We start from the raw sequence: 54,214 nt of genomic DNA, 5'->3' as shown, positions 1-54,214 counted from the left end.
GTAGATGGTAGAAGCCGGACAGGTGGCAGATGATCTCATCGATCTTCCAGATCAGTTCCGACAGGGTCGCATCTTGCCGGACCTCGCCGTTGACGCTTAGGTGGATGCGTCTGCGATCTTCGGGCGACCAGTCCGTTGCGCGGGTCAAAGGGGCGAAAACCGCGCCGTTCTCGACATCCTTGCCCAAATCCCAAGGGCGCTGTTTGTTGCGCTCGCGGATCTGCAGGTCGCGGCGTGTCATGTCCAGCGCGCAGCCATAGGCATAGACCGCGTCCCAGGCCTGATCAGGGGTTGCGCGAAACACCGGCTGTCCAAGGGCGACGGCCAGTTCCATCTCGTAATGGTAATTCTCGGTACCCGGCGGGTAGGGCACAGTGGCCCCGGACAGGATCGCATTCGGGGCGGATTTGGTGAAGTAAAACGGGGCCTCGCGATCGACCTCATGGCCCATTTCGGCGGCATGGGCGGCATAATTGCGCCCAACGCAGAAGATCCGGCCCACCGGATACCCCGCCTGCGCGCCTGCAACCGGAATAAGGACGGGCTCGGCAAGTGTGAAAAGACTGTCCTGCATCGCGTTCCCCCTGTTGACCAGGTGCATCTTAGTGAACGCAGCGCTGCCCACAAGCCGGACCTCCACGCCAGTTTCTGCCCATGGCTGCGCCGTGTTTCGGCGCGAAGTCGCTGAATTTCCTTTGGGCTGGCATGGCCCGTTTTCTGCCGTGCCCGGACCCGCATAAAAACGGTCAGCAGGCGAAGGTCAGGACCGAACCACTCGCAAATATTGCATCGGATCGCCTTGGCTTAATCGCAGGTTGCACTATGTCCTGCGATACGTGAACAGACAGGCCCGCCGCGCAACGCGGTGAATTGGGCCCAAAACACCCCCTCGGCGCTGCAGAATGCCCGAAGAGAACATCAAGACCAAATAGACCCAAACCCGGCCTTTTCACGCACAAACCAGTTGGGAAACGGGTCGCACAAGTTCGGAGAGCGCAGGCGGGAGGGTCCATCCCCCTTGAACCCTTCCAGCCCTGAGACCGAACCCAATTTCGGGTTCCGCGATGCTCCGAAGCGCGGGTCGGACCGTCTGACAAGACGAGGCGCAACCGGCCCCGGGCCAGGCACCTAATCCAGTCTTCAGTCTGGCCATCCCGCCGGGGGTTCCCCCCGAACGCTCCGGCGGGACCCTGCGCAAAAGGCGGTCATGCAACTGGGGTTAACTCTCGTTCTCGCTCAGCTCATTCAGAAGGTCCAAAAGAAGTTCATGCTTCTTGGACCCCAAACGGGTCTTGATCCGCTCCGCCTGCGCGACGCTGACGGCCAGATTGTCATGGATGATCTGCACGCCTTGCTGGTTGATTTCCACGATCTGCCGCCGCCGGTCCGCCGGGTGCAATTTGCGCGCGATCAACCCCTTATGTTCCAGCTTCTGCAAAATGCGCGTCAGGCTTGGCAACAGCAGGCAAGCGCGTTGGGCGATATGGGTGGGTTCCTGGGGGCCTTCTTCGTTCAACACACGCAAAACACGCCACTGCTGCTCGGTCACACCGGCGTCCGCAAGCAGCGCACGTATGGGTCCCATAACCTTTTCCCGCGCCCTTAACAGCGCAATGGGTAAAGATCGCGACGTCAGGGGAAGGTCCTTAGACATGAGGAATTTTCGCTCAAAACAAGGTTTTGTGCAAGCAAACGCACGGATAGTTTATCGGTGACGCCGGTTTGTTACATGTTGGAAACCGGACTTGCAGAGGTGTCGGAACAATCGGAATTGACCTTGCCAGCGGTTTACCTATCACTGGTGGCCGCAGAACCCGATATCGTCCGCCCGCAGATGCATCAGTACAGGAGACCACCGATGGCCGCCCCGACAAACACGTTCAAACAGGCTCTGAAACAGGGCAAACGGCAGATCGGCTGCTGGATGAGTTTTGCCGAGGCGGTCACGGCCGAGGTCATGGGCACCGCAGGGTTCGACTGGCTGGTGATCGATGGCGAACACGCGCCGAACGACATCCGCTCGATCCGGGATCAGTTGATGGCGCTGGCGAACAGCCCGTCTCATCCGGTGGTGCGGGTTCCGGTGGGTGAGACCTGGCTGATCAAGATGGTGCTGGACGCCGGGGCGCAGACCATCCTGGTGCCCATGGTCGAAACTGCAGAACAGGCGCGCGAGCTTGTTCGCGCTTGCCGCTACCCGCCCGAGGGCGTGCGCGGGGTTGGCGCGGCTGCATCGCGGGCCACCACATACGGAACCGTGGGCGAGTATATCCAGACTGCGGATCAGGAAATCTGCCTGTTGGTTCAGGTCGAAAACCGCGCCGGGATCGCTGCGCTGGACGATATTCTGGCTGTCGAAGGCGTTGATGGCGTCTTTATCGGACCTGCGGACCTGTCCACCGATATGGGCTATCAAGGCAACAGCGCCGCACCAGAGGTGCGCCGCGTGATCGCCGACGCGCTGGCCCGGATCCGCGCGGCGGGCAAGGCGCCGGGCATTCTGGGCACAAGTGACGAAGCGATTCAGGCCTATCTGGACATGGACGCGCAGTTTATGGCGGTCGGCATTGATGTGATGGTGCTGGTCAATGCAGCGCGCGCGCTGTCGACCAAGTGGAAAGGGGCATAACTCCTCAGCCCCGCATGGCGGCCGCCGCCTGCGCGTAACCGCCCGAGGCCCCATCGACGAAATGCACATGGTCGTCGCGCGTGGCCGACGGGACGAAGCAGGTCATCATCGCCTCGTCCTGCGCATGCAGGCCATAGCGGATTTTGCCGCGCGTGCGGGCCTGTTCCAGAAGCTGTTCGATCTGGGACTGGGTCGCCGGATCGCAATCCAGCGTCATTTTCAGCCCGTCGTCGAATTTCCGGAAATCGGCGTTGCGACTGACCATACGCCTGTAGTGTTCCGGCTCGAACTGTCCTAGACGTTTGCCGGTTTTAAACAGCAGCGCGATCAGCAGGTTCTGGCCCAGAAGCAGCAGCTTTTGCAGCCACAGGCTGCGCCCTGTGCGCGAGACATGGGCGTCGATGCCAAGGCCCGGTGGCGGCCAGTTCATCGGCGGGCCGTTATCGGGCACCGGATGGCCCGCGCGGTCCAACCCGTCCGAGGCCGACAGAACGGATTGCGCCAGATCGGCAAAGTCGCTTTCGGTTGCGGTTGATGTCGGCTGCACCACGACCGACACGATCCGGCCATGCTGCGCCTTGCTGTTGGACCAGCGGCAGGACAGGCCGGTCAGGTCGGGCAGCGCGCCGGGGGCCGAGGCGGGTACTTCGAACGTGCCCGCTTTCATCTGCGCCTCGGCCCAGGCAAGGCCACCGCCCGAGAACATGGCATAGTCCACGCCGGTCGAGGGCGCATAGCGCGCAACGCGCAAATCCTTGCCCGCCTTGCGAATCTCGGCCACCGGGACCAGTGCCGCGCGTAGGGGCATCGCGAATTCCTCTTCCGCCCAGCGTCGCAAATCCGCAAGCGTTGTGCGGGCGGCATCGGCGGCGCTTGGGGGCACGGCAAAACCCGCCCCGTCGCCGCCGAACACGTAGGGAAACAGTGTGCCGTCCAGTGCGTTAATCATGGCGGAAATCACCGCCGCGCCCACTGTGTTCACGGTCTTATAGCGGCCCTGTGCGATCTGGCCGGTGGAATCGACGATATCGGCCACGCCCAACAGCCAGTCATCCGGCACGGCGGCAAATTCCGCCGGATTTGCCAGCCGGTTAAATTCGGTCAGCAAAGGCAGGTTTTCATAAAACCCGGAATGAATGTCTTTCATTATCTCTCTCAAAAAATCTCTTTGGTAAGACGATAGTTCAAATGTCGCGCTCTGCAACGATCCACACGCGCTTGTGCGTCGCGCCGTGCCGGGTGATATTCGGCTTGCGCCCTTGCCATCGACCGGGTGATCTATCTATTCAGCCCGAACAGCGTGGACTGACTTGGACAACGGAGAGCGCCGTGCCAGAGATCGAGGTGATCGCACCCAACCTGAAACACAGCCTGTCCGGCGTGACCACAACGGTCATCCGTCTGTTGCCGATTCAGAAGACCATGATCGGGATCGTGGCCACCGGCCCTGGCCTGCCCGACGATCTGCCGCATATCCCGCTGATCCGGGTTCCGTTCCTGCCGAACCGAACGCGTCGCGTCTGGCATGCGCGCCGCAATACCGAGATGCTGATGGGGCTGTTTCTGCGCAAGATCCTGCGGCGGAACTTCAAGCTTCTGTTCACCTCGGCCGCGCAGCGGGATCATTCGGGGTTCACGAAATGGCTGATCGCGCAGATGGACGCGCTGATCGCCACGACACCGCAGGCGGCCTCGTTCCTTGAACATCCCTCAACGGTCATCATGCATGGGGTAAACACCGAGCTGTTTCATCCCGCAGAGGACAAACCTGCGCTGCGGCAAAAGCTAGGTCTGCCCGGCGGAACGCTGATCGGCTGTTTTGGCCGCATCCGCCCGCAGAAAGGCGTCGATCTGCTGGTCGAGGCCGCGATCAAGGTGCTGCCCGCGCATCCCGACACCAGCATTATCTTCACCGGCCGTGCGACCTCTGAGTTCGAAGCCTTCCAGCGTGAGCAGGAGCAAAAACTGAAAGAGGCCGGTCTGGCGGATCGGGTGCAGTTCCTTGGAGAGCGCCCGTGGGAGGAAATTGTCGAGACCTACCGCGCGCTCGACCTGTTCGTCGCCCCGGCGCGGCACGAAGGCTTTGGCCTGACCCCGCTCGAGGCGATGGCCTCGGGCGTGCCGGCCATTGCCTGTCACGGGGTCGGGGCTTTCAGTGCGCAGATCAGGGACGGGGAAACCGGGCGCCTGGTCGAAAAAGACAACGCCGCCGCACTGGCCGAAGCGCTGGACAGCACGTTGCAGGACCGCGTCGCGCTGGCCGCTGCAGGGCAGGCCGCCCGCGCCCATGTGGAGCAAAATTTTCGAATCGAAGGCGAGGCGCAGGCCATTGTCGGCGTTTACCGATCCTTGCTGAAACAGCCCTGAACGGTATTGAACCGTGTCAAATCGGTGTGACGGCGCGAAATAAACCGAAACCCCTCTTTTTTCTTTTCTGCAACGCGGCTATGAACGCGCGTCCTTTATTCAGGAGACTAGGAAATGGGCTATCGCGTCGTTGTCGTCGGCGCCACGGGTAACGTGGGCCGCGAAATGCTGAACATTCTGGCGGAACGCCAGTTCCCCGTGGACGAACTTGCCGTGCTGGCAAGCCGCCGTTCGCTGGGCACAGAAGTCAGCTTTGGGGACAAGACACTGACAACCCAGGATCTGGCCACCTTCGATTTCACCGGGTGGGACATGGCGCTGTTTGCCGTGGGCTCGGCCGCGACCAAGGATTACGCGCCTAAGGCGGCAGCGGCTGGTTGTGTGGTGATCGACAACTCGTCGCTCTATCGCTATGACCCGGATATCCCGCTGATCGTGCCCGAGTGCAATCCGCAGGCGATCCACGACTATAAGAACAAGAACATCATCGCCAACCCCAACTGCTCGACCGCGCAGATGGTTGTGGCGCTGAAGCCGCTGCATGACCGGGCGAAAATCAAGCGCGTTGTTGTCTCGACCTATCAGTCGGTGTCCGGTGCGGGCAAAGACGGCATGGATGAGCTTTGGGATCAGACCAAGGCCGTCTACAACCCGATCAACGAGGTTGAGCCGAAGAAGTTCCAAAAGCAGATCGCTTTTAACGTCATTCCGCATATTGACGTGTTCATGGAAGATGGCTCGACCAAGGAGGAGTGGAAGATGGTCGCCGAGACCAAAAAGATCGTCGATCCGTCGATCAAGGTCACGGCCACCTGCGTCCGCGTTCCGGTTTTCGTCGGCCATTCCGAGGCGGTGAATATCGAGTTCGAAGAATTCCTCGACGAAGACGAGGCCCGCGATATCCTACGCGAGAGCCCCGGTATCATGGTGATCGACAAGCGCGAGGCCGGTGGCTATGTGACGCCCGTTGAATGTGTCGGCGATTTCGCCACCTTCATCAGCCGCATCCGTCAGGATTCGACCCTCGAAAACGGTCTGAACCTGTGGTGCGTCAGCGACAACCTGCGCAAGGGTGCCGCGCTGAACGCGGTGCAGATCGCCGAGCTTCTGGGCCGCGAGGTTCTGAAGAAGGGCTGATCGGCCCTGCGCTGAATATTGCGAGGGCCGCTTCGCAAGAAGCGGCCCTTTCTTGTATCTTGCGGGGCTGCACCTAATTTCACATTATGCGCCCCAAACAGGAACAGAGGCAGAGCGTGCGTTACCTGACCGGCAGCGGGCTTGTGCGAACCTCGATTCTGGTTTGCGCAACCCTTTTGATGGGATTGGTGATCCTTGGGTTCACCGGTCACTTCTTTGCGGCCGGAGATTCCATCGCCCTGCTACGGCCCCAGGTCGGGTTGCTGCTGCTTTTGTTCGGCCTGATCCTGCTGGTGGCGCGTGCCTGGGGCTACGCGCTGGCCTCGCTGGTGTTTGCGCTGGTTGCGGTAGGCTCGGTTGCGGCGGGGCTGGTTCCGGCCCCGAAGGAGTGCGAGGACGGGTGCCTGACCCTTTATCAGAAAAACCTGATGTCACAGGCCTGGCCGCGCTATGGGCTGGCCGATGACATCCTGCTGTCAAACGCGGATATCGTGACGCTGCAAGAGGTCTCGCGTCACAATCAGAAATACATGAGCAATGTGTTCGCACATTACCCGAACTCGGCGATGTGTGAATTCCGGCCTGAACAGAACGTGGCGATTCTGACTACGCTGCCGGTTGTCGATGGGTCCGAGTTCTGTGTTCCGGGCGACGGGTTGGTCGGCGCTCAGTTGATCACCCCGAAGGGGGAGGCGGTCTGGATCGTCTCGGTTCACCTGCGCTGGCCCTATCCTTACAACCAGTTTGAACAGAGCAAACGCATCGCCGAACGCATTGAGCAGTTGAAGGGCCCGGTCGTGATCGCCGGGGATTTCAACATGGCGTCCTGGGGGGCCAGCGTGCGCCGCATCGGGCTGGCGGCGGGCAACCACGTCTTTGGCTCGGTCCTGAACACCCATAATCTGGGCAGTTGGATGATGCCGATGCCCATCGACAACCTTCTTCTGCCCAAGGGCACAACTGGCACGACCGAGTTGCGCCCGTTCATGGGCTCGGATCATCTGGGCATCGTGGCGCGTATCAGCCTGCCATAAGGCTCATGTATAGGCCTGGCGTGTCTGATCGGTCAGTTTGCCCGAGGTCAGCGCCGCCAGCGCGACCATGGCAGCCGCCGTGCCCAGCACCAGCGCCAGCCCGCCAAGCTGATAGGTCAGGCCCGACAGGACGGTGCCAACCAGTCGACCCGTTGCGTTGGCCATGTAGTAAAAGCCCACATCCATCGTGACCCGTTCGGATTTGGTGAAGGCAAGGATCAGATAGGAATGCAGCGCGGAATTGACCGCAAAGATCGCGCCGAACACCAGCAGGCCCAGAACCAGCGTGACGGTCAGCCATGTCTCGGGGCCGTTTGAGATCAAAACCGCCAATGTCAGAGCCGCAGGCACGCAAAACAGCGCAGCGGCCCAATTGCGGGCAGCGCGGATCAGGTCGCCCTCGGCCCGGTCCGAGGCGCGCAGGATTTTCGGCGCGCTGGCCTGCACCGCACCATAGAGGATCACCCAGACCGCCATGAAGGTGCCGATCATGAAAAACGCCGCGCGGTTGCCTTCCTCGGTGCCATCCGACAGGACCGCGTAGAAATAGATCGGGATGCCGACCACAAACCACACATCCCGCGCGCCGAACAGGAAGACGCGCGCCGCTGACAGCCAGTTCACGTTGGCGGATTTCGAAAACACCTCGGAGAATTTGGCACCCTTGCGGCCTTTGGGCAGACCGGGCGGCATCAGCAGGAAAACAGCCACTAGAATGATCGCCAGCACAATTGCCATGGCCAGCGTGGCCCAGACAAAACCAAGCGTCGCCAGCAGCCCGGCCCCCAGCAGAAAGCCCAAGCCCTTCACCGCGTTCTTTGACCCGGTCAGCAGGGCAACCCAGCGAAACAGCCCGCCGCCCGTGGTGGGGGCCAACAGTTTCACGGCCGATTTCGAGGACATCTTGGCCAGATCCTTGGCCACTCCGCTGGCCCCCTGCACGATCATTACAAAGACAACCTTGTCCGGAATCGCCCAATTAGGGTCTAGTTGTGTAAGAACCAGCAACGCGCCGACCTGCAGCCCCAGCCCGGCATAAAGGGTTGAAGTCAACCCGAACCGCGCCGCAATCCACCCGGCGGCAAGGTTTGTGCCCATCCCGGCGATCTCATAGAGAACGAACAGATAGGCCAACTGTACCGGCGAGAACCCCATTGTATGAAAGTGCAGCAGCACCAGCATCCGCAGGGCTCCGTCGGTCAGCATGAACGCCCAATAGGCCGCCGTGACCGCGATATAGGCCGAAAGGCCCTCGGGCCGGTCCGTCACAGCGATTGCCCGACCATCATCGCGACATCGACCAGCCGGTGGGCATAGCCCATCTCGTTGTCGTACCACGCGTAAATCTTCACCTGCGTCCCGTTCACCACCATGGTCGACGGTGCATCGACGATCGAGGACCGCGCGTCATTGGTGTAATCGGTCGAGACCAAGGGCCGGGTCTCATAGCCCAGAATGCCCTTCAACTCGCCCTCGGCGGCGGCTTTGAAATAGCTGTTAACCTCATCAGCCTTGGTGTCGCGTTCCACCTCGAACACACAATCGGTCAGCGAGGCGTTCAGCAGCGGCACCCGCACCGCGTGGCCGTTCAACCGGCCCGTGAGTTCCGGGTATATCAACGTGATCGCAGTGGCCGAGCCGGTCGTGGTCGGGATCAACGAATTCAAAGCCGAGCGTGCGCGGCGCAGGTCCTTGGCCGGGCGGTCCACGATGGTTTGCGTATTGGTCACGTCATGGATCGTGGTCATAGAGCCATGGCGGATGCCCAGATTCTCATGGATGACCTTCACCACCGGGGCCAGACAGTTGGTGGTGCAGGAGGCCGCCGTGACGATGTGATGTCTAGCGGGGTCATAGGTGGCTTCATTCACGCCCATGACGATATTGGCGGTGGGGCCATCCTTGACCGGGGCCGACACGACGACCTTTTTCACACCGGCGTCGAAATAGGGGGCCAGCTTGGCCTCGGTCTTGAACACGCCGGTGCAGTCGATCACCACATCCACCCCGTCCAGCGGCAGATTGGACAGGTCCCGCGCGCCGATAAATGGCAGGCGCGTGCCGTCAATCGTCACGCTGTCCGCGTCATGTTCGAACGCGGCATCCCAGCGCCCGTGTACCGTGTCGAACTCCAGCAGATGCGCGTGCATCTCTGGATCGCCCACCGCATCGTTGATCCAGGCGATCTTTGCGCCCTTTTCCAGCAGCGGTTTCAGGGCCAGCTTGCCCATCCGGCCCAGCCCATTGACGGCGTAAGTAGTCATGTCAGGTCCTCATCAGACGTTCTGCCGATGTCATCCACGGCAGTTTGCAGTGCGATCCGGTCGAGGCTTTCGACCGGCAGCGATGTGAACGCCTCGATCCGGCGCTTCAGCGCGCCATAGGCGTTTTGGAACGCGAGGCTTTTTTCAGCATCCGTCCCCGTGGCCTTGACAGGGTCGACCATGCCCCAATGGCCGCTGATCGGCTGGCCCTCCCAGGCGGGGCAGTCCTCATTGGCGGCGCTGTTGCAGACGGTGAAAACGAAATCCAGATCGGGCGCGTCCGGCCCCGAAAACTCGGCAATGTTCTTGGAACGCAGGACCGAGGTATCGTGCCCCTTGTCCTGCAGCACCTGCAGCGCAAAGGGGTTCAATTCAGAAGAGGGTATCGTCCCCGCCGAATACACGTTGAACCGATCCCCCGCGATCTGCCGCAGCAGGGATTCGGCGAAAATCGAGCGGGCAGAGTTGCCCACGCAAATGAACAGCACATTGAACTTCCGGTCCGTCATGATGTCCTTCCCTTGGTCAAAAGGCAGGCAAAGATCAGGACGTCCCCGGCAGCAATCCACGATCAGGAAATCGAGCATCTGCTGCACGTTTTTCATCTCAATCGAATAGAGCAGAGACGTCCCCGACCGCGTCTGGCTGACCAACCCCGATCGCTGCAGCGCGTTCAGATAATTGGACATCGTGCTGGGCTTGATCCCCAGTTCCGATGCCAGTTCTCCGGCCGGAACAGTGTCAGGAAACCGTCGCATTAACATGCGAAACACGGTGATACGCTGCGGATGACCCAGGATGGCGAGTTGGTTGGTGATCTCTTCTATCATATTTCATGAAATACGGAAATATGAATATTGAGTCAATTCGACCCGGACGCCGTTACAAAAAATTCACAAACCAAGGCTCGGGGCTAGAACGCGGAAAGCCCGCGATGCGTATCGTGGCTGAAATGCGCGCATCCGGACTTGCAGGCGCAGGATTGACGGTTTAAACGAGCTTTCGCACCCGGTCAGCGCCAGCTTCGGGTGACAAAACGGTGCCGCTGTAGCTCAGCTGGTAGAGCACGTCATTCGTAATGATGGGGTCGGGGGTTCGAGTCCCTTCAGCGGCACCAGATTTTTTAGTAAATCAATTTATTATTAGGTAGTTAGACTTTATGTTGTCGATTCGATCCACCCTTTTGTCCACCTACTTTGCTTTGCGGAGCTCCCCGCTCTTGGGGGGGCAAATGGGGACAAAACAACAATCCGTACCGTCAAAACCGGCTAAATTTTCGATGCATTAGTTCGCGCTCTAGTCTGCAAACAGCGATACGTAGGGGTCGTACCAAAAAACTCGATTCCTTTTTTGTCCAGTCGTTTCTACGACCAATCCCATTCCAAGGAAGCGGTCAGTAAGGTTGTTGGCTGCTTGAGGTGAAATCTGTAGAAGTTCGGCTACATTGTTAACCATAAAAATAGGCCGACGATAAAGAGATTCCAGGAGTTTGAGGCCATTAGCAGCACCACGACCGAGGTCGTCAATAATCATCTGACGATGAGTTTCACGCATTTGAACAATATCTCGAGCCGTTTCGGTGGCTTCGTTCGCCACTTGAGCAACGCCTTTGAGGAAAAATTTCAACCACCCCTCCCAGTCACCCGCCGTTCGAGTAGCCTGAAGCCTGTCGTAGTATTCGGCTCTGTTTCTTTTCAAGTAGTGCGACAGGTAGAGGACGGGGCGCAGAAGAACCTCTTGCTCGCATAGGGTGAAAGCGATTAACAGCCGCCCCATCCTGCCGTTTCCATCAAGGAACGGATGAAGTGTTTCGAAGTGTGCATGAATAAGTCCGACGCGGATCAAAAGGGGGGTAGAACTTTCTTGGTGAAAGTACGTCTCCAAGTTTCCCAATAACCTAGGAAGCTCTGAAGGTGGCGGCGGAACGAAGGTAGCACTCTTGAGGGTGGCACCTTCTGGACCAATCCAGTTTTGTGTTTTCCTGAACTCACCTGGGGTAGCATGCTGCCCCCTTACTCCTTGCATCAGAAGCGCATGAATTTCGCGTATGAGGCGGAGTGACATTGGGAGTTCGCTGAGCCTCTGTAATCCGTAGTTCATCGCGCCCACGTAGTTAAGAATCTCGTCTGTATCGTTAGGCCTGGTAGGGTCAAATATTTGAGCTTCAACTTCTAGAATGTCCCCCAATGAGGCTTGAGTTCCTTCAATTTGGGACGAAAGCACAGCTTCTTTTCTGACATACATGAAAACAAACAAATCTGGGTTGGGTAGCGACTGAATCGAGCCGTCTAGTCTTCCCAACGCCCTATCTGCACGAGAAAGTAATCCCTGAATCTCGTCGTCGAATTCAACTGGTGGGTCGGGCGGGAGGTCAAAAGGAACAAATGCTGAGTAACCTTCAATTTGTTGTATATTTCGCCCGGACAGTCGCGACATGTTCGACGGTTCTTTCTTCTCAGGATTGTTTTATTCAAGTTTGGATTCACTAGCTGCCAGCAATCACATCTATAATCAAGTGTCACTTGAGTATGGAGAAAATTCCAGAGCCATGTGAATCACAACTAGAATAAGAATGCGTTGCTCTACCCTCTAGCCACCACCAATGGCGGCTCCTTCGGAAACGACCTGATGTCGAACCATTTGAAGCACGTGCCATCTGCGTTGCGCTTGTCGCCCATTAGAAGGTGCGTGCCTGCCGTCCTATGCCGTATCAGCGCCGCCCTGAACGCCCGTAGGTCAATCAGCCACCAGCTATCAATCACCTGCCCATCAGGCCCAGCATGGCCATAGAACATCCAATCCCCGTGGCCGTTCACAATCTTGGATAACTCCGTCTCTGCGCCCGTTGGCAGCTTCGCTCTGATGGTGAACTGGTGCGGGTATCTGGTGGCAAATCCGTACCGCCTGACCCTAGCTGCAATGCGCATGTCTTTAGCGTCCAGCATCAACAGGTCAGTGGCTTGGAAGTGGTCCAGCGGGTCAGGCGCGGTCTGCAGAATATGACCGCCGATGATGCGCTTTATCTCCGGCAGGAACTGATCCGACCAATGCCGGTTGACGGTGTAATAACTCATATCAAATCTCACAAAGAAAAAGGGCGCAGGAAATGCCGCGCCCGGTTCAAAGGGTGGCCCTTGGTGTAGCTGCTGGGCGGACAGTTACCCCGTGGCCTTGAGCGCTGGCTGGATACCGCGCAGTGTGCCCGAGAAGGCAAGAACAAGGTCTTTGTCTCTTTGGCTTAGGGACGCGAAGTCGTCGAAAAACTGTTCTGGCCGTTCTTCGTTCCGTTCGGGGCCGGGCTGGGCCTTGATGCCCGCGCGGATCGAACGCAGCATTTGCCCGTGATAGTCCTCCGCCAAGCTGATGTGGACGTGATCCCCCGTTGCCTCACGCACGAAGGTATCAACCTGTGCAGTCAGTTCCTCGGTATTGGCGGCTACCTTGAGGGCCGTGGCTTCATATACCTTCTGACGCTCACCAAAGAGGAACTCGTTGGCAATCTCCATTGCTGCGTCGCTCAGCTTCTTTTCGCGCCACAGGTCATTCAGTTCGCAGAAGGTATCCCACAGTTCCTTGTGGCGGGAGTTCATGTCCGTCAGGTTGGTTGGAAAGTCTTTCATTGGCTCACTCCCTTTCGTTCGTCAGGCGCTCAGCAGGCGCAACGCGTCTGCGTTCAGTGTGCGGTACTGTTCGTCGTCGTGGGCACCTTCGACGCGCAGGGCGATAACAACCTTGATTGCCAAGTCGCGTCGGCCTTCGATGGGCTGCTCCATTATCTCATCTTCGATTTCCACCAATGCGAGATAGGCGGGATCGACAAACTCGCGTTCATGGTCCCGGTCGGGGCTTTGTTCAGACAGTTGGTTGTATTCGGCGTTTACCGCTTCCCAGCGCGAAAACAGGGCCTCAATCGGTGTCCCGTCCGCAGGTACGCTGTTGCGGTCGCGGTAAGAGGCAAGCACCATCGGTTTCAGGTCGTCCAGAAAGACCCAATCCAATGACATGCCGGTTTCGGAACAGAAGGCCAGCAACTCAGGCGACGGTGCGCCGTCATCGCTCGTCAAAGGCGTTGGTGCCTCACGGCCAATGATACTCGCGAAATATTCAGCGCGCTCTGTTGCGCCGCTGTAGTCGCCTTGCTCACTTCCATCAGCGATGGAAGCCGTTGCCGCCATAGTGACAGGGGCGGATTTGATAAAGGTGCGACGGTCAATCATGATGGCTCCTTTCAGGGTTGGTCTGGCAGGCGGGTAAGCTCTTCGGATAGCTCAATTGCCTTCTTGTTGATGGTGCGGATTAGGGCGGCAGTAGGCCCCCAATCCTCAGGGACGCCTTCCCAAGTCAGGGCATCCAGTGCCTTCGTCAGGCCTTTCAGGGTCAACGCGTCGGTTACGATTTCGTCTCTGGCCTTAGGCACAACTTCTTCGTTCGCGCTGGCGCGTTGTTCTGGCATTGCTATGTCCTCCGGTTGTGGTATTGATAGAAATCATATCATAACGAGCAGTGAGAATGTCAATAGAAATTCTATCAATTAGGCAAATCAAGGCTGCAAGAGCACTATTGGCCTGGTCTCAGGTGGATTTGGCTGAGCGTTCGGGTGTGTCTTACCCCACGATAGCCCGTCTTGAGACAAAAGACGGTCCTGTGGGCGGCAGAAAGGAAACGGCCAAAGCGATCCGCGCCGCCTTCGAAGCCCAAGGCATCCAGTTCCTGGACGAAGGAGACACGGCCAATGGGGTTGGGGTGGTTCTGGTCAAACTAGACGACCGGTGAATGAGAGCCGATAAACAATATCAATCGCTCGACCTTGCGCACACGTTCAGAGCTACCGAGTGAATCGACGGACATCATCGGTTTCCCTCACGCAGAGGATCATATTTTATGATATTTGATATTAATCTCGTTTCGAGCATACTCGACTCCAAGATAAGTATCAGATCAGGTTAGTCGGTATGGATAGCGTTTTTCCCCAAAAACTTCGTATTTTTGTCTTCGATTTCTTTCGTAAGCTCATCGTAACCATAGTGTTTCTTGTGTACTTGAGCGGCAGTGAAGTACTCGCTCAATCACCAAAAAAATCAGAAATCCTGAATTTTCTTGCCACTACAATCGATCAAAGTCGCTTCGCATTGGTTGATTTCGACTATGAAGTATTTGAAGACAAGCCAAGCCAGGGGCGCATAGCTATTTCTGGCACTCTCTCGCGAACTGTTCCAATGTACTCTAAGACATCGGGGGAATTAGCAAGAAATGAATTTCTAAGCCGCGGGTTTAGCCATCAGGATTTTTTGGATGAAATGGGCTACTCGCTCCGCGTTGGTGCTTTTGTAGAATGGGTGTTGATAGGTGAACCTGGTTCTCTGGTTCAATTCGAAGCAGAACTAATATATCGAAAAAAGGTTGATGGGTTTGGTTTCTCTGGCAGAATATCAAACATCCAAGCCTCTGGGACGCCCCAGTTTTTGTTCCCGCCGAATTCATTCATCGCTATGTCTCGTGATTGGCATAACTACATTGACAGGATTGTTGATAGAAGGAGTCAGAGAACTCAAGATGAAATTCGCGCATTGCAACGCAGATACTTGCTGCTTGAATCGACAAAGAACGCCGTCCTTGGAAGTTCGTTTACGGTGTCTTTCGGCAATGCTGCTTCAAATGAACGCTTACTGACATCAAGCTGCGGTGAAGTGGCAGTATCAGATTTCGGTGATATCGATCATCTGACAGGTTTCGGAAATTCAACCAACCTCTTTGGTTATGTAGTTAAATGTCAAACCGAGTTCTTAACTGATAGTCAATTCGGTGGAGTTGTATTTCAAGCCGGTGAAACTGAGCAGCTTTTTTATCGCGTTGAGATAGACGCCCGACCCAATATCCACGGCGGTGAGATTTTGACCGCAACTTTGCGTGTAAGTGAGCCCAATGACCCCCTTCGCACCCTACAGCTTAAACATACGGCCTTCAAACTCGCATGGGATTTAAGTCACTTTGGATTTCCACCAATGCCCCCGGTAAGTGCGTTGTTTGTTTCTGAATATGATAGCCTCAATTCGGCACCATCTGATCCTAACATCAAAAAATCAGGAGAGAACGCAGTTTGCATGGATTATAGTGAGCTCGCAGATGGATGGGTTTGTGCAGAAGCTCCCCCTAAGAACAGCCCTTCATTTTTGCTGGTTGATATGAGCAGAGCAACTGCTATTTGCTGGGCCTTAAACGGGAAAAACTCCGTTTGGAAGAATGGTGAACCATTTGATTTTTCACTCGAAGTCATGAACACCAGCGTCTTCAGGGGGTGGATGAACTTCCAACAATGGGAGGCTCGCGGCTTTCCGTTTCCATCCTACATGCGGATAAGGTCAAATAACGACCAGCCAAGACCTGCGTACTTCAGACGCTGGCCCCAGAATCCTGACGGTAGTTGCTATTAGTCTGCGCTTATAGCCTTTCGTTTAACCCGAACGCGCGCAGTCTCGGCGGTTTCGGATGCAAACTTCTTGTTCTTTCGCCAGCGCCATTAAGCGGCAAGGTGCCTTAGCGCCTTGGGATTGACGCTTGTGGCCGGAAAATTGGGTCAGCGACCCCGCTTCGGTGAGGTATTTTGTTCCCCTCGGAGGGGAAGTGTGCTCGGCGGTCGGGGCCTACAAAAACCGCTAATCCGGCCAATTTCCGCTATTAAGTGGGAATCCCGATTGTGCCGGATCATCCGTAGTTTTGCTCATTTCTGAACGGAAGGCCCGGCAACAACCGCGCGGGCGGCGTAGTGTTCTCAGATTAGTCGTGCGCGGACCAACTTTGAACCAGACAAGGATAATCCCCATCACCGAAACACTCGTTGTAGGACTTTAAGTCGTAAACCAAGCGCGCTGACAAAAATGGTAATTGGCCGGATCGGAAACTTTTCTGTATCAATTTGACATCGAAAAACGAAAAGACAGTACCTGCTACACTTATTATTAACGAGGAAATACAATGTTAAACAATATTGGCCTGATGCCTTTTCTGCTCCTAGGCGTGATCCTGTATGTAATCTATTGGCTACAAGTCAAACCGGCACGGCAAAGAGCCAGAGAAAACTCAACCTCGACAATGTACGAGCTTTCGCCATCGTTTTGGACAGGATGGGGAATACTCTTTTGTGGTGGCGGAGGTGTTCTGAACTACGCAATTAACGACGTACAACTGGCCGGTGAGCTAGTCCTATCCGCAGGTCCACAGGAGGCGTTTTCCCTGCTCTCAACGCTGAGAACTGTCAGTTTTGCGTTAATCGGCGTTGGAATATTGTTGTTCGGTCTAGGTCTGGCAAAATCAATATTTACACCAAAGCCAAACGACTGAATGCGAGACATTAGCGAAGGATTCAAAAATGGGGCCATCTCGGTGGCAGAGTTGTCGGGGACTAATTTTTCAACCGCTACAGACTAGTTACCTGTGCATGCATCAATCCATTGCGAGAAGTGTTCCGCCCCCATCGGCACGTCCTCTGGTTCAGAAACAAAGGGCACCAAAAGCGTGCGCTGCTGCAGAGACCTGGAATTTGGGGTTTGCTGACCGACCTGGTCTCCAAACATCGTAAATGTATTGCCGCCAATTCCTTCAAATTGCTTGAAGTCAAAAGCGATGGTTGCATCCCGTTGCATTGAAATAGCAAAACCGTTAACCCGATAGTCTCGCTGGTAGCTTTGTACCTTCGATAAATCGATGGAATACGCTGTGTATTCTAAAAGGTACGTGCCGTGATAAAATCCTGGCCGAAATCCACCTTCTACAATGTTCACTTTGCAGACGTCTTCTGTGGGGTAAACGTTGGTAGCTCTCGCTTTCAAGTCAGAACCAGTATTTCCAACACCGTCCGTGGATATCCCTCCGGTGATGGGAGAGAATTCGGTGAACTTCAATGCAGCTTCGAAAGGTGTCAGGGACCTGACCGGGGCAGCCGTATTGGAAAAAGCCTTATCAAAACACTCCAGCCGTGCAATGTCACTCTCAATTTCGACGCAGTCTGAACCGGTCGTCTGCGCAGACACAACAAATGGGCTCAGGGAAGCCGAAATGATGACTCCGGAACAAACAACAACAGCCTTAAACACAATCAATCTCCCTCGAACCAAGCAAAACTCTTTCAGGCAGTCGTATGTTATTCGATTTCAGAAACCCCTAAAAGCTAGTTGCTTTCCTGTATTGAGGAAAGGAAATTGTCTATTTCGCTCTACTTTTGACGCCGTTTGCGCGCCGCCATCTTTCGACAGCCTTCCTTGCAATACTTGGCCCCCAAGGCTGAGCATTTCGTCTTCGAGGTAGCTTCAACTTAACCAGAACTTGGACCCCGCTTAATGTTTGCCCGTTATCGTATTGGCCTGTGCGTTAGAAACATCGACCGGACATGGTCAGCGATTTTCTGTCAGCCTGAGCGGGAGTGGAGCGATGGATAGGAACCGGTGCCTTGCGTTATCCGTTGGAGCAATGCTGGCGATAACTTCAAACGGCTACGCCGGGGAGTCGCACGTTGGATGCGGCATTACTGAATTGCTGCACAGCAACACCTCCATAAGGTTCGTCGGGGCCAATCCAGCCGAAGCTGAAGTCGGGGATAGACGCATTCTGCACTGGTTTCTTGAGGACTTGAGCGGGCTTTACGTCGGTTCCTTTGATGTTGTTACAACGGTCCTGGGCGGAACTTCGGAAATGGGTCATTACGTTCGAGTGGACGGGTCAATTAACCTGCCCAATGGAAGCATCTTTGTAGCTACCAGTACGTCTCTTGGCGATGCAACTGACACATTGAGTTCGGGCAATGCACAGGAAGTAATAGATTGGGCAGTGATTGGAGGAACAGGCGAGTTTTCGAATTCGAGCGGTGTGGTTTCAATCGAAGTCCCGGACAAAGGGGCTAATCACCTTGAGAACCGCCCAATGAAATTGATGCTGAACTGCTAGGCAAGAAACCATCGGTTTTGCGACCTGCCTGCCATTAATCCTCACAACCATGCTACGATGCCGGTTCTAGTTTGCGCGCCAACTCAAGCAGACGATTGCGCTCAGCCCATAGGGCGATATTGGCCTCCGAGATACGCTTACGGCCCTCTGGTGTCTTTGCGCCGGTTGAAAGACCACCATGCAGGCGGCAGCGGGCCTTGCCTTCCACAGGTGCCGCCATGCAAACACCGTTCTTTGTCTTGGCTCCGCAAAACTTGGTTTTGCTTGACATCTTGTGCCTCGTGTCTGGACTGGGGACTCGGGAGTTTGCTTTGAGAAAGAAATGCCCCGGCACCCTGCCCTGAAAGCAAACCTTGAGACATAGCCATCAAAAGAGGTGACGCGTGTTGAAGCGCAGGGCCGATGCCAAGGGGCGGAGCGAGGCTTTTTTCACCATTGAGTGTTGCCGCGTTTGTGTATGAGCCCATTTGCACCTTATAAGCTCCCCAATCCAGCTAAGATTCCCAAGGGCACAGCCATCGGGCCAATACCTGCCAGCGCGCCATAAGTACCGAGACCAGCAAGCCCCGCGCCCACAAACTGCCCAAACCCGCTAGGACCTGTACCCGGCCCTGTCGATGTTACTGTGCCGCCCTGACCGCCATAACCCAACATCATGTTGGTGTAATTCTGCAGCGCGGTAAGGTCTTGGTTCTGGCCCTCGTAGTACGCACTCATATCTGCGTTGATGTTGGCCTGATCCATCGCATCCTGCGCCGCGCCGACCTGCCCAATCATTTGCTGCGGAATGTATTGCGCCTGCATCATGCCGGGAACCATGGAAGCGGCGCGCAGAGACCTGTCCTTGGCCTGATTGTAGGCTCCGTACTCAATTGGGGCTAACGCCGTTGTAGCGGCTGTAGCGGCCTCCTGACGGGCCACAGAGCTATCCGCCATCCCTGCCCCGCCAAAGGCATTCATGACGCTTGGCATGACGCCCTCAAGCGTGGACTGGCGAACCGCGTCCATATCCCGATAAATGCCGTCATCGCCCTGCGCCATATCAATGACGGTTCCGGTCGCTGTGCTCAGTCCAGCGCCCTGCGTGCCCGCTATATCGATTATGCCTTGCTGTGCCGCCGTAGTGGCGTCTCCGAACCCAGCAACCCTAGGGCCTTCAAAGGGTGCGGGGGACAATCCGCCGGACTCGTACAGTTTCCGGACTTCATCCATGCCGAAAATAAGGTTTCCGTGCGAAGGACCCCAAGGCTCGGACTTGTTGGTTTGTGTTACTTCATCTGGTCCGCTGCTAGGCATATTAGTTAAGCCCCTTCCTTGTCTGTTCGTGAGCCTCAATGACCTCATCCAAGCGCGTTAGGTAGTCATGGATGGCCGCTCGGTCAGCTTAAAGCGTCTCAATAAACTGGTTTGGATTTACACTCAGGATGGCGGTTATTCGCGCCGTCAGCATTTGTTGGTTGGACTGCAGGGCCAAGGGGTAGGTGGACACAACTGCCCCTGAACCGTCTTGAAATTCCTCGCTGCAACCAATCATTTCGCCCGCCTGCTTCTTTTTGCTTTGCCTTCACATATGGGGTAACATAATACCACTATAAAAGCAAGAACGGGGCGTGAACATTCAGCCGATTTGAGGCGTGGATGCACCGGGCAAACAGCGGTTCTTAGCGAAGAACTAATCCACTACATCTTGCTTCCCAAAAATCCTCAATGTTTCAGACGAGGTTTGGCCTTCCGAGGAAGAGACCAATCATGAATTTGTTTGCGTGCTGATCCGGGGGTGTTAGCTCTAAAGGGTATAGTGAGGTTTTTTCATGCCAAAGTTTGACGATATCGAAACCATCCAGCTCGAGAATTTTCGGAGCTTCGGAAAGTTCATGAATAAGTACGGGCCGAACATTCGACCAGAACCCAACGCCGCCGGGTTTTATGCGGGTGGATGGGTTACCAACTCAAAAGGGATCAAGGCCGACAAGAAAGACTTGGAAGATGGCTTCGAAAAGAAGTTCGGTGCGCTGATGAAGCGAGCCTATAAGGTGCTGGAAGAAAGAAACAAAATTCGGGCATCTTTGGGCCTGACAAAGATTCAAATTCTGAACGATGTTGTGCGTGAAATCGGTAAGCATCCGGGAGTGGTCGGAACCCAGGGGAAGCAACTCGGAAAGCCGCTGAAGTTTAAATCCTTGCTGGACTACGCAAATGCCGTCTCTAAGAAGACGAATGCGCTATTTCCTGAAAAGCAACTGAAAAAGGACATTGTTTGGAAAACCATGAGCCATTGGTATGCCAAGGGGGCCGAGGGCGAAATACATGTCATGGAAGGCATAATGCCAGACCCTAAGGACAAGAATTTCAAAAACCTCAATGCGCTGAAAATCTTTGTGAATACAGAACTACCAGCATTGCTAAAAAGCCCCAAGCTCACGGATGGAGCGCGCCGAGAAGCACAAGCGCTCGCCAAAAAATACATCAAGCTGTTGGATCAAGATGAGAAGGCTCTGAACAAAGACGCCTCGCTTGCCATACGCAAATTGCGTTCCGGTTCACGGCCCAAGAAGTGATATTCCCGAAGGATCGATACAGGGTTTGGATTTCCCAGAGACAAAGTTCCGGCTCAAACAGACTGGGTGCTACAGTCGGAGTTAATGCACATTTGTTTTGCGATTAGGATTATGGAATTCTTGAAGCTACTGTAAAAAGATTACTTTTTTCTGTGGGAATTTGACCGGCAAGAGCTTTGTGAGATACTCTAGCAGCAAACCACGGGAGTGGACTTTTGGCGTATTTGTTTAAGACTATTTCTTGGATTATTTTGGCATTATCCCTGCCATTTTCTGCCGCAGCATCAGATAGGTTTGCCTTGGTCATTGGCAATGCTAGTTACGGAGACTTCAGTGACCTTAACAACCCACTGAACGACGCCAGTGATATCGCATCGACTCTATCCAGTCTGGGATATGCTGTAACTCGACATGTCGACTTGGAAAAACATGCGATGGAGCAGGCGCTACGAGAGTTTCGAAACGAGAGCGCTGGTGCCAAACACGCCATAATCTACTTTGCGGGGCACGGTGTTGAGATTGAGCGCAAAAACTACCTTATTCCAACCGACGCATCTCTGAAATCGGACCTCGATATTGAATTCGAAACTGTCCCTTTGAGCTTGCTGGAGCGCTCGGTTCAAGGTGCAACAGAGCTCCAACTGATTTTGCTGGACGCTTGCCGCGATAATCCGTTTTTGAATACGATGGCATTCTCGAACGGCACAAGTCGGTCAATCGGTAGAGGACTGGCTGACATTGAGCCTTCGGGAAGCAGTCTTATCTTCTATGCCGCTCGCCATGGCACTGTGGCCAATGATGGTGTCGGACGCAATAGCCCATTTGCCAGAGCTTTGTTGGCAGCACTCAATGAGCCGAACCTCGAGGTTGGGCAGCTTGTCCGGCGCGTCCGGGATGACGTTCTGGAAGCGACAAGTCACGTGCAGGAACCTTTCTTCTACGGCACGTTGTCTTCGCGGCAAGTGTTCTTAAACCAAAAACCCATTCAGCCAAAGAGCGAAGACGACAGAATTCAAAGCTCGTCCTCTGAGGCTTTGGAGCTTGCCTTTTGGCAGGCGACCGAACGAGGCGGAACGGACGCGGATTATCGCGATTACCTTTCACAGTTCCCGGAAGGCAAGTTCCGTTCGATAGCGGAACGCCGTTTGGCAAAACTCGATAGTCAAGTACCCAGCTTGTCCAAAGATGAAGAAACCTCAGCATCGGATACTCAGAAACTTGACGAAGTACCTTTCTTAATGACGAAAGAACTGGTTCACGAAATACAGGAACGCCTGAACGCAGGTGGTTACAGTCCAGGCCAAGTGGATGGTATCTTAGGTAATCGAACTGTCGGTGCCGCTGGTGAGTTTTCAGTTGCTTACGGCCTTACCGGTAACGGAAGAATTGACCATGCTTTTGTTGCCGAATTGCGTCGGCAAGTCACTGACGCAATGGTCTTAGAATGGAAAAGGGAACTGGCCTCGAAGCAGCGGGCAACTGCAAAGAGTACAATAAAGAGTGAAGCAAATTTGAGCGACACAAATGCGAACCAAGACAAAGAGTTGAAAGCACTGCGAAGTCAACTTGAAGGTCAAAGCCTCACACAGGATCAATACGAATCTAGACTGACAGAAATCCAACAAATCCGAAATCGATTAAAAAGAACTCTTAGCGAAATAGACGGCCATACTGATTGAAAAATAGTGCCAAAAAAGTCAAATTAACTTGTCCGATTTCTCACCCTCACCGCTAAGAACGACTTGGATGCCGTCGGCGTCATACGGCTGCAGAAGCTCGAAAGCGTCGTCAGGACTGCCATCCATCCACTGCTCATAGTCGCTGGGACTTAGGATCACCGGCATTCTCTGAGGATGTATGGGCTTCACAATCTCATTCGCTGTGGTCGTAACCACAGTGTATGTCTCGACGGCCTCGGGACCTTCTTTACCCTCGTAGCGGGACTCCTGCCATATCCCGGCAAAGGCAAACGGTGGCCGGAACAGAAATGACAGCGTTACTTAACGTCGCCTAGACAATTAGTTTGCCAGCTTATCTCCTCTTCCCCCAAAATAGTGAATGTACGCGGAGCGGCTAACAGGATGCACTTGCTTCATGCCGCCAGGGACAACCACAACTGCCTGTCACAAATGAATAGAAAGTGATGGGTGGTGTGAGGGGCTGGACGAGGGGGTTTTGGCCAGCCCCTCATCCGGAGGGGGTGTTACGGATTGGGTCAAGTGGTCCGTTGATAAAACCCTAACCTCTGATTCATGTTTCCGAAATTGGGGGTTTCCCTTAGACCCTCTATTTTCTTGTCCCAGACACAATTCCAACATTCTGCTCTGGTACCAAAGCGGTGCGGCGCGTCTTTAGGGGGTTAACGATTTCCAAGAGGGGGTATGAGTTTGGCGCGTCGCACCCCGGTCTGCCAAGAGTCAGCCATTTTTGGCTTTGTCTCAAACACCTAGTTTCCTTGGCTGACGTTACCGCAGCTTTTGGCGTTTTTAGGCATATGGGAACAGATTTCATCCAACCAACTCGCGTCTGCTGCTACGTTGTATGCGGTTTTGTCACCTCGCGCGAACTCTGCTCTGGTGGCGTACGTGAGGGCAACCGTGTGGCACCTCTTCTTATTCCAATATCCTTTTGGTTTTTTAGGTCCGGGCATGCAGCTTCTCCTGCGCGGATTGTGATAGCGCAGGGTAAATTGGGATTGTGAAACTTTGCCAAATTGTTTGTTATTTTTGCCGCCGGTGTCAGAATGGCTAAAGAGCATGACCGTCAGCAACAAGTCCGTTGGAATGGTCAATGAAGCTCTACAACGTACGCACTTTGCGCAGGTTTTCATTCCTTAACTTCCTCACGTGTTGAGCCTACCAATTTTGCAATTTCTGCGGCCAACGCCGTCATGCAGTCTTCCAACGTCGGTGCGTCCAGCAGTTCGTAAAACGGACCAGACCGACTGGAATTTGCTTTGACCAACTCAAGGTGGACACGTTGTCGAAAGTCGCGCTCGGTCTCGCCATCGAAGCGGAACACCTGTGGCAATCCGAGTTGCGGTAGCTCAGCGGCAATTATCCTGCCGGATGCGCTGGTCAAAAATGTTGGGCTCAGCCCCGCACCGCTGCCTTGGAATGTCTTTTCCAGCTTTCCCAATCTCGAACGAATGCTCATTCCTCGCCCTCCACAATGCGATTAACTCTCGCCTTGAATTCATCCAGCGTTTCCCCGTCAAAGCTGACCGCCTGTTGACCTGCCTTTGGTCCTTGCAGGATGTATGCAAATGCTGGTGTGCGGCCTTCCTTGTCGTCGGGCTGACGCGGAATGACCGTTCCGTCTTCCCGGTGCTTGGGAGGCATCGAACACACAATAATGCTGTCCACTTCCTCACCGCCCTGATGACCAGATTTTCTTTCGACTTTCTCTACTCTCGATTTCAGGCTCATTTCTATATCTCCAATGTCCCGTTTGCACGATGAATGAACGCATTCTCCGTCTCGCCTTCTTCCCGGCGAAACAGGACGCCAGAGTGCCGGATTGTGGTTAGCTGCTCTGTGACTTGTCCGTCTGGTTTCCGACTGACGATGGTCCGGAAAATGGCGGTCTGCCCAAGGTCCGATGACTGACTTTGCTCAAGTTTGATGATGCGCCTGCTTAATCTCATTTTGCTGCCTCCAATGCCGTAATGCGTTTTTCCAATTCGGTCGTTTCCAACACCCGCCTGTACTGCTCCACCAGCCCCATGACGGTTGCCCCTTCCAGCGGGGTCACCTCACCTTGAGAAACGGCCTGTAGCACTGCCTGAGCGGCCTCTGACGCGTCCTCGGCGGATTTGATGGGTGGAAGGTCGAAACTGACCGGTGCGTCCTTCCTCGTGGGAGCTATCCGTTCCAGGCAAAGACGCAGGGCCGTGCTGTCGCCCTCAAGTGCCATCTCAACCGCTTTCTGTGTGATTGCCTCGGATTGGCCCTCAAGCAGTTCCTCAACCGCGCGTGTGACCCTGTGCCGGGTACCTCTGGGCTTGCCGGGGTTGCCGGTGGCAAAGGTGCCGTCCGGGTTTCTCTCGTCCGTATTCGTTCCGCTTTTGCGGTCAGTTTCATCCGCCATTGCTCATGCCTCGCTGTGTTGGATTGTTGGTGCAGAAGGTGTCCGTTTCCCCCAGACCCCCTGGTAGATTAAGGATGTCATCATTTTTGGGACGGGAGCCCTGCCGAAATGGGGTGTTCTCGGCACAGTTTTTGGGACGGGCCGTCATCATTTTTGTGCCGCCTCGGCTGTTCCCGGCACAAATTTTACGACGGTCCCGTCACGGTTTTGATGACGGGGTTTTTCTTTTCCGTTGGTCCCTTTGGGATTGTGAGTCGGGGCTTTGACGACCGGGAAATCTGCGCCTTCGGACCACTGCTTGTACAATCTGCGACCACTGTTCCCACTCGCTGTTGGCAGAGAAATCTCTGTCAGCTCGAACAGCGGTGAAGACGCCACTCCACTATCGCCCAGTTTGGGTGGTTGGGTGACTGCGATAAAGCCCTTGGCCTGTAGCTCGCGGAAGGCGTTCGAAGTTGTGTTGCGGGTCACACCTAGGCACTCTGCGGCCTGCCGGACACTCATGCTGATCCTACCGTTGTTGTTGCTGTCCGGGCCTTTCCATTCCAGCTTGAGCCACGGGTACAGGGCCTGCGCGGTAGATGAGAGAGCCCGCCAAGCGGGCTCCTCCATCATGTTTCGCGCCATCTTGGTCCAGTGTTCACCACGGCGCTCGTTCTTCTTGTCGCGCCCCATCTAAGCAGCCTCCGCCTTCCTGAGCGCGTCAATGAACTCCGGCAGCAATTCAGCCTTGAAGGCTACACCCTGCTTGCCGGGTAGCATCTCTCCGTCTTTGGAGACGAAGAACACGCGTATGTTGATGAGGTCATGTCCTTGGAAGTCATCCCGGCTGATACGGAATTCCTCGCGGCTGTTCTTGGGGATTTGGGTGATGAGGGCCATTAGCGGCCCTCCCCATAGTATAGGGTTGCGATAATGCGAGCAGCGGCTTCAGTAAGGCCATGCTTGCGGCGAATAGTGCGGACTTGGAGGTCTACGGTTCTCATGCCGCTACCCCGCCGGTCTCAATCAACTCCACCTTGCTGACAAGGAAGTAGATGCCGAATTTCTGACGTCCGGTGTCTGCATCGCCACGGTACATCTTGCACTCGATGTTCACGCCGTCATCGCGCCGCAGCGGCAGCACTTGGTCCGAGAGGCGACAGTAGCTGGCTGCGAACAATGGCGACCGCATCAAACCCTCAAGGACTTGGCGCTTGTGCTTGGATGCGTAGATTTCGCGCGGTTCTTGACCCGGATCGGTGACCCGATACAGCGCTGGGGCCGTCAGATTGGGAAGGTCTGCCCAGCGATACACGCGCAATGCGTTTGACGGGGGGACTTCGGTTTTGATTGTTTGGTTTTGCTCGAAAGTAACCATCTATTGTCCTTCTTTTGTTGAAAGACATCGGGCTTTCGGCTATTCTCTCAGTACCACCTAAAAGAATGCGCCTCCGCCCGTGTCTCGGGTGGGGGTTTCTTTTAGGCGGCAACCTGTTTCTCGATTGCAGCGTCGATATCGGCCTCGTTCCAGTAAAGGCGGGAACCGAATTTAATAGGTTGAGGGAGACGACCCAGATCAACGTCGCGGTAAACGCTTGACCGACTGCGTCCGCCGAGTTTCTTCTGAAGGTCTTGGAACGAAAGAAGGGTCATTATGCTGCTCCATGATTGCTCATGAAACAAACTTGGATTGCGGCGACTAAATCATCCACGACAGGGAAACGAGAGGTTTTGACGTCAATCTCGCATTCCCTTAACTCTCTCAAGGTTCTCCTGAATTTGCTCTCTATATTCCGAGTACGCTCTTTCTACGGTTTTTTCAGAAACGCCAAATTTCTCAGCCACATCTGCCACAACACTTGCCAGACTCCTCGGTTGCTCATCCCCGATTTGCCGATAGAGAACATCAACTGACGAAGCGAGTCTCAGCTGTTTATCGATCCGCTGCGAAACTGTTTTCATCGGAGATTTGCCCTGCCGGTTTAGATGCTCGAACCCAAAACTCTGGCCAAGCGTAAGGCTCTCAGATGACCGATACTTCTGCCATCCATCAACGATAGCTCTAAGCATCCCAATCGGAATTTCGACCGTGTGATCCCGCCAGTTAGGAAATGGGTAAGCGCTCTTTACGTCCTCGTGCCCCAAGTCGCCGTCTAACAGTGGAAATATTGCACCCAAAGTTTCGAGGGCTATCCACTCTCTGTTTAGATTGCCATTCTCTAGTTGGCGTGTGCTGTTTAGTGTTCGAAAGTAGAGTCTTTCGAGAAAAACCTCGAGTTCATCATTCGGGCGGCGTGGTATCTCACTCGGCTCGATTCTCGGTGGTTTCGGTTTAGCCATGGAGCGGTACTACCTTCGCGACATCTCCTAAAAGATGGCTGGCCCACATTTCCATCAGCGCGCGCCTTTGTTCCAGAAAATCAGTCCGTTTATAAGAACGCTCGACTGCACCACCTACAACGTGACCCAAGCAGGTTTCAGCAACCTCAAATGGAACGCTCTGTGTCTCCGCTACCCAATCTCGGAACGATGACCGGAAGCCGTGCGGGCGCTCAATCAGGCCACGGCGTTTCATGTACGCGCTCATTGTCATATCAGAAATCACACCTCGCCGAACGCTTGGGAAAAGGTAGCCGTCCCGAGCCATGGGCTTGGCTCTCTCGATTACAGAAAGGGCTTCAGTGGATAGTGGCACCCGGAATTCTTCGGTCGCGTCCCTGCGTCCCTTCATCGCTTCTGCCGGTATCGTCCAAACTTCACCGTCAATCTGATCCAGGTGCAGGTTTCGCAATGGATAAGACCGCACTGCTGTAAGTATCAGCAAACGCAGCGCAAGCTCGGTTGTCGTTCCACCGTCCAAGCTTTGATAGAAGGCTGGGACGCCCTGCCACGGCATCGCGGGAATGTTCTTGGCCTTATGGCGCTGTTTGCCTAACAGGGCCTTCGCTTTGTCGGTGGCTTGCAGGTCCACATCCAAGCCGAGGGCCGCAGCGTGGCGCATCACGATTGATAGCCGGTTCATGGCTTTCCGGGCTGTGTCCGCTTTCTCATGCCAAATCGGGGCAAGCGTATCCCGGATATCCTTTTGGTCCAGTTCAACGACTGGAACCTTCCCGAGCTTAGGCAGCACATGCAGTTCAAGCGGTGAATACCACCGACCGGCCTTGCCATCGCCTTTCAGTTCGGCTTTGCGGCTTTCGAACGCATCCAGGGCAACGTCCTTCAACAGATGCAGCTTACTGGCTTCCTCACGCTTTAGACGTTCGCGTTCTTTGATTGGGTCTATGCCTTTACGAGCGATGGCACGCCAGCTCTCAGCCTGGTGACGAACTTCTTTGAGCGATACCTCGGGATAAGGCCCCAGACCCATTTCACGCCTGCGACCGTGCACAGTAACACGAAGGAACCATTGTGCCCCGCCATCTTCGCGGCGGTGGAACCACAACCCGCCTCCGTCGGAGTACTTTCCGGGAGCGGAAGCCTTCAGGGTAACTGCACTGAGCTTGTTCAAAGGGCGTGACACTCAACCACCTCTCTATCCACCCTCTATATATAGTATACAGTGGGGCATAGTGGAACACAGTGGTACAGCTAAATCACTGTAAATCAATCATTCAGTAAATTCTTGGGGCATGGTGAAGCACCCTGAAACAAGTATTAGATGCCCTTCAGCGGCACCAGTTTCCACCGATCCGAACACCGACCTTTGGCCTGAAAACCGGGACTTACGCGCGTTTTTCGCCGATTGAGGTGACGCCCAGAACGTCCAGCACCCTGGCCTCGATCTGGTCCGCAGTCATGCCAGCGACCGCATACATATCGGCAGGGCTGGCCTGGTCGATGAACGCGTCCGGCAACACCATCGAGCGATACTTGAGCCCGGAATCGAACACGCCTTCTTCTGCCAAAAGCTGCGCGACGTGGCTGCCGAAGCCGCCGATGGAGCCTTCTTCGATGGTGATCAGCGCTTCGTGGTTTGCGGCCAGATCCAGAATCAGGTCGCGGTCCAGCGGTTTGGCGAAACGGGCGTCGGCGATGGTGGGGGTTATGCCTTTGGCCGACAGCGCCTCGGCGGCTTTCTGCACCTCGGCCAGACGGGTGCCGAAAGACAGCAGTGCCACGCGAGCCCCTTGCTGGATCAGGCGGCCTTTGCCGATTTCCAGGACCTCTCCGCGCTCGGGCAGATCGACGCCCACGCCTTCACCGCGTGGATAGCGAAAGGCGATAGGGCCATCGTTATGGGCGGCGGCGGTGGCGACCATGTGCATCAGTTCGGCCTCATCCGCGGCGGCCATCACCACCATGCCGGGCAGGTTCGACAGATACGCGATGTCGAACGACCCCGCATGGGTCGCCCCGTCCGCGCCGACCAATCCGGCCCGGTCGATGGCAAACCGCACCGGGAGGCGTTGGATGGCGACGTCATGCACCACTTGATCGTAGCCGCGCTGCAGGAATGTCGAATACATCGCGCAGAACGGTTTCATCCCGCCCGCCGCAAGGGCCGCAGAAAACGTGACCCCGTGCTGCTCGGCAATTGCCACGTCGAAACAGCGCGAGGGGTAGCATTCTGCAAACAGGTTCAGCCCCGTGCCATCGGGCATCGCGGCGGTAACGGCGACGATCTTGTCGTCGCGGGCGGCTTCCTCCACCAGCGTTTTGCCGAAGACCGAGGTGTAGGAGGGCGCGTTTGACGGGGCCTTTTTCTGTTCCCCCGTCACCACATCGAATTTCGCCGTTGCGTGGCCCTTGTCGCGGGCTTGTTCGGCGGGGGCGTAGCCTTTGCCCTTTTTGGTGAGCACATGGATCAGGATCGGCCCGGTGGCGCGCGCCTTGACTGTGCGCAGAACCGGCAGCAACTGGTCCAGATCGTGGCCGTCGATGGGGCCGAGATAGGAAAAGCCCAGCTCTTCGAACAAAGTCCCGCCCACGGCCATGCCTTTCAGCATTTCCTTGGCGCGCTTGGCACCTTCGCGGAACGGTTCGGGCAGCAGCGACACCACGCCTTTGGCGGCGGCTTTCAGATCGTGGAAAGGTTCCTCGGCATAGATGCGTGACAGATAGTTGGACAGAGCACCCACGGGCGGCGCGATGCTCATCTCATTGTCGTTCAGAATGACGATCAGCCGCTTTTTCAGGTGGCCCGCGTTGTTCATCGCCTCAAAGGCCATGCCTGCGGACATTGAGCCATCGCCGATCACCGCAATCGCGTCGCCCAGCCCTTCGGGTGTCACGCCTCCCAGATCGCGCGCAACGGCAAACCCCAGCGCGGCGCTGATCGAGGTCGAGCTATGCGCGGCACCGAAAGGATCATAGGGGCTCTCACTGCGTTTGGTGAACCCGCTCAGGCCATCCTTCATGCGCAAAGTGCGAATGCGGTCGCGCCGCTCGGTCAGGATCTTATGGGGATAACACTGGTGGCCCACGTCCCAGATGATTTTGTCGCGCGGCGTGTCAAAGACGGCATGCAAGGCAGTAGTCAGTTCCACTACGCCCAGCCCCGCGCCCAGATGCCCGCCGGTAACGGACACGGCCGAGATCGTCTCGGCCCGCAATTCCTGTGCTAGCTGATGCAGTTGCGCGTCCGAGAACTGCTTGAGGTCCGCAGGGCGGTTCACAAGGTCCAGCAGGGGCGTTTTCGGGCGGTCAGACATTTGGCGCGTTCCTGGCTTAGCTGTCCCGGGCAATAACGAAGCGGGCGGCGTCCTTCAAGGTTTCCGCTTGCGCGCGGTACCCAGCCAGCGCATCGCAGGCCTGATCCACCAGTTCCGCAGCGCGGGCGCGGGCGGCATCAAGACCCAGCAGCGAGACGAAGGTGGCTTTGCCCGCATCGGCATCCTTTTGCAGACGTTTACCGGCCTTTTCGGCATCCCCCTCAACATCCAGAATGTCATCGGCGATCTGAAAAGCAAGGCCAAGGGTTTGGGCATATTGGCGCAAGGGCTCCGGGTCGGCCTGAGCCAGACGCGCACCCGCACAGGCGGACCATTCGATCAGAGCGCCGGTTTTCCCGGCCTGCAAGCGAGTGATTTCGGCCAGCGTCAAAGGCGCTGCCGTTTCCGCTGCAATATCCAGCGCCTGCCCCAGCACCATCCCTTGTGCACCACTGGCTTTGGCCAGTGTTAGGGTCAATTCCGCTCGGATTTCTGCATTCCCAACCTCGGGCCGGGCGCAGAGTTCAAAAGCCAGCGTCTGCAACGCATCCCCGGCCAGCACGGCAGTGCCCTGATCCCATTTCACATGCACGGTCGGACGCCCCCGGCGCAGATCGTCGTCATCCATGCAGGGTAGGTCATCATGCACCAGCGAATAGGCGTGCAGCGCCTCAATCGCCGTGGCGGGCCAGATCGCGCGGGCCGGATTGACGCCGTGCAGTCGGGCGCTTTCCAGCACCAAAAACCCGCGCAGCCGCTTGCCGCCTTCGGTGGCATAGGCCATCGCACGGGTCACATCCAGATCGTCCAGCGCGCCCAGAACCAGATCGAACTGGCCCTGAATCCGCGCCGCATCCTGCGCAAGCTTTTGGCGAAACATCTACAGCCCTTCGACAGGCGTGGTCCCGGTCGGCTGACCATTGGCGTCCAGAGTGATCGCGGCCACTTTTTCCTCGGCCCGCTTCAACTCATCTTCACAACGTTTCTTCAGCGCCGCGCCGCGTTCGTACAAAGCAATCGACTGATCCAGCGCCACGTCGCCGCGTTCCAGCTGGCCGACCACGGCCTCAAGCTCTTTCATCGCCTGTTCGAATGTCATCTGGTCAACGGGGGTGTCAGTCATCGGGCTGCCTTCATCAGTTCTTCCACATGGGCGCGGGACGCCTCGGCCAGTGCGTTCAGATCATACCCGCCTTCCAGAGTCGAGACGATACGACCCTCACACACCTCATCGGCGATCTTGCACAGCTCAGCCGTGATCCAGGCGAAATCGCCGGTGGACCAGTTGAGATTGGCCAACGGGTCGTCCTGATGGGCGTCGAACCCGGCGGAAATGATGATCAGTTCCGGCCGGAACGCCCGCAAGCGCGGAAAGGCATGGCTTTCATAGGCCGCCCGCATCTCGGCCCCGCCAGTGCCGGGGGCCAGAGGCAGATTCAGAACGGTGTCATACGCCCCGGTCTCATCCGGGCGGCCCGAGCCGGGCCACAAGGGCATCTGCTGGCTGGTGATCACCAGAGCGCGCTTTTCGTCCCAAAGCAGGTCCTGCGTGCCGTTGCCATGATGCACATCGAAATCCACCACCGCCACGCGGCTGAGCCCATGATGCTCCAGCGCGTGTTTCGCGGCCAAAGCCGCATTGCCGAACAGGCAGAATCCCATTGCCGTGTCTGTTTCAGCGTGGTGACCTGGCGGGCGCACAGCGCAGAACGCGTTCGGGGCCTCGCCCCCCAACACCAGATCGACCGCACGCACGACAGCCCCCGCCGCGCGGTAAGCGGCATCGACGGAACCGGGGGACATGAAGGTATCCCCATCAATCTGCGCAAACCCGTTCGCAGGCCGCGCGGCCTTGATATCCCGAATGTAGCTTTCCGGATGAACCCGCTGCAGATCGTCATCCGCCGCCAAAGGGGCCGTCACCCGGTTCAGGTCCAAAGACTCTAACGCATGCAGGATATGCTCCAGCCGCGCCACCCGCTCCGGGTGTCCGTCCGGCGTCACATGCCCAAGACAATCGGCATGGGTCAAAAGCGCAGTCTTCATCGGGATCCCATCTTCATCTGTCTAAAAATATCCTCGCCGAAGGCAAAAAACCGCCGCGCAGCGGCCAAATCAATCCGGCGCCAACATATAGCCCGCGCCGCGCACGGTCTGCAAATACCGAGGCTGCTTCGGGTCCTGTTCGATCTTCCGGCGCAGGCGGGTGATCTGCACGTCCACCGCCCGTTCCTGCGCCTGCCCCTTGTCGCGGCCCAGATCCTCGACCAGCTTGGCGCGGCTGATCGGCTCGCCCGGCTGGGCCGAGAAGATCTTCATCAACTGGCTTTCCGTCGCGGTCAGACGCACCGGATCCTCGCCCTGCCACATCTCTCCGCGCTCGATGTCATAGCGGATCGGCCCAAGTGTCAGGATCTTCGCCGCCGTATCCTGCGCCGGCGTTTCCGGCATCCGCCGCAGGATGGCGTTGATGCGCAGCAGCAATTCCTTGGGCTCGAATGGCTTGGCCAGATAATCATCCGCCCCGGCCTCAAGCCCGGCAATCCGATGCTCGGTCTCGCCCCGGGCGGTCAGCAGCAGGATCGGCGTGCTGTGCGTTTCCCGCAGCGCCTTGGTCAGGCTGACCCCATCCTCGCCCGGCATCATCACATCCAGAACGATCAAGTCAAAATCCAGCCCCGACAGCACCCGCCGCGCATGGGCCGCATCGCGGGCCGAGGTCACAAGAAACCCGTTCCGCATCAAAAACTTCTTGAGCAGGTCGCGAATGCGCTCGTCATCGTCGACAATCAGAAGATGGGCGTCCATATCGCTCATGAGGTGCTATCCCGCAGTTTGGTGTAGGCATGACGCATATCAGCATCCATCATCGCTTCAAGCACTTTACGAAACCCCGCCACCGCTTCGGGCCCCGCATCCTTGTACGCGGCCCGCATGCGCGAGCGCTGGGCGTCTGACAGTTTCGCCTCTAGCGCGCGGCCCTGTTCGGTCAGAAACAGGTGGCGTTCACGCTTGTCCACGGTGCCAACCCGGCTTTGTACCAGCCCGTCATCGATCAAGGTCCGAAGCACCCGGTTCAGAGACTGTTTTGTCACCCCCAGAATGGCCAGCAGATTGTTGACCGTGGTGCCGGGCGCGCGATTGATAAAGTGAATTGCCCGGTGATGGGCCCGCCCATAGGCCATTTCCGACAGAATGCGGTCCGGGTCGGCGGTGAAGCCGCGATAGGCGAAAAACATGGCCTCGATCCCTTGTCGCAATTGCTCGTCGGTCAGAAACAACAGGCTCTCGCCGCCAAATAGCGGGGCGGGGCGGATTTCGGACATATCATGCCTCATTCATTACACCGGGCCGAGTTTATGTCAGCGTTATTGACATTCCAAGGGTGGACAGGTATCGATTCTCAGTTTTTGCGCAACATTATGTCCGCTTCGGACCTAACTAGCGCAACAATCGGAAAATCAACCCGGATCAGGAGGTTTCGCATGGCTGGGTATGACGATCGTGATGGTGTCATCTGGTTGGACGGCACGCTGGTGCCCTGGCGCGAGGCCAATGTGCATATTCTGTCGCACGCAATGCACTATGCCTCATCGGTGTTCGAGGGCGAGCGCGCCTATAACGGCAAGATCTTCAAAAGCCGGGCACATTCCGAGCGTCTGATTGCCTCGGCCGAGGCGCTGGACATGCCGATGCCCTATTCGATTGACGAGATCGAGGCGGCAAAGGAAGAAGCCCTGAAAGCCAGCGGGCTGCAGGACGCCTATGTGCGTGTGCTGGTCTGGCGCGGCTCGGGTGAGGATATGGGCGTGGCCTCGGCCAAGAACCCGGTGCGCATGGCCGTCGCGGTCTGGCCCTGGGGTGCCTATTACGGTGACGCCAAGATGCAGGGGGCCAAGCTGGACATCGCCGAGTGGAAACGCCCCAGCCCCGAAACAATCCCGGTCCATGCCAAGGCGGCGGGTCTCTACATGATCTGCACCATCTCGAAGCACAAGGCCGAGGCCAAAGGATGCTCGGACGCGCTTTTCATGGACTATCGCGGCTATGTGGCCGAAGCGACCGGCGCGAATGTGTTCTTCGTCAAGGATGGTGAAGTGCATACGCCGCTGGCCGATTGCTTCCTGAACGGCATCACCCGTCAGACCGTGATCCAGATGCTGAAAGACAAGGGCATCAACGTGATTGAGCGCCATATCATGCCCGAGGAAATGGCCGATTTCGAACAATGCTGGCTGACCGGCACCGCTGCCGAGGTCACGCCCGTCGGTCAGATCGGCGACTACACCTTCGAGGTCGGCGATATCACCCGCGAGATTGCCGAAGAATATGAGGCGCTGGTCCGCGCCTGATCATTCTCAACCAACAAACGAAACCTCCGCGTTTTCGCGGGGGTTTTTTTGTGCCAAGCGTCCGCAATACCTTGCAGATCGTTCAGCCTGCTGGACGGGTGCGCGTTCGGGTGTAGATTATGGCCATGTTAGACCTTCTCAGCGATATCCTTACCCGCCTGTCCCTGCGCGGCACGTTTTACTTCCGCACGTCCTTCACGCCGCCCTTCGGCATCCAGGTTCCGGCCTTTGAAAACGTCGCCCGGTTTCACTTCGTCCAGCGCGGTGAGCTGAAGGTCTACGTCTCTAACACGGGCGAAACACTGCGTCTGAAGCAGGGCGATCTGATCCTGATCCCGCATGGCTCGGCCCATGCGCTGCTGTGCAACGAGGTCAAACCGCTGGACGCATTGCCGCTCGAGCAGGTGCTGGACGAGGCCGGGTATACCGGCGACGGCGTCCTGATCTATGGCGGCGAGGACAAAAGCCGCGATACGCAATTGATCTGCGGCCATTTCTCGTTCACAGGTCCGCCGGGGCGACAAGGCACCGGGCATATGCTGATCGACCGTTTGCCGCCCTATATCCTGATCGAGAATTACGGCGAAGAAGCCGGGGCATGGATCGAGTCCACCCTACGCATGATCGGGTCCGAGGTCAGCGGCGCGCGGATTGGCGGCGATCTGATCGCGCTGAAACTGTCCGAAGTGCTGTTCGCGCAGGCCATCCGGGCGCATCTGGAACATCAAAGCCCCAGCGAATCCGCGCTGGCCGGGTTCGCGGACCGGCGCGTATCGCGCGCCCTGACCGCCTTCCATCAGGCCCCGGCGCAGGATTGGAGCGTTGAAGGGCTGGCGCGTGAGGCCGGCATGTCCCGCACCGCCTTCGCGCAGCTTTTTGCCGAGAAGATGGGCACCACGCCAATGCAATACTTGACCGACTGGCGGATGCAGATCGCCTGTCACGGGCTGACCGAAAGCCGCTGGAATGTTGCCGATGCCGCCGCCGAGGTTGGATATGCATCCGAAGCCGCGTTTTCGCGCGTGTTCAAGAAACAGGTCGGGTTGTCCCCGGCTGCGTATCGGGCAATGCACTGATCCGACGACCAATCCGAACGATCTGCAATGTATCCCGAACGATCCGGGCTGATGCGTTCGGTGATCCTCCCCTAGCTTAGAGCCATGCCAAGCAAGGAAAGGAAGTCCCATGTCTGCCCGTTTCATCACCCGTAACATCCACGCCTATCTCGACTACCCCGTCGCCATTGCTCTGATGACGCTGCCCTTTGTGCTGGGTCTGGGCCAGTCCAACCCGCTGGCGCTGTGGCTGTCTGTTGTCACCGGTGTCGCCGCTTTTGTGCTGACGGTGCTGACCGATCATCATCTGGGGATCTGGCGGGTGCTGCCCTACAAGTTCCATCTGGCGGTGGACCTGACCGTCGGCATCGTGTTCCTGCTGGCCCCCAGCCTGCTGGGGTTCACTGGCCTGGATGCGTGGTTCTACTGGCTGAACGGCGCGGCGGTGGTGGCCGTCATCTCGCTAAGCGCGCCTGAGCAAACAGCGGCGGCGTGAGCATCCCAAAATATCAAGCTGTCGTTGTTTCGAGCCGCGCGTTGCCCACGCGCGGCTCACTTTTTTGTCTCTATACAGGGTTTGTCGGCGTTAACCGAAGCATGCAGAGCAACAGTATTCCCCACTTGAAATATCCGATAAAAATCATCAGATATATGGAAACGCCAGATGCCAGATGCCAGATCATCCAGCACTTTCTTTCGGGGCGGTCTGCTGGCTGAGCATATGGTCGTGCGAGGGCCAGCCACCGCCCCGGAAACGAAACCGGCTGAGGAAGTTACAAGATTGATGAGATCCGAGATGAGCGACTCGCTGGACGAAATCATGGCGCGGCACGATGCCGCCACGGCCTGCGGGTGCAATTGCTGCGACAATGACTACTGCGCCTATGTCGAACGGCAGAAACGTCAGGCGTTGCGGGACGCGGGGCAGGCAGGCGAAACGCTGCCCGGAAGCGCAGCGAGCCAACGCAAATCGCTGCGCTATCAGTTTGAGCATCAACAGGCGCTAAGGCCCTGAGGGGTCAAAAATCGACCCCGCGCTGGGCTTTGATCCCGGCTTGGAACGGGTGTTTTTCCTCGGTCATTTCTGTCACCAGATCCGCATAGTCCCGCAACGCTTGCGGCGCATCACGGCCCGTCAGGAAGACGCTGGTTTTGTCCGACCGCGCGTTCAGGCCGTCGATCACCTGATCAACGGATAGGTATTCATAGCGCAGGGCGATGTTGATCTCGTCCAACACCACCAGATCATACTCTCCGCTTGCCATCAGATCGCAGGCCTTGCCAAAGGCCGAGGTGGCCGCCGCAATGTCGCGTTCGCGGTCCTGTGTATCCCAGGTGAACCCTTCGCCCATTGTATGCCATGTCACCAGATCGCGTTCTTGAAAGAACCGCCGCTCGCCGGTTTTCCATTTGCCCTTGATGAACTGCACCACGGCAACCTTCTGGCCCCAGCCCAAAGCCCGGATCACCACGCCAAACGCGGCTGAGGATTTGCCTTTGCCCTTGCCGGTATTGATCAGAACCAGACCGCGCCCCGGATCGACCGCCTCGGACACTTTCTTGCGGTGCTTGGCCTGCACCTTTTGCATCTTTTCCTTGTGATCCTGCGCGTCGCTCATGGGGGCACCCTCTGTCTCTGTCCGGCCCAACCTAGGGGAAGTTGGCGAAAGGTAAAGTCACCCTTTGGGGTCCGTGACCGAGCGGGCCTTGCCGCGTTCCAGCCCCAGTTGGTGTTCGCGCCAGATCACCACCACATTGCCTGCGATCACCAGCGCGGCCCCGATCAGGATGGCCAGCGTTGGCCATTCGTCAAACCAGACATAACCGATGACAATCGCGAACAGCATGCTGGTATAATCGTAAGGCGCCAGCATCGAGGCCTGCCCGAAGCGATAGGATGAGGTCACAAGGATTTGCGCCACCCCTCCGGTCAGCCCCATCCCGACCAGAATCGCTGCCTGTTCCCACGTGGGTAGGGTCCAGCCCCAAAAGGCGGTCAGGCCCGACAGCAGCGTGCCCGTTAAGCAAAAATAAAATACGATGGCTGCCGGATGATCGACCTGAACCAGTTGCCGGATATGGATTTGCACAAAGGCCCGGGCAAAGGTGGCCGCCAGCACGCAGAGCGCGCCGAGCGTGGCGGCGACTTCGATATCGGTGCTGCCAAGGCGCGGCCAGATCATGATCAGAACGCCCAGCAGACCCAGTGCCACCGCGCCGATGCGGATCATGCGAATGCGCTCGCCCAGCATCACTGCGGCCAGAATCAGCGTGAAGATGGGGGTGGCATAGCCGATGGCGGTGACCTCGGGCAGGGGCAGCAGGCTTAGGCCGGTGAAGGTCAGGCCCATGGCGCTGGTGCCCAAAACACCGCGCCAGAAATGGCCCATGGGTTTTTTGACGACAAAGCCCTGCGCCAGTTCCCCGCGTGAAATCAGCCAGATGAGGATGACGGGAATGGCAAAGAGCGAGCGGAAGAACACCAGCTCCCCCGGCGGGAAATCCTCGGACAGCGCTTTTACCAGCGCGGCCATCGCCGTGAACAGGAACAGCGCGCCGAGTTTCAGCGTCACGGCCAGAACAGGTCGATGCGATGTTAACGATTTTGCCATCGGCGCGACCCTGCGCTTTTGCGGGGCAAAGATCAACGGCTGGGCTCAGCCAGTCACCCAGGTTTGAGGCAGCGGGCTGCCGATTTCCTCGGCGAAGTCTTCGAGAAAGCGGATCATGCGCGCGGTGCGCTGTTCGGCGATCTGTTTGCCGGTTTCGGTCAGCATGTCGCTAGGCAGGCCAAGCAGCTTGACCTTCCAGTGGTCGAGCGAGAAATGCAGATCGTCCAGAGGCCGGCTTCGAGCGAACGGGTCCGCCGCGTCATACAGCGTGCGCCCCAAAGCGCCGGAGACCGAGAAATTGCGCGCGATGCCGATGGCCCCCAGCGCATCCAGCCGGTCGGCATCGCGCAGGATGCGGGCCTCAGCCGTTTCGGGCGTGATATTGGCCGAAAAGCTGTGCGCCTCGATCGCGTGGCGGATAGCTTGGATCTGGTCGGAGTTATACCCCAGATCGCACAGAATAGGCTCTGATTTCTCTGCCGACTTGCGGGACGCCAGATGCCGGTCGGGATCGTCCTTGGGCAGGTTTACCAGATCGTGCAGATAGCTTGCGGCCAGCAGCACCGGCATATCAGTCCGGTCATCCGCGATGGCCTGCGCGTTGACCCAGACCCGGTCCAGATGGGCCAGATCATGGGCGGGGTCCGTCTCCATCCGCTGCGCGACGATGCCGCGCAACCGGCTGCGCAGATCAGCCGATCCGTCCACGGTTCTCTCCGATCTGGCCGCGATGCAGCAGCAGGTGGTCGAGGATCACGCAGGCCATCATCGCCTCACCCACCGGCACGGCGCGGATACCGACGCAGGGGTCGTGGCGGCCTTTGGTGATGATTTCGGTTTCTTCACCCGACTTGGTGATGGTCTTGCGGGTGGTCAGGATCGACGAGGTCGGTTTGACCGCAAAGCGCACGACAACGTCCTGCCCGGTCGAGATACCACCCAGAATGCCGCCCGCATGGTTCGAACTGTATTGCGGGCCGTTCTGGCCCATGAAAATCTCATCAGCGTTGGCCTCGCCGGTCAGTTCGGCGGCGGCCATGCCCTCGCCGATCTCGACGCCTTTGACGGCGTTGATCGACATCATCGCGGCGGCTAGATCAGTGTCTAACTTGGCGTAAACCGGTGCACCCAGCCCTGCGGGGACGCCACGCGCCACAACCTCGACCACCGCGCCGACCGAGTTGCCGGATTTACGCAGGTCATCCAGATAGGTGGCCCAGCCCTCGGCAGCTTGCGCATCGGGGGTCCAGAACGGGTTTTGTTCGATCTGCGACCAGTCGAAATTGTTGCGGTCGATCTTGTGGGGGCCGATCTGGGTCATATAACCAGTGATCTGCACATTGGGTGCGATCTGCTTGATCGCCTCGCGCGCCAAGCCTCCGGCGGCGACGCGGGATGCAGTTTCGCGCGCCGAGCTACGCCCGCCACCGCGATAGTCGCGGATGCCGTATTTCTGCCAGTAGGTGATATCGGCATGGCCCGGACGGAACTTGTCTTTGATATCGCCGTAGTCTTTCGAGCGTTGATCGGTGTTCTCGATCATCAACTGGACCGGGGTGCCAGTTGTTTGGCCCTCGAACACGCCGGACATGATCTTGACCTGATCTGGCTCACGCCGCTGGGTGGTGAACTTGTTTTGCCCCGGTTTGCGCTTGTCTAACCAGTGCTGGATCATCGCCTCGTCGATGGCGACGCCCGGCGGGCAACCGTCCACCGTTGCGCCCAAGGCGGGGCCGTGGCTTTCACCCCAGGTGGTGACGCGGAAGAGGTGTCCAAAGCTATTCATCGACATGGGGCGTGCTCCTTTGCCGGTTGTGCTTAGCGGGGAGTTCCTGTGGCCTCAAGCGGATTTGCAGGTGGAGAGCGGGGGCGGGGGCGCTGCCCCCGTCGCGCAGGCGCGACTCCCCCGAGGTATTTTCGAACAGAAGAAGGATCAGGCCGCTTTCAGGGCCTGACGGGTTTTTGTGATTGCAAGGGCGGCCTGTGCGGCTTCGCGGCCTTTTTGCACGAAGTGGTCGCGGTAGATGGCGTTGTGGTGGTCGGTTTCATGATATTGGTGCGGGGTCAGCGAGACGGACAGGACTGGCACGCCTGTGTCCATTCCGGCGCGCATCAGTCCATCGACCACGGCTTGGGCCACGAAATCGTGCCGGTAGATGCCGCCATCCACCACGAAGGCGGCGCAGGCCACCGCTTCGTAGCGCCCGGTTTGGGCCAGATCGCGGGCCAGCAGGGGCATCTCGAACGCGCCGGGGACGTCGAAGATATCGATTTGCTCGGCGGGGATGAGCTGCTGGAACCCGTCCAGCGCGCGGTCGACGATATCGGCATGCCAGTTGGCTTTGATGAAAGCGTAGCGGGTGTGTGTCATTTGGACCTCCTGAGTTACAGACACGTCACCCAAGGCGATCACGAGCAGCCGCGCCTGAGGGGCACGCTGCACGTTCTCTTTCATCCGGACTGTAACCGTCGGCTCTGGCCTCTAACCAGATCTGCTTGTCACCCCGGATGATCCGGGGCCGCTCGCGGGCTTACGGGTCATGGCCCGCATACCGCCGGTGGGGAATTTCGCCCCGCCCTGAGAACGCGGTGACCTTGCCAAGCTGCGGGCGGTTCTGCAAGAGAAACGTAGGAGGATCGCCATGCACCCCAACCCCGCCTTCCGTGCCGAAGACCGCGCGCGCCACATTGCTTTTGCCCGTGACCGCGCCTTTGGGGTTCTGGCACTGTCGGCCCCAGAAGCTCCGGCGTTGAGCCATGTGCCTTTTCTGCTGGAGGAGGATGGTGCTACGGCGGACCTGCACCTTGTGCGCTCGAACCCCATTGTTCGGATGTTGCAGCAGCCTTGCCGCGCGACCATCGCCGTTTCCGGGCCCGACGGGTATGTGTCACCGGACTGGTATGAGGTCGAGGATCAGGTGCCCACATGGAACTATGTTGCCGTGCATCTGATCGGGCAGCTTGAGAGGTTGCCGCAGGAAGCACTGCTGGATGTGCTGGATCGGCAGTCTGCGTTCTATGAGGCTAGGTTGCTGCCCAAACCCCCATGGACGACCGGGAAGATGTCTGACGATGCGTTGCCGAGGATGATGCGCATGATCGTGCCTTGCCGTCTGCGGGTGGATGATATTCAGGGGACCTGGAAGCTAAATCAGAACAAGCCCGGCCCGGTTCGGATGCGTGCGGCGGAACGGATCGCAGATGGGATCGGGGCTGAACTTGATACGCTCGGAGATTTGATGCGAGCGCCGGGTTCGTCAGACAACTGACGGGTTTTGTTTTGCCCCGGCTGCTGTCATGGTCCCGATAACCAAGGAGACCGGATATGAAGCTTTATCACAGCCCGACCTCGCCCTATGTCCGCAAAGTTATGGTTTTGCTGCACGAAACGGATCAGTTGCAGGATGTCGAACTGCAGACCGTGGCCAGCACACCCGTGTCACCGGCGGAGCCGCTGATCAGCAAAGCTCCGCTGACCAAAGTTCCGGCGCTGGAGCGGCCCGATGGGCCAACCCTGTTCGACAGCCGGGTGATCTGTGCCTTTCTGGATGCGCGAGCGCAGGCTGGCCTGTATCCCGACGGGCCGGGGCGCTGGCCTGTATCCCGACGGGCCGGGGCGCTGGGATGTGCTGACGTTGGAGGCGCTGGCCGATGGCATTCTGGATGCCGCCCTGCTGATGACCTATGAAGACCGGTTGCGGCCCGCAGACAAGCAGTGGGACGAGTGGGTTGAGGCGCAGTGGGTCAAGATCGAACGGGCCTGTGCCGCTTTGAACCAGCGCTGGATGGCGCATTTGTCCGGCACGTTGGATATGGGGCAGGTGGCGGTCGGCTGTGCGCTGGGTTACGTTGACTTCCGCCACGATGCGCGGGGCTGGCGCAAGGGCAACGACGCCCTTGCCGCATGGTATGCAGAGTTCGGCGAGCGGCCCAGCATGGTGGCAACGCGCCCGCCCGCGTGATCAACGCCGCTTAAGGCGCAGTGAACGTGGCCAGATAGGCGGCGATATCGTCTGCGCCTTTCTTTAGCTTGACGCTCATGTTCGGGCGGGCGGTTTCGTCATCCAGAAACGCCTTGATGAAGCCGATCGGGTCTTTGGAATAGGTGGCTATGTTCTCTTCGGTCCAGATCAGGCCTTGGTCACCTGCGCGGATCATGTCGTCGGTGAACATGCCGATGGGCAGGCGTTCGCTGCCATAACGGTAGTCGTTTTCGGTCCCGGCGACACGGCCCACAACACCATAGAGATTCGGGCCGGTGATTCCGCCTTTCACCAGCACCTCGCCATCTTTGATGATCGCGTGGCAGGACGAGCAGCGGTTATACAGTTTTTCACCTTTTGCAGGATCACCGGCGGCGATGGCTTGGGTGGACAATGCGGTCAGCAAAAGCATGGCGGCCAAAGGGGTCTTGAACATCGGGGTCTCCGGGCTGGCATTCGTGCATTCGGGGATTTCCGGCATTCGCGTATAAAGTGCAACCGAAAACGTGCGCTCGCCTGTCGTGTGAAAAAATCTATTTTCCGGTAATGATTTATGGACGAACAAAGCCGCGTTGGCCGGGTGCATATTACAAGATTGCGCATCAATCGGGTCGGTTTGGCTGCTGTGCACACCGTCCTGTTGACGGCGCTCTGCCCCCTTTGGGCTGTGCCGGGGTTCGGGACCGAATCAAGCCAGCCCGATCCTGGGAAAGCGCCAAAACTTGCGGCGCGGAATCATCAAAAAAGCCCCTGACCTTGTGACATTATACGCAGATGCGGCGTATTGCGCGTTTATGACCGCTAGACGAATTCTATTCTCCCCGATAGTAAGCGCGGTTAAGACACCGCATTCGTGCGGTGCGCGAGCTATTTGCCCGTCCGCGGGCGCCAGAGAATCGGAGATAACCTCGTGTCCCACGCAGAAGACCACGAAGGCACCCGCAGAGATTTCCTGTACTACGTCGCTGGCGGCGCAGGTGTCGTTGCGACGGGGGCAGCCGTATGGCCCCTGGTGAATCAAATGAACCCCTCGGCGGATGTGCAGGCGCTGTCCTCGATTCGCGTGGACGTGAGCGGGGTCGAGCCGGGCACGCAGCTGACCGTGAAATGGCTGGGTAAGCCAGTGTTCATTCGTCACCGCACCGGTGCCGAGATTCAGGAAGCCAAGGATCAGGACGCAGAAGGCGTGGACGCCCTGCCGGACCCGCTGGCCCGCAACCTCAACCTGAGCGCTGATGCGCCCGCGACCGACGCCAACCGCGTGATGCCCTCGCCCGAAGGCGAAGCGCCGGGTGCTTGGATCGTTCAGATGGGTGTGTGTACGCACCTTGGCTGTGTGCCGCTGGGCGATGCTGGCGATTTTGGCGGTTGGTTCTGCCCCTGCCACGGCTCGCACTATGACCTTGCCGGTCGTATCCGCAAAGGCCCCGCGCCTGAAAACCTGCCTGTCCCGCCCGCTGAGTGGGTCGACAACAGCACCATCAAACTCGGCTAAGGGAGAGCCTGATGTCCGGAATTCCCCACGATCATTACGAGCCGAAGACAAATGGCGAAAAGTGGCTGAACAGCCGCCTGCCGATTGTCGGCCTTCTGTATGACACCCTCATGATCCCAACGCCAAAGAACCTGAACTGGTGGTGGATCTGGGGCATCGTTCTGGCGTTCTGCCTGGCGCTGCAAATCGTCACCGGTATCGTTCTGGTGATGCACTACACCCCGCATGTCGATCTGGCCTTTGCCAGCATCGAACACATCATGCGCAACGTGAACGGCGGCTATATGCTGCGCTATCTGCACATGAACGGCGCATCGCTGTTCTTTGTTGCGGTTTACATCCACATCTTCCGCGGCCTGTTCTATGGCTCGTACAAAGCCCCGCGTGAAATCACGTGGATCATCGGGATGCTGATTTACCTGATGATGATGGGCACCGCTTTCATGGGCTACGTTCTGCCTTGGGGTCAGATGTCCTTCTGGGGTGCGACCGTGATCACCGGCCTGTTCGGCGCGATCCCCTTCGTTGGCGACGCGATCCAGACCTGGCTGCTGGGCGGACCGGCGGTGGACAATGCCACGCTGAACCGCTTCTTCTCGCTGCACTACCTGCTGCCGTTCGTGATTGCGGCGCTGGTGATCGTGCATATCTGGGCCTTCCACACCACCGGCAACAACAACCCGACAGGTGTTGAAGTGCGCCGTGGCTCGAAAGCCGAGGCGGAGAAAGACACGCTGCCCTTCTGGCCGTACTTCGTGATCAAGGACCTGTTCGCGCTGGCGGTCATTCTGGTCGTGTTCTGGGCCATCGTCGGCTACATGCCGAACTATCTGGGCCACCCCGATAACTATATCGAGGCCAACCCGCTGGTCACGCCTGCGCACATCGTGCCCGAATGGTACTTCCTGCCGTTCTACGCGATCCTGCGCGCCTTCACCGGTGAGGTCTGGGTGGTGCAATTCGCCAGCTTCATCACCGGCGGCATCATCGACGCCAAGTTCTTTGGTGTGATCGCGATGTTCGGTGCGATCCTGGCCATGGCTCTGGCGCCCTGGCTGGACACATCCAGCGTGCGGTCGGGCAAGTACCGCCCGATGTTCAAATGGTGGTTCTACCTGCTGATCATCGACTTCTTTGCCCTGATGTGGCTGGGGGCGATGCCTGCGGAAGAGCCTTATGCGACCTTCTCGCTGATCGCGTCGGCCTACTGGTTCGCCTATTTCTTCGTGATCCTGCCGATCCTGGGTGTCATCGAAAAGCCCGAGCTTCCGCCGGAAACCATCGAAGAAGACTTCAACGCGCATTATGGCAAGGCAAACGCCGACGCCACGCCGGCCGAGTAAGAAGAGGGACCGGAAACATGTTCAAGAAACTTGCAATCGGTGCCGCGTTTGCCCTGGCCTTTACCCCTGCTGCGTCCTTCGCGGCAGGTGGCGGCGAGCAGCACATCGAAGACTTCGCCTTCTCGTTCGAAGGGCCTTTTGGCACCTGGGACGAGCATCAGCTGCAGCGTGGCCTTCAGGTCTATACCGAGGTCTGCGCAGCCTGCCACGGCCTGCAATATGTCCCCCTGCGTGATCTTGAGGCGCTGGGCTATTCCGAAGAAGAAGTCATCGCCTATGCGGCGGCCAATTTCGAAGTGTTCGACCCCGAGCTGGACGATTTCCGCCCGGCCATCCCGACCGACCACTTCCCGGCCAATACCGGCGTCGGCGCACCGGATCTGAGCCTGATGGCCAAGGCCCGCGCGGGCTTCCACGGGCCCTACGGTCTGGGCATCAACCAGCTGGTCAAGGGCATGGGTGGCGCGGAATACATCGCCTCGCTGTTGGACGGCTATACCGGTGAAGAAAAAACCGAAGCGGGTGCGACGCTGTACGAAAACAAAGCCTTCCCCGGCGGCTGGATTTCGATGGCTCCGCCGCTGTCGGATGATCAGGTCGAATTCGCCGATGGCCACGCGGCGACGGTTGAAGAGATGTCGAAAGACGTTTCCGCTTTCCTGATGTGGGCCGCCGAGCCCAAGATGATGGATCGCAAGAATGCAGGCTTTGTCGGTGTTCTGTTCCTGACCGTTCTGTCGGTGCTGCTGTACCTGGTCAACAAGCGCCTGTGGGCGCCTGTCAAAGGCAAGAAATCGGCCTGACGACGCGGTACACAACAAAACGCAAAAGCCCGGCCACTAGCGCCGGGCTTTTTTTGTCTGCACCGATCGGTGCTATAGTACCCTCAGCCCGCCCACCTGTGGTCGGGCCGTTTTGAACAAGTACATTTCAGGAGGGGGAATTATGAGCGTTCAATCGAATGCGGACAAACTGCGCGAAGCCTATGCCAAATGGAACGACAGCAAGGGCGCGGATTTGACGATGTGGGACCAGTATACAACCGAAGATCTGTGCATGTGCTCGTTGGGCGAGGGGGATTACGGTCTGGACTTCAGTTGCCGCCGACAGGGCCGCGCGCAGATGCACGCCTATTTGAAAGACCTGACCGATGCGTTCGAAATGCAGCACTGGACCCTGATGGAAACGGTCGAGCAAGGCGACCGGGTGGTTGGAATCGGAACCACGGCCTGGACCCACAAAACCACCGGAAAACTGGCCGAGACACGCGTGGTCGTCATTTGTCGCTTCCGGGATGGTCTGGTCTGCGAATACGAAGAGTTATACGACACCGCCGCCGTCGCCGCTGCTGTCAGCTAAGACCCGATGGTTAAGCGAGCAACTGCCCGTTGGCGTGGCCCGAGACCTCGGCTCGCACGATCCGCCCTTCGGTCTGAGGGGCCGTGAAACGCACCTCGGTAAATTGTTCGGTGCGGCCCATATGCGGGTTTTCCATAAGGATATGATGGGTTTTGCCGATCTGGGCGGACAGGTGTTTTCTTACCTGCGCCTCACCAGCAGCGCGCAAGCGGGCGGCGCGGTCTTTTATGATGGTCCCGTTGACCTGCTGCGGGATACGCGCGGCGGGCGTGCCGTTGCGCTTGGAATAAGGGAACACGTGCAGCCAGGTCAGGTCGCAATCGGTGACCAGCTTCAGCGAGTTCTGGAAATGCGCCTCGGTCTCGGTCGGAAAGCCCGCGATGATATCCGCGCCAAAGGTCATGTCGGGGCGCAGCTTGCGCGCCTCTTCGGTAAAGCGGATCGCGTCGTCGCGCAGATGGCGGCGTTTCATGCGTTTCAGGATCAGGTCATCGCCATGTTGCAGCGACAGGTGCAGATGAGGCATCAGGCGCGGCTCGGTCGCGATGGCCTGCATCAGGTTTTCATCCACCTCGATGGAGTCGATGGAACTGATCCGCAGGCGCGGCAGGTCCGGCACCAGCTTGAGGATGCGCATCACCAGATCGCCAAGCTTGGGCTGAGCGGGCAGGTCCGCGCCCCATGAGGTCAGGTCAACGCCGGTCAGCACAACCTCATTGTAGCCCCGGTCCACCAGCCGCTTGATCTGATCCACCACGACGCCCGCCGGAACGCTGCGCGAGTTACCACGGCCATAGGGGATGATGCAGAAGGTGCAACGGTGATCACAGCCGTTCTGGACCTGCACATAAGCGCGCGAGCGGGTGCCGAAGCCGTCGATCAGGTGGCCGGCGGTTTCGGTCACGGACATGATGTCGTCAACCTGTACGGCCTCGGTCTGGCCAATAAAATCGGCGGCCATGCCCCGCCACGTCTCGGGGCGCATCTTCTCGGTGTTGCCGATGACCGCGTCGACCTCGTCCATTCGGGCAAAGGTGTCGGGTTCGGTCTGGGCGGCGCAACCGGTGACGATCAGGCGCGCATCGGGGTTTTCGCGGCGCAGCTTGCGGATCTCCTGCCTCGCCTTGCGGACAGCCTCGGCCGTGACGGCGCAGGTATTGACCACCACCGCATTGCTGAGCCCGGCCTGCTGCGACAGCTCTTTCATCGCCTCGGTCTCATAGGCGTTCAGGCGGCAGCCCAGCGTGGTAAACTTGGGCGGGTTCATCCCAGCGACTCCAGAAATCCGGGCGTCAGCGTGCCAGAAAACACATGCGCCGTGGGCCCCGTCATCCAGACACCATCGTCGCGCCAGTCAATCCAGATCGTGCCACCATCCAGTTCGATCTGTACCTTGCGCCCGGTCAAACCGCGCCGGGCGGCGGCCACAGCGGTCGCGCAGGACGACGAGCCGGATGCCAGAGTGATCCCCACGCCGCGCTCCCAAACCCGCATGCGGATATGATCCGCGCCGATCATCTGCGCGACCTGCACATTGGTCCGTTCCGGATAAAGCGGATGGTACTCATACCGCGCGCCGAACTCGGCCAGAGGGATCGCCTCGGCATCCTCGACGAAAAACGTACAATGCGGGTTGCCCATGCCGGTCGCGGTTGGGCCGCCTTCGATCGGCAGTTCCAGCGTATCGACCTCTTCTGCCAGCGGAATCTCGCGCCAATCGGTCTGCGGCTGCCCCATATTGACCGAGGTCAGCCCCTCGCCCGCATCGCGCGCATAAAGCGTACCGCGTTCGGTGGTCAGGGTCAGGTCGGATTTACCGGTCTCATCCATCAGAAACCGCGCGATGCAACGCGTGGCATTGCCGCAAGCAGCCGAGGTCGATCCGTCCGCGTTATAAAACACAAGATGCGCATCCGATTCGCCGTTTTCGATCACCGCAAGCTGGTCGAACCCGACCCCGAACTGCCGGTGGCCGATTCCCTTCGCTAAGGCGGGCGTAACCCCAACAGGCTGCGCGCGCGCATCCACAATGACAAAGTCATTGCCCAGCCCGTGCATCTTCATGAAGGGCAAACCAGAGTTCGGTATTCGTTGCATGGCGGGCATATAACGCTGCCGTTTGAATGAATCCACCCTGTAGCGCAGATTCCGGAAAAAAGGTCTTGACCCCCCCGCGCCACCTGCCTAATTAGGCCGCCTATCGGGACGCCGGGTACAAGCTGATGACCGGCGAAACGAGGTGCAAAATAAGGTCTTGAACCTGATCGGGAAAATGCCTTAGACAGCGCCACGGATCGACAAGATCCATCAAAAGAGTGGGCCGTTAGCTCAGTTGGTAGAGCAACTGACTTTTAATCAGTGGGTCGCAGGTTCGAATCCTGCACGGCTCACCACTTTAACCGATTGATCGGAAACGAAAAACCGCCGAGCGATAGCTTGGCGGTTTTCGGTTTTTTCAAACGTTTTTCAAACGCAGCGGAATCTCGGCTTACATTCCGGCGCGAATAATGCCCACACGACCGGGATGCTGGGCTTTCTCATTTTCCCGCCATTGGAACTCGACCTCAACCGGAATTTGGTGCTTGTCTGCCAAGCGGCTTACCTCTCTCCAAGCATCCTGTGCAGATTGACCTTGGACCGAGATTCCGAGTTCAGGATAGAACCGATAGCCTTCTTCCTCATAGGCCATTGGCTTTGTAGGAATTTGCAGTTCGGTGGTCAGCCGCTCCGCAACGAAGCCTTTTGCCTTAACTTGCTTGGCTATTTCGATCAGCAAACCGGCCCAATTCGGCTTACCGAGTGAGTTCCCTTCCATGTTGGCTGACAGAATTCGCGTGAAGGTTAGGCCAGGCGTCCGTTCAAAAACTGTCGCCTCACTCTCGCTTGAAACGACATCGGTCTCCTCTTCGCTCACGTCGCGCTCAAGATCGAGCGCATCCATCTTTTCGCGAACCAGACTCTCTATCGTCTTTGACGGCGTGTCCGTACCAAGCCAAGTCGAAATGGACTTGAGGTCGACGAAGGTTCCGTCGCTGATTCTGATTACGGGCATCATGGCGGTCTCCAAATTGCTGATCTAGGAAATATGTAACATACCTCAGGAGACAGTCAAGACAATATGTTACATATTTCGTGTTTCTTGATTAGATGCCCTCAGAGGCCAGAGAACGCGTTTCCTCGACACCTTCAAGGTTAGATAAGGGTGACTTCGCCGCCTGGGGCTGGTATCTGTTTTCAAAAGAAAAATAGAGCAGAAAATGCGTCGATTAGCCAAACAAGACCGAGAAGACAAATACGCCAGTCAGCGGGACTATCAGACGATTGTAGAAGCCGCAACTTCGCGGATCAGTTTCGATTCTGGTGATTCAATTTTGATTGCTGAGGCGCTCTTGGAAAGAGATGAACCGTCGGAAATCTCTGGATTTGGGTGTTTTATAAAACCTGAACGAGCAGCGACAGTCATTGTCACGATTGAGACCGCAACTGGAAGTTTAGAATTCTCGAGGGCGCTGAACGGAAGTTGGTCGCGACTAGGAGCGGCATTCAACACTCCCGACGACGGAGAAGTTCGAGTGACGATGAATTTTGACCCACAGCTACAATTCGTTGATGTCTGGGGGTTCTCCGTTGCCGAGATCGACGTTTTGTCTTTCGTCGACCCAGACCAAGATCCGATTGCGCAACTCAACCAAGACCACCTTGTCCCCGAAACACTTTATCTCGAACATTCAGAAGAGTTCGAAGCCGCGCTTATTGGTTGTTCGGTTGATCAAGGTCGCGGCTCTAAGATTCATTTGAAGAAGTGTTCGTATTGTGCACGTCAACTGCCTTTGGACCCAAAACGTCCCAGCCTGTTGAGCTTCCATAAACACAACGCGAAAGTAAGTGGGCATCAGAACGAGTGCCGAGCATGCAAGAAATGGCGGATAAACGATTCCTTCAATCCAACCAGAACGGTTGATCAGCTGAACGAAAGCTCGATCATCACTAGAGAACGTAAGCTACTCTTGCGGGAACCAGAGGTGCTTCAGCGGATAAAAGAGCGTGAGGGACGCGGCCTAAAAAGCATAGTTTGGGAGAAATTTGGACAAAAATGCTTCTACTGTGACAAGCCGTTAAAGCTAAAAGAGGTGCAACTAGATCATACTCGACCATTGGCATACCTTTGGCCAATAGATGAGCACGCAACTTGTCTTTGCGCGGAACACAATAACCACAAGAAGGACCTATTTCCGGTCGATTTCTATAGTGAAGCGCAGATTGAAAGACTATCAGAGATCACTGGGCTTTCAGTGGATCAGCTTTCCGAAAAATCAGTTTGCCAAGAGCAACTAAACAACATTCTAGAGAACCTAGAATCCTTTGCAATGGAAGTCGATCCAAGGTCTTTCAATGCAATAGCGCGAAAAGTTGGCGAGCTAACTGACGTTGACTTGTTTCAGAGACTGGAAAGCGTTGCGCCCGACGTAGCTAACGCGATCAGATCCGCATTGGAAGATCGACCAGAACCCGTCATTTAGGTCGGCTCTCAAACACCACAAGTAGGTGGGAGTTTGTCGTACCTTTGTCGGCAATTCCATGCTTTTCAATATGCTCAACATCTTCCGTTATGGTGTCGATGTAATTGAATCGTTCTTCACCGATACTCCTGAGCGTATTCGCCATGTCGTATGACTTCGAGCCGCCTACATGCAGAACCAACGGCCTTTGCGCGCCCAGTACGGTGTCACAAACATCAAAAAATTCTCGATACACATCGAAGGATTTCCGCTGCTGGTACTCGAGAAATTTCTGGTTCTCAGTATGGAAACTTTGTGCGGTCCATCCGCAAAACCACATTCTAAGCCAATTTGGTCTATCAAAACGCATTCCAGGAAACGGAGGCGAACAGATGATTGCGTCCACTTCCTGATCAATCAGCTTAGGTAGACTCCTAAAATCTTCATTCCAAGATTGCGACGCGTCAGAAGGAAGTTCGCGAATTACTGGCTCCAGTCGCTCCAAACGCCGCTTAAGCCTCTCAATCAGTCCGCGATACTCGTAGTCACCTGTCGGACTAAATGGAGTTATTGGATGAGAGTTGCGTGAAAGCGCATAGGGTCTGTTGCCATGAAGAATGTGCAAGATGTTCGCGACCAAGAAGGCATCTGCCAAGCTTGTTACTTTCGTTGCCCACCTCTTCGCCTTTAGGACCTCAATCAGTGTATCTGGGTGATAATAGTCTCTGACGCTTGCATTCAATCCGAAGTCGGCAGCAACAAAATCCTCATCTGTAAGATCAATTGAGTCCAGAGATTCTTCAAGCTTGGCTACTGCGGCACTTATGTCGTCGAACTTCGGGGTCATAACCTTCGCTGTTGCCACTGTCGAGGCAAATGGGCTCAGGTCACAAGTCAAACCAACGCGGCCGGAAAGCTTGGCTTCAAATGCGATCGTACCGACGCCACCAAGAGGATCTAAAACAACGTCACCTTCACTGGAGAAACTTCGAACAAGCCAGTGTGCCATTGCTGGTTTGAACTTCCCCTGATAGGAGCAAAGCGAATGTAGGTCGTTGCCCCACGATCGACGCGAGTATGGGATCTTAGTATGGGGCAAACGCGCAGAATAGTTCGACGCGATTTCCAGTAAGTTGCTCGGCATTGGCTCACGCTCTAACGAATGTGAGTTCGACCTGTTTCAATGGCGTTTTGTCTTTCGACAATCGTCTAGCCAGCGTTTTCTGTTCCACCAACCTTAACCCAGCGTCTTCAGCCACATTGACCAAAAGATTATCTGTTTCAACATTTACTCCGTAGAATCTCGAATCCCCAATGTCCAAGACCATTTTTCCTTCGTCGGTCAGGTACTCGCTGCAGTTCGACAATATCGACTTCATATCAGAGAAGTATCCACGAACCATTGCAGGAATCCGTTTGTCAGGACTCACCTCATCCAACTTACAGGCAACTGACTCAACTTCCGAAAACTCATGCTCCAGAATGCGGTTCTTTTGAACATTGTTTATTCCACACACCATGCAGACTTGATTGATTTTTGAAAGTTCCTTCTCGGAAGAAATAAAGTCCAATAGCCAGAGCTCTAATTTAGTGTTGCGGATATAGTTGGTGCCATTGAGATAAGGCGGCGATGTGAGAATGAGACTTACCTCAGACTTCAAGGAGTCGTCCAAATGCCTTGCATCCTCAGAAACAAACCGTGTTCTTTCCCTTAGGTCGCTCTGCGTCGATAGATCCGAAATGATTTGGTTTATTTTCTCTGAGAACGCCCTGCGGACGTCAACGACGCGGCTAAGATACTCACCTTCGCGCCGCCTTCTAAGGTCAGCGCGGCGGGTCATATGGGAACAAGCTACTGTAATGGAAGCTAGTCCCAATCGCATAAAATCCACTGCCAAAGAGCTGTATTTTGACTGCTCAATACGGAACTTAAGCGCCAGCAGTTCTCTGAGATCATTCACTGCAAAAAAGTCTCGACCACTGAAGGCAAGTTCGTATTCTTGCAATGACAATTTCAATTTTTCAGAATTGAAATCTTCGGAATAGGACCATTTGACGACATCGCTGAGTTGGTCGTTTATTTCATCCTTTACCTTGTAGGAATCGATAACACCGTTCACTTTTGTCTTGGCAATGAATTGCATTAGAGGGTTCGCTTCAGAGAAGGCGCTTCGTCTCCCACGCCGGGAAGCCAAGACGTTTACAGTGCCGCTACCGCCAAATGGATCATACACAATTCCAGCGCATGGCGCATTGTCCAGTAGGTTCTCTATATATTCGGACGCGAACCCTTCAACATACGGGTACCACCGGTGTATGGGTAGCTTCTTGCTATCCCTGAAAGTTACCCCCAAAGTCGGGTTCTGTTTACTGCCCGATGCTCGATCGAGGACTTCGGTACTGCTCATAGACGCTGGTTTTCCCTGTTTTTCTTGATTGTTTTACACTTTGTAACGTCATCTGCACGGGTGTGACAATCAAAAAAAGTTCACTTTTTGTTCTTGTTCGCTTTGATTTTCGGGCTTTGCAACGAACATTTGCTATTATCCAATGCCTTATGTCTTGGCCGCCGCACTCAAATCTCATGGTTAATGGGCCCAGACGACTGCACCTATCTCGGGTGTCCGGAAGTATTGTTCAAATAGCAGCGGGCGACCTGAAGGTCGCCCGTCGCGATTTCAAAGGTCGGGCGCGGTCCACCACCGGCCTTCCATAAAGATGTAGGTACGCCCCAAATACCGCAGTCGAACATGGCAGCTACTGTCAAGACCGCGGCTGATCAGACGCAGCCGTTCTCGCACGCGCGGGCTCATGACGTCCCCTCTCGGTCGAGATAAATCTCACGAAGTGCCGCTTCGTGCCTGA

At 56.9% G+C, this 54,214-nt stretch carries 62 protein-coding genes, 2 tRNA genes, 2 pseudogenes and 1 riboswitch (2 of these 67 only partly in view); of the genes and pseudogenes, 24 read left to right on the top strand and 42 right to left on the bottom strand.

Annotated features, from left to right (window positions below; all coding sequences use genetic code 11):
- Both ACR0JN_RS09975 and hpaR read right to left on the bottom strand, forming a co-directional pair.
- Window positions 1-574: the 5' portion of a fumarylacetoacetate hydrolase family protein gene (locus tag ACR0JN_RS09975; RefSeq protein WP_480885380.1), read on the bottom strand. It extends 125 nt beyond the left edge of the window; only the first 574 of its 699 coding nucleotides appear in the window; the start codon lies at window positions 572-574; its stop codon lies off the left edge, out of view.
- Window positions 575-1,219: 645 nt separating this feature from the next.
- The gene (gene hpaR / locus ACR0JN_RS09970; RefSeq protein ID WP_480818018.1) at window positions 1,220-1,654 is read right to left on the bottom strand and encodes a homoprotocatechuate degradation operon regulator HpaR; all 435 of its coding nucleotides are present in this window, start codon (window positions 1,652-1,654) and stop codon (window positions 1,220-1,222) included.
- Window positions 1,655-1,858: 204 nt separating this feature from the next.
- Here hpaR and ACR0JN_RS09965 point away from each other — a divergent pair, with 204 nt between their 5' ends.
- Entirely contained in the window at window positions 1,859-2,629 is a 771-nt protein-coding gene (locus ACR0JN_RS09965) for an HpcH/HpaI aldolase family protein (protein WP_480885379.1), read from the top strand.
- Between the two features lie 4 nt (window positions 2,630-2,633).
- Here ACR0JN_RS09965 and ACR0JN_RS09960 read toward each other — a convergent pair whose 3' ends face one another.
- Window positions 2,634-3,776, bottom strand: a complete 1,143-nt coding sequence (locus ACR0JN_RS09960) for a DUF3095 domain-containing protein (RefSeq protein ID WP_480885378.1) — start codon at window positions 3,774-3,776, stop codon at window positions 2,634-2,636.
- Window positions 3,777-3,958: 182 nt separating this feature from the next.
- Here ACR0JN_RS09960 and ACR0JN_RS09955 point away from each other — a divergent pair, with 182 nt between their 5' ends.
- The 3 genes from ACR0JN_RS09955 to ACR0JN_RS09945 all read left to right on the top strand — a co-directional run bounded on the left by ACR0JN_RS09955 (window position 3,959) and on the right by ACR0JN_RS09945 (window position 7,167).
- Window positions 3,959-4,996: a glycosyltransferase family 4 protein gene (locus tag ACR0JN_RS09955; RefSeq protein WP_480885377.1), complete on the top strand. Its 1,038-nt coding sequence runs from the start codon at window positions 3,959-3,961 to the stop codon at window positions 4,994-4,996.
- Window positions 4,997-5,110: 114 nt separating this feature from the next.
- The gene (locus tag ACR0JN_RS09950) at window positions 5,111-6,133 is read left to right on the top strand and encodes an aspartate-semialdehyde dehydrogenase (protein ID WP_480818014.1); all 1,023 of its coding nucleotides are present in this window, start codon (window positions 5,111-5,113) and stop codon (window positions 6,131-6,133) included.
- A gap of 116 nt (window positions 6,134-6,249) precedes the next feature.
- Complete coding sequence (locus tag ACR0JN_RS09945; RefSeq protein ID WP_480885376.1) at window positions 6,250-7,167, top strand: endonuclease/exonuclease/phosphatase family protein; 918 nt, start codon at window positions 6,250-6,252, stop codon at window positions 7,165-7,167.
- 3 nt (window positions 7,168-7,170) lie between these two features.
- Here the strand turns inward: ACR0JN_RS09945 and arsJ are convergent, their stop codons facing one another.
- From arsJ to ACR0JN_RS09930, 3 genes are read right to left on the bottom strand one after another with little or no spacing between them, the layout of a single operon-like run.
- Window positions 7,171-8,436 carry an organoarsenical effux MFS transporter ArsJ gene (arsJ, locus tag ACR0JN_RS09940; protein WP_480885375.1) on the bottom strand — a complete coding sequence of 422 codons (1,266 nt, stop codon included), beginning with the start codon at window positions 8,434-8,436 and terminating at the stop codon, window positions 7,171-7,173.
- Window positions 8,433-9,431: an ArsJ-associated glyceraldehyde-3-phosphate dehydrogenase gene (locus ACR0JN_RS09935; protein ID WP_480885374.1), complete on the bottom strand. Its 999-nt coding sequence runs from the start codon at window positions 9,429-9,431 to the stop codon at window positions 8,433-8,435. The genes arsJ and ACR0JN_RS09935 overlap by 4 nt, the downstream gene beginning before the upstream one ends.
- Window positions 9,428-10,261, bottom strand: a complete 834-nt coding sequence (locus ACR0JN_RS09930) for an arsenate reductase/protein-tyrosine-phosphatase family protein (RefSeq protein ID WP_480885373.1) — start codon at window positions 10,259-10,261, stop codon at window positions 9,428-9,430. The genes ACR0JN_RS09935 and ACR0JN_RS09930 overlap by 4 nt, the downstream gene beginning before the upstream one ends.
- 211 nt (window positions 10,262-10,472) lie before the next feature.
- Here ACR0JN_RS09930 and ACR0JN_RS09925 point away from each other — a divergent pair.
- Window positions 10,473-10,548: transfer RNA gene (locus ACR0JN_RS09925), tRNA-Thr, on the top strand.
- Between the two features lie 179 nt (window positions 10,549-10,727).
- Here ACR0JN_RS09925 and ACR0JN_RS09920 read toward each other — a convergent pair.
- From ACR0JN_RS09920 to ACR0JN_RS09900, 5 genes are all read right to left on the bottom strand, one after another.
- Window positions 10,728-11,867 (bottom strand): Fic family protein, encoded by a 1,140-nt coding sequence (locus tag ACR0JN_RS09920; protein ID WP_480885372.1) that lies wholly within the window; start codon window positions 11,865-11,867, stop codon window positions 10,728-10,730.
- Between the two features lie 146 nt (window positions 11,868-12,013).
- Entirely contained in the window at window positions 12,014-12,505 is a 492-nt protein-coding gene (locus ACR0JN_RS09915; RefSeq protein WP_480885371.1) for a hypothetical protein, read from the bottom strand.
- An 84-nt stretch (window positions 12,506-12,589) separates the two neighbouring features.
- Complete coding sequence (locus ACR0JN_RS09910) at window positions 12,590-13,051, bottom strand: hypothetical protein (protein WP_480885370.1); 462 nt, start codon at window positions 13,049-13,051, stop codon at window positions 12,590-12,592.
- Between the two features lie 21 nt (window positions 13,052-13,072).
- Window positions 13,073-13,648, bottom strand: a complete 576-nt coding sequence (locus ACR0JN_RS09905; RefSeq protein ID WP_480885369.1) for a hypothetical protein — start codon at window positions 13,646-13,648, stop codon at window positions 13,073-13,075.
- Window positions 13,649-13,659: 11 nt separating this feature from the next.
- Window positions 13,660-13,884 carry a hypothetical protein gene (locus ACR0JN_RS09900; RefSeq protein ID WP_480885368.1) on the bottom strand — a complete coding sequence of 75 codons (225 nt, stop codon included), beginning with the start codon at window positions 13,882-13,884 and terminating at the stop codon, window positions 13,660-13,662.
- A 56-nt stretch (window positions 13,885-13,940) separates the two neighbouring features.
- Here ACR0JN_RS09900 and ACR0JN_RS09895 point away from each other — a divergent pair.
- From ACR0JN_RS09895 to ACR0JN_RS09880, 4 genes and pseudogenes are all read left to right on the top strand, one after another.
- Window positions 13,941-14,054: pseudogene (locus tag ACR0JN_RS09895) on the top strand (helix-turn-helix domain-containing protein); the annotation flags it as partial.
- 21 nt (window positions 14,055-14,075) lie between these two features.
- The gene (locus ACR0JN_RS09890) at window positions 14,076-14,204 is read left to right on the top strand and encodes a hypothetical protein (protein ID WP_480885504.1); all 129 of its coding nucleotides are present in this window, start codon (window positions 14,076-14,078) and stop codon (window positions 14,202-14,204) included.
- 179 nt (window positions 14,205-14,383) lie between these two features.
- The gene (locus tag ACR0JN_RS09885) at window positions 14,384-15,862 is read left to right on the top strand and encodes a hypothetical protein (protein ID WP_480885367.1); all 1,479 of its coding nucleotides are present in this window, start codon (window positions 14,384-14,386) and stop codon (window positions 15,860-15,862) included.
- Between the two features lie 541 nt (window positions 15,863-16,403).
- Window positions 16,404-16,769, top strand: a complete 366-nt coding sequence (locus tag ACR0JN_RS09880; RefSeq protein ID WP_480885366.1) for a hypothetical protein — start codon at window positions 16,404-16,406, stop codon at window positions 16,767-16,769.
- An 83-nt stretch (window positions 16,770-16,852) separates the two neighbouring features.
- Here ACR0JN_RS09880 and ACR0JN_RS09875 read toward each other — a convergent pair whose 3' ends face one another.
- The gene (locus tag ACR0JN_RS09875) at window positions 16,853-17,521 is read right to left on the bottom strand and encodes a hypothetical protein (protein ID WP_480885365.1); all 669 of its coding nucleotides are present in this window, start codon (window positions 17,519-17,521) and stop codon (window positions 16,853-16,855) included.
- A 373-nt stretch (window positions 17,522-17,894) separates the two neighbouring features.
- On the opposite strand from ACR0JN_RS09875, the gene ACR0JN_RS09870 reads away from it, so the two are divergent.
- Complete coding sequence (locus ACR0JN_RS09870; RefSeq protein ID WP_480885364.1) at window positions 17,895-18,368, top strand: hypothetical protein; 474 nt, start codon at window positions 17,895-17,897, stop codon at window positions 18,366-18,368.
- A 52-nt stretch (window positions 18,369-18,420) separates the two neighbouring features.
- On the opposite strand, the gene ACR0JN_RS09865 is transcribed toward ACR0JN_RS09870, so the two are convergent.
- Together ACR0JN_RS09865 and ACR0JN_RS09860 are read right to left on the bottom strand one after the other, a co-directional pair.
- The gene (locus ACR0JN_RS09865) at window positions 18,421-18,639 is read right to left on the bottom strand and encodes an HGGxSTG domain-containing protein (protein WP_480885363.1); all 219 of its coding nucleotides are present in this window, start codon (window positions 18,637-18,639) and stop codon (window positions 18,421-18,423) included.
- A gap of 203 nt (window positions 18,640-18,842) precedes the next feature.
- Window positions 18,843-19,580 carry a hypothetical protein gene (locus tag ACR0JN_RS09860; RefSeq protein WP_480885362.1) on the bottom strand — a complete coding sequence of 246 codons (738 nt, stop codon included), beginning with the start codon at window positions 19,578-19,580 and terminating at the stop codon, window positions 18,843-18,845.
- Window positions 19,581-20,179: 599 nt separating this feature from the next.
- On the opposite strand from ACR0JN_RS09860, the gene ACR0JN_RS09855 reads away from it, so the two are divergent.
- On the top strand, window positions 20,180-20,926 hold the full coding sequence (locus ACR0JN_RS09855; RefSeq protein ID WP_480885361.1) for a hypothetical protein: 747 nt from the start codon (window positions 20,180-20,182) through the stop codon (window positions 20,924-20,926).
- Window positions 20,927-21,141: 215 nt separating this feature from the next.
- Window positions 21,142-22,605, top strand: coding sequence for a caspase family protein (locus tag ACR0JN_RS09850; RefSeq protein WP_480815087.1), 1,464 nt, complete (start codon window positions 21,142-21,144; stop codon window positions 22,603-22,605).
- Between the two features lie 18 nt (window positions 22,606-22,623).
- Here the strand turns inward: ACR0JN_RS09850 and ACR0JN_RS09845 are convergent, their stop codons facing one another.
- From ACR0JN_RS09845 to ACR0JN_RS09770, 16 genes are all read right to left on the bottom strand, one after another.
- Entirely contained in the window at window positions 22,624-22,911 is a 288-nt protein-coding gene (locus ACR0JN_RS09845) for an SOS response-associated peptidase family protein (protein WP_480885499.1), read from the bottom strand.
- Between the two features lie 841 nt (window positions 22,912-23,752).
- Window positions 23,753-24,082: a hypothetical protein gene (locus ACR0JN_RS09840; RefSeq protein ID WP_480885360.1), complete on the bottom strand. Its 330-nt coding sequence runs from the start codon at window positions 24,080-24,082 to the stop codon at window positions 23,753-23,755.
- Entirely contained in the window at window positions 24,079-24,354 is a 276-nt protein-coding gene (locus ACR0JN_RS09835) for a hypothetical protein (protein ID WP_480885359.1), read from the bottom strand. Before ACR0JN_RS09835 ends, ACR0JN_RS09840 begins: the two co-directional genes overlap by 4 nt.
- A 214-nt stretch (window positions 24,355-24,568) precedes the next feature.
- Window positions 24,569-25,015 carry a DUF5681 domain-containing protein gene (locus tag ACR0JN_RS09830; protein ID WP_480885358.1) on the bottom strand — a complete coding sequence of 149 codons (447 nt, stop codon included), beginning with the start codon at window positions 25,013-25,015 and terminating at the stop codon, window positions 24,569-24,571.
- A gap of 147 nt (window positions 25,016-25,162) precedes the next feature.
- On the bottom strand, window positions 25,163-25,690 hold the full coding sequence (locus ACR0JN_RS09825; RefSeq protein ID WP_480885357.1) for a hypothetical protein: 528 nt from the start codon (window positions 25,688-25,690) through the stop codon (window positions 25,163-25,165).
- Window positions 25,691-25,897 (bottom strand): transcriptional coactivator p15/PC4 family protein, encoded by a 207-nt coding sequence (locus tag ACR0JN_RS09820; protein WP_480885356.1) that lies wholly within the window; start codon window positions 25,895-25,897, stop codon window positions 25,691-25,693. It lies immediately after the preceding gene.
- A 100-nt stretch (window positions 25,898-25,997) separates the two neighbouring features.
- Entirely contained in the window at window positions 25,998-26,375 is a 378-nt protein-coding gene (locus tag ACR0JN_RS09815) for a hypothetical protein (protein WP_480885355.1), read from the bottom strand.
- A 101-nt stretch (window positions 26,376-26,476) separates the two neighbouring features.
- A complete protein-coding gene (locus ACR0JN_RS09810; RefSeq protein WP_480885354.1) occupies window positions 26,477-26,650 on the bottom strand; it encodes a helix-turn-helix transcriptional regulator in 174 nt (57 codons plus the stop codon).
- A gap of 84 nt (window positions 26,651-26,734) precedes the next feature.
- A complete protein-coding gene (locus tag ACR0JN_RS09805; RefSeq protein ID WP_480885353.1) occupies window positions 26,735-27,337 on the bottom strand; it encodes a hypothetical protein in 603 nt (200 codons plus the stop codon).
- Window positions 27,330-28,520 (bottom strand): tyrosine-type recombinase/integrase, encoded by a 1,191-nt coding sequence (locus tag ACR0JN_RS09800; protein WP_480885352.1) that lies wholly within the window; start codon window positions 28,518-28,520, stop codon window positions 27,330-27,332. The genes ACR0JN_RS09805 and ACR0JN_RS09800 overlap by 8 nt, the downstream gene beginning before the upstream one ends.
- Before the next feature lie 202 nt (window positions 28,521-28,722).
- Complete coding sequence (dxs, locus tag ACR0JN_RS09795) at window positions 28,723-30,651, bottom strand: 1-deoxy-D-xylulose-5-phosphate synthase (RefSeq protein WP_480885351.1); 1,929 nt, start codon at window positions 30,649-30,651, stop codon at window positions 28,723-28,725.
- Window positions 30,652-30,667: 16 nt separating this feature from the next.
- Window positions 30,668-31,531 (bottom strand): polyprenyl synthetase family protein, encoded by an 864-nt coding sequence (locus ACR0JN_RS09790; RefSeq protein ID WP_480885350.1) that lies wholly within the window; start codon window positions 31,529-31,531, stop codon window positions 30,668-30,670.
- Entirely contained in the window at window positions 31,532-31,774 is a 243-nt protein-coding gene (locus tag ACR0JN_RS09785; protein ID WP_155146860.1) for an exodeoxyribonuclease VII small subunit, read from the bottom strand.
- Entirely contained in the window at window positions 31,771-32,697 is a 927-nt protein-coding gene (locus tag ACR0JN_RS09780; protein WP_480885349.1) for a histone deacetylase family protein, read from the bottom strand. The genes ACR0JN_RS09785 and ACR0JN_RS09780 overlap by 4 nt, the downstream gene beginning before the upstream one ends.
- A 69-nt stretch (window positions 32,698-32,766) precedes the next feature.
- Complete coding sequence (locus ACR0JN_RS09775; RefSeq protein ID WP_480815569.1) at window positions 32,767-33,468, bottom strand: response regulator; 702 nt, start codon at window positions 33,466-33,468, stop codon at window positions 32,767-32,769.
- Window positions 33,465-33,977, bottom strand: coding sequence for a MarR family winged helix-turn-helix transcriptional regulator (locus ACR0JN_RS09770; protein ID WP_480815570.1), 513 nt, complete (start codon window positions 33,975-33,977; stop codon window positions 33,465-33,467). The genes ACR0JN_RS09775 and ACR0JN_RS09770 overlap by 4 nt, the downstream gene beginning before the upstream one ends.
- 159 nt (window positions 33,978-34,136) lie before the next feature.
- Between ACR0JN_RS09770 and ACR0JN_RS09765 the strand changes: the two genes are divergently transcribed.
- From ACR0JN_RS09765 to ACR0JN_RS09750, 4 genes are all read left to right on the top strand, one after another.
- Complete coding sequence (locus ACR0JN_RS09765) at window positions 34,137-35,003, top strand: branched-chain amino acid aminotransferase (protein ID WP_480885348.1); 867 nt, start codon at window positions 34,137-34,139, stop codon at window positions 35,001-35,003.
- Window positions 35,004-35,128: 125 nt separating this feature from the next.
- The gene (locus ACR0JN_RS09760) at window positions 35,129-36,079 is read left to right on the top strand and encodes an AraC family transcriptional regulator (RefSeq protein ID WP_480815572.1); all 951 of its coding nucleotides are present in this window, start codon (window positions 35,129-35,131) and stop codon (window positions 36,077-36,079) included.
- 109 nt (window positions 36,080-36,188) lie between these two features.
- Window positions 36,189-36,554, top strand: coding sequence for an SPW repeat domain-containing protein (locus tag ACR0JN_RS09755; protein ID WP_480815573.1), 366 nt, complete (start codon window positions 36,189-36,191; stop codon window positions 36,552-36,554).
- A gap of 300 nt (window positions 36,555-36,854) precedes the next feature.
- Window positions 36,855-37,073, top strand: coding sequence for a hypothetical protein (locus ACR0JN_RS09750; RefSeq protein WP_480885347.1), 219 nt, complete (start codon window positions 36,855-36,857; stop codon window positions 37,071-37,073).
- 4 nt (window positions 37,074-37,077) lie between these two features.
- On the opposite strand, the gene cobO is transcribed toward ACR0JN_RS09750, so the two are convergent.
- The 5 genes from cobO to ACR0JN_RS09725 form a co-directional block, all read right to left on the bottom strand.
- Window positions 37,078-37,677 carry a cob(I)yrinic acid a,c-diamide adenosyltransferase gene (gene cobO / locus ACR0JN_RS09745; RefSeq protein WP_480815575.1) on the bottom strand — a complete coding sequence of 200 codons (600 nt, stop codon included), beginning with the start codon at window positions 37,675-37,677 and terminating at the stop codon, window positions 37,078-37,080.
- 57 nt (window positions 37,678-37,734) lie between these two features.
- Window positions 37,735-38,670 (bottom strand): DMT family transporter, encoded by a 936-nt coding sequence (locus ACR0JN_RS09740; RefSeq protein WP_480815576.1) that lies wholly within the window; start codon window positions 38,668-38,670, stop codon window positions 37,735-37,737.
- Window positions 38,671-38,715: 45 nt separating this feature from the next.
- The gene (locus ACR0JN_RS09735; protein ID WP_480885346.1) at window positions 38,716-39,378 is read right to left on the bottom strand and encodes an HD domain-containing protein; all 663 of its coding nucleotides are present in this window, start codon (window positions 39,376-39,378) and stop codon (window positions 38,716-38,718) included.
- Complete coding sequence (gene aroC / locus ACR0JN_RS09730; RefSeq protein ID WP_480885345.1) at window positions 39,362-40,462, bottom strand: chorismate synthase; 1,101 nt, start codon at window positions 40,460-40,462, stop codon at window positions 39,362-39,364. The genes ACR0JN_RS09735 and aroC overlap by 17 nt, the downstream gene beginning before the upstream one ends.
- 141 nt (window positions 40,463-40,603) lie before the next feature.
- Window positions 40,604-41,041, bottom strand: coding sequence for a 6,7-dimethyl-8-ribityllumazine synthase (locus ACR0JN_RS09725; RefSeq protein WP_480885344.1), 438 nt, complete (start codon window positions 41,039-41,041; stop codon window positions 40,604-40,606).
- Between the two features lie 68 nt (window positions 41,042-41,109).
- A riboswitch (FMN riboswitch) is annotated at window positions 41,110-41,260 on the bottom strand.
- Between the two features lie 52 nt (window positions 41,261-41,312).
- On the opposite strand from ACR0JN_RS09725, the gene ACR0JN_RS09720 reads away from it, so the two are divergent.
- Window positions 41,313-41,939, top strand: a complete 627-nt coding sequence (locus ACR0JN_RS09720) for an FMN-binding negative transcriptional regulator (protein WP_480885343.1) — start codon at window positions 41,313-41,315, stop codon at window positions 41,937-41,939.
- A 56-nt stretch (window positions 41,940-41,995) separates the two neighbouring features.
- Window positions 41,996-42,632, top strand: a pseudogene (locus tag ACR0JN_RS09715) (glutathione S-transferase).
- A 10-nt stretch (window positions 42,633-42,642) separates the two neighbouring features.
- Here the strand turns inward: ACR0JN_RS09715 and ACR0JN_RS09710 are convergent.
- Window positions 42,643-43,089, bottom strand: coding sequence for a c-type cytochrome (locus ACR0JN_RS09710; protein WP_480885342.1), 447 nt, complete (start codon window positions 43,087-43,089; stop codon window positions 42,643-42,645).
- A 474-nt stretch (window positions 43,090-43,563) separates the two neighbouring features.
- On the opposite strand from ACR0JN_RS09710, the gene petA reads away from it, so the two are divergent.
- The 4 genes from petA to ACR0JN_RS09690 all read left to right on the top strand — a co-directional run bounded on the left by petA (window position 43,564) and on the right by ACR0JN_RS09690 (window position 46,850).
- A complete protein-coding gene (gene petA / locus ACR0JN_RS09705) occupies window positions 43,564-44,148 on the top strand; it encodes a ubiquinol-cytochrome c reductase iron-sulfur subunit (protein ID WP_480885341.1) in 585 nt (194 codons plus the stop codon).
- A gap of 11 nt (window positions 44,149-44,159) precedes the next feature.
- Entirely contained in the window at window positions 44,160-45,491 is a 1,332-nt protein-coding gene (gene petB, locus ACR0JN_RS09700) for a cytochrome b (RefSeq protein WP_480815584.1), read from the top strand.
- Between the two features lie 17 nt (window positions 45,492-45,508).
- Entirely contained in the window at window positions 45,509-46,294 is a 786-nt protein-coding gene (locus tag ACR0JN_RS09695) for a cytochrome c1 (RefSeq protein ID WP_480885340.1), read from the top strand.
- 142 nt (window positions 46,295-46,436) lie between these two features.
- Window positions 46,437-46,850: a nuclear transport factor 2 family protein gene (locus ACR0JN_RS09690; RefSeq protein ID WP_480885339.1), complete on the top strand. Its 414-nt coding sequence runs from the start codon at window positions 46,437-46,439 to the stop codon at window positions 46,848-46,850.
- Window positions 46,851-46,860: 10 nt separating this feature from the next.
- Here ACR0JN_RS09690 and mtaB read toward each other — a convergent pair whose 3' ends face one another.
- The gene (gene mtaB / locus ACR0JN_RS09685; RefSeq protein ID WP_480885338.1) at window positions 46,861-48,117 is read right to left on the bottom strand and encodes a tRNA (N(6)-L-threonylcarbamoyladenosine(37)-C(2))-methylthiotransferase MtaB; all 1,257 of its coding nucleotides are present in this window, start codon (window positions 48,115-48,117) and stop codon (window positions 46,861-46,863) included.
- Window positions 48,114-48,956, bottom strand: a complete 843-nt coding sequence (dapF, locus tag ACR0JN_RS09680; RefSeq protein WP_480885337.1) for a diaminopimelate epimerase — start codon at window positions 48,954-48,956, stop codon at window positions 48,114-48,116. The genes mtaB and dapF overlap by 4 nt, the downstream gene beginning before the upstream one ends.
- Before the next feature lie 211 nt (window positions 48,957-49,167).
- Between dapF and ACR0JN_RS09675 the strand changes: the two genes are divergently transcribed.
- Window positions 49,168-49,243: transfer RNA gene (locus tag ACR0JN_RS09675), tRNA-Lys, on the top strand.
- Window positions 49,244-49,338: 95 nt separating this feature from the next.
- Here the strand turns inward: ACR0JN_RS09675 and ACR0JN_RS09670 are convergent.
- A complete protein-coding gene (locus tag ACR0JN_RS09670; protein ID WP_480885336.1) occupies window positions 49,339-49,905 on the bottom strand; it encodes a T4SS efffector SepA family protein in 567 nt (188 codons plus the stop codon).
- 202 nt (window positions 49,906-50,107) lie between these two features.
- On the opposite strand from ACR0JN_RS09670, the gene ACR0JN_RS09665 reads away from it, so the two are divergent.
- Window positions 50,108-51,370: an HNH endonuclease gene (locus tag ACR0JN_RS09665; protein WP_480885335.1), complete on the top strand. Its 1,263-nt coding sequence runs from the start codon at window positions 50,108-50,110 to the stop codon at window positions 51,368-51,370.
- Here ACR0JN_RS09665 and ACR0JN_RS09660 read toward each other — a convergent pair.
- The 3 genes from ACR0JN_RS09660 to ACR0JN_RS09650 all read right to left on the bottom strand — a co-directional run.
- Window positions 51,363-52,493: a DNA methyltransferase gene (locus ACR0JN_RS09660; RefSeq protein ID WP_480885334.1), complete on the bottom strand. Its 1,131-nt coding sequence runs from the start codon at window positions 52,491-52,493 to the stop codon at window positions 51,363-51,365. The two genes, ACR0JN_RS09665 and ACR0JN_RS09660, sit on opposite strands and share 8 nt — an antisense overlap.
- A 4-nt stretch (window positions 52,494-52,497) precedes the next feature.
- Window positions 52,498-53,757 carry a hypothetical protein gene (locus ACR0JN_RS09655; protein WP_480885333.1) on the bottom strand — a complete coding sequence of 420 codons (1,260 nt, stop codon included), beginning with the start codon at window positions 53,755-53,757 and terminating at the stop codon, window positions 52,498-52,500.
- Window positions 53,758-54,158: 401 nt separating this feature from the next.
- Window positions 54,159-54,214, bottom strand: partial view of a hypothetical protein gene (locus ACR0JN_RS09650; RefSeq protein WP_480885332.1) — the final stretch only. The gene runs 223 nt beyond the window's last position; the window shows 56 of its 279 coding nt (coding positions 224-279); its start codon lies beyond the right edge, outside the window; its stop codon occupies window positions 54,159-54,161.

This window comes from Ruegeria sp. G12, assembly GCF_056533565.1.
This window is presented reverse-complemented; position numbering and strand designations above follow the sequence as displayed.

Bases quoted from the DNA above. Each gene is read 5' to 3' on its own strand.
- ACR0JN_RS09865 (WP_480885363.1), bottom strand. From the start codon at position 18,639: ATGTCAAGCAAAACCAAGTTTTGCGGAGCCAAGACAAAGAACGGTGTT.
- ACR0JN_RS09880 (WP_480885366.1), top strand. From the start codon at position 16,404: ATGTTAAACAATATTGGCCTGATGCCTTTTCTGCTCCTAGGCGTGATC.
- ACR0JN_RS09695 (WP_480885340.1), top strand. From the start codon at position 45,509: ATGTTCAAGAAACTTGCAATCGGTGCCGCGTTTGCCCTGGCCTTTACC.
- ACR0JN_RS09830 (WP_480885358.1), bottom strand. From the start codon at position 25,015: ATGGCGGATGAAACTGACCGCAAAAGCGGAACGAATACGGACGAGAGA.
- dxs (WP_480885351.1), bottom strand. From the start codon at position 30,651: ATGTCTGACCGCCCGAAAACGCCCCTGCTGGACCTTGTGAACCGCCCT.
- ACR0JN_RS09775 (WP_480815569.1), bottom strand. From the start codon at position 33,468: ATGAGCGATATGGACGCCCATCTTCTGATTGTCGACGATGACGAGCGC.
- ACR0JN_RS09805 (WP_480885353.1), bottom strand. From the start codon at position 27,337: ATGGCTAAACCGAAACCACCGAGAATCGAGCCGAGTGAGATACCACGC.
- cobO (WP_480815575.1), bottom strand. From the start codon at position 37,677: ATGAGCGACGCGCAGGATCACAAGGAAAAGATGCAAAAGGTGCAGGCC.
- ACR0JN_RS09835 (WP_480885359.1), bottom strand. From the start codon at position 24,354: ATGAGCCTGAAATCGAGAGTAGAGAAAGTCGAAAGAAAATCTGGTCAT.
- ACR0JN_RS09740 (WP_480815576.1), bottom strand. From the start codon at position 38,670: ATGGCAAAATCGTTAACATCGCATCGACCTGTTCTGGCCGTGACGCTG.
- ACR0JN_RS09690 (WP_480885339.1), top strand. From the start codon at position 46,437: ATGAGCGTTCAATCGAATGCGGACAAACTGCGCGAAGCCTATGCCAAA.
- ACR0JN_RS09720 (WP_480885343.1), top strand. From the start codon at position 41,313: ATGCACCCCAACCCCGCCTTCCGTGCCGAAGACCGCGCGCGCCACATT.
- ACR0JN_RS09665 (WP_480885335.1), top strand. From the start codon at position 50,108: ATGCGTCGATTAGCCAAACAAGACCGAGAAGACAAATACGCCAGTCAG.
- ACR0JN_RS09710 (WP_480885342.1), bottom strand. From the start codon at position 43,089: ATGTTCAAGACCCCTTTGGCCGCCATGCTTTTGCTGACCGCATTGTCC.
- ACR0JN_RS09900 (WP_480885368.1), bottom strand. From the start codon at position 13,884: ATGCCAGAACAACGCGCCAGCGCGAACGAAGAAGTTGTGCCTAAGGCC.
- ACR0JN_RS09910 (WP_480885370.1), bottom strand. From the start codon at position 13,051: ATGAAAGACTTTCCAACCAACCTGACGGACATGAACTCCCGCCACAAG.
- ACR0JN_RS09960 (WP_480885378.1), bottom strand. From the start codon at position 3,776: ATGAAAGACATTCATTCCGGGTTTTATGAAAACCTGCCTTTGCTGACC.
- ACR0JN_RS09760 (WP_480815572.1), top strand. From the start codon at position 35,129: ATGTTAGACCTTCTCAGCGATATCCTTACCCGCCTGTCCCTGCGCGGC.
- ACR0JN_RS09855 (WP_480885361.1), top strand. From the start codon at position 20,180: ATGCCAAAGTTTGACGATATCGAAACCATCCAGCTCGAGAATTTTCGG.
- ACR0JN_RS09660 (WP_480885334.1), bottom strand. From the start codon at position 52,493: ATGCCGAGCAACTTACTGGAAATCGCGTCGAACTATTCTGCGCGTTTG.
- ACR0JN_RS09870 (WP_480885364.1), top strand. From the start codon at position 17,895: ATGCTGGCGATAACTTCAAACGGCTACGCCGGGGAGTCGCACGTTGGA.
- ACR0JN_RS09860 (WP_480885362.1), bottom strand. From the start codon at position 19,580: ATGGATGAAGTCCGGAAACTGTACGAGTCCGGCGGATTGTCCCCCGCA.
- ACR0JN_RS09810 (WP_480885354.1), bottom strand. From the start codon at position 26,650: ATGACCCTTCTTTCGTTCCAAGACCTTCAGAAGAAACTCGGCGGACGC.
- petB (WP_480815584.1), top strand. From the start codon at position 44,160: ATGTCCGGAATTCCCCACGATCATTACGAGCCGAAGACAAATGGCGAA.
- ACR0JN_RS09780 (WP_480885349.1), bottom strand. From the start codon at position 32,697: ATGAAGACTGCGCTTTTGACCCATGCCGATTGTCTTGGGCATGTGACG.
- ACR0JN_RS09770 (WP_480815570.1), bottom strand. From the start codon at position 33,977: ATGTCCGAAATCCGCCCCGCCCCGCTATTTGGCGGCGAGAGCCTGTTG.
- ACR0JN_RS09750 (WP_480885347.1), top strand. From the start codon at position 36,855: ATGAGCGACTCGCTGGACGAAATCATGGCGCGGCACGATGCCGCCACG.
- ACR0JN_RS09820 (WP_480885356.1), bottom strand. From the start codon at position 25,897: ATGGCCCTCATCACCCAAATCCCCAAGAACAGCCGCGAGGAATTCCGT.
- ACR0JN_RS09935 (WP_480885374.1), bottom strand. From the start codon at position 9,431: ATGACTACTTACGCCGTCAATGGGCTGGGCCGGATGGGCAAGCTGGCC.
- ACR0JN_RS09815 (WP_480885355.1), bottom strand. From the start codon at position 26,375: ATGGTTACTTTCGAGCAAAACCAAACAATCAAAACCGAAGTCCCCCCG.
- ACR0JN_RS09655 (WP_480885333.1), bottom strand. From the start codon at position 53,757: ATGAGCAGTACCGAAGTCCTCGATCGAGCATCGGGCAGTAAACAGAAC.
- ACR0JN_RS09905 (WP_480885369.1), bottom strand. From the start codon at position 13,648: ATGATTGACCGTCGCACCTTTATCAAATCCGCCCCTGTCACTATGGCG.
- ACR0JN_RS09950 (WP_480818014.1), top strand. From the start codon at position 5,111: ATGGGCTATCGCGTCGTTGTCGTCGGCGCCACGGGTAACGTGGGCCGC.
- ACR0JN_RS09825 (WP_480885357.1), bottom strand. From the start codon at position 25,690: ATGGGGCGCGACAAGAAGAACGAGCGCCGTGGTGAACACTGGACCAAG.
- aroC (WP_480885345.1), bottom strand. From the start codon at position 40,462: ATGTCGATGAATAGCTTTGGACACCTCTTCCGCGTCACCACCTGGGGT.
- ACR0JN_RS09920 (WP_480885372.1), bottom strand. From the start codon at position 11,867: ATGTCGCGACTGTCCGGGCGAAATATACAACAAATTGAAGGTTACTCA.
- hpaR (WP_480818018.1), bottom strand. From the start codon at position 1,654: ATGTCTAAGGACCTTCCCCTGACGTCGCGATCTTTACCCATTGCGCTG.
- ACR0JN_RS09790 (WP_480885350.1), bottom strand. From the start codon at position 31,531: ATGTTTCGCCAAAAGCTTGCGCAGGATGCGGCGCGGATTCAGGGCCAG.
- mtaB (WP_480885338.1), bottom strand. From the start codon at position 48,117: ATGAACCCGCCCAAGTTTACCACGCTGGGCTGCCGCCTGAACGCCTAT.
- ACR0JN_RS09885 (WP_480885367.1), top strand. From the start codon at position 14,384: ATGGATAGCGTTTTTCCCCAAAAACTTCGTATTTTTGTCTTCGATTTC.
- ACR0JN_RS09755 (WP_480815573.1), top strand. From the start codon at position 36,189: ATGTCTGCCCGTTTCATCACCCGTAACATCCACGCCTATCTCGACTAC.
- ACR0JN_RS09725 (WP_480885344.1), bottom strand. From the start codon at position 41,041: ATGACACACACCCGCTACGCTTTCATCAAAGCCAACTGGCATGCCGAT.
- ACR0JN_RS09965 (WP_480885379.1), top strand. From the start codon at position 1,859: ATGGCCGCCCCGACAAACACGTTCAAACAGGCTCTGAAACAGGGCAAA.
- dapF (WP_480885337.1), bottom strand. From the start codon at position 48,956: ATGCCCGCCATGCAACGAATACCGAACTCTGGTTTGCCCTTCATGAAG.
- ACR0JN_RS09840 (WP_480885360.1), bottom strand. From the start codon at position 24,082: ATGAGCATTCGTTCGAGATTGGGAAAGCTGGAAAAGACATTCCAAGGC.
- ACR0JN_RS09670 (WP_480885336.1), bottom strand. From the start codon at position 49,905: ATGATGCCCGTAATCAGAATCAGCGACGGAACCTTCGTCGACCTCAAG.
- ACR0JN_RS09765 (WP_480885348.1), top strand. From the start codon at position 34,137: ATGGCTGGGTATGACGATCGTGATGGTGTCATCTGGTTGGACGGCACG.
- ACR0JN_RS09785 (WP_155146860.1), bottom strand. From the start codon at position 31,774: ATGACTGACACCCCCGTTGACCAGATGACATTCGAACAGGCGATGAAA.
- ACR0JN_RS09930 (WP_480885373.1), bottom strand. From the start codon at position 10,261: ATGATAGAAGAGATCACCAACCAACTCGCCATCCTGGGTCATCCGCAG.
- ACR0JN_RS09915 (WP_480885371.1), bottom strand. From the start codon at position 12,505: ATGAGTTATTACACCGTCAACCGGCATTGGTCGGATCAGTTCCTGCCG.